General features: G+C 35.4%; 64 protein-coding genes and 2 pseudogenes (1 of these 66 running past the window's edge). 57 read left to right on the plus strand and 9 right to left on the minus strand.

From position 1 onward, the window contains the following. The first annotated feature begins 357 nt into the window (after positions 1-357). The 24 genes and pseudogenes from DW963_RS03535 (at position 358) to pgeF (ending at position 20,916) form a co-directional block, all read left to right on the plus strand. A complete protein-coding gene (locus DW963_RS03535; RefSeq protein ID WP_117913869.1) occupies positions 358-999 on the plus strand; it encodes a hypothetical protein in 642 nt (213 codons plus the stop codon). Further along, the gene (locus DW963_RS03540; RefSeq protein ID WP_117913870.1) at positions 972-1,823 is read left to right on the plus strand and encodes a hypothetical protein; all 852 of its coding nucleotides are present in this window, start codon (positions 972-974) and stop codon (positions 1,821-1,823) included. The genes DW963_RS03535 and DW963_RS03540 overlap by 28 nt, the downstream gene beginning before the upstream one ends. A 26-nt stretch (positions 1,824-1,849) precedes the next feature. Beyond that, the gene (locus DW963_RS03545; RefSeq protein WP_117913871.1) at positions 1,850-2,248 is read left to right on the plus strand and encodes a hypothetical protein; all 399 of its coding nucleotides are present in this window, start codon (positions 1,850-1,852) and stop codon (positions 2,246-2,248) included. 216 nt (positions 2,249-2,464) lie between these two features. Further along, on the plus strand, positions 2,465-3,100 hold the full coding sequence (locus DW963_RS03550; RefSeq protein ID WP_117914017.1) for an ATP-binding cassette domain-containing protein: 636 nt from the start codon (positions 2,465-2,467) through the stop codon (positions 3,098-3,100). Then, positions 3,090-3,881, plus strand: a complete 792-nt coding sequence (locus tag DW963_RS13465) for a hypothetical protein (protein ID WP_117913872.1) — start codon at positions 3,090-3,092, stop codon at positions 3,879-3,881. Before DW963_RS03550 ends, DW963_RS13465 begins: the two co-directional genes overlap by 11 nt. Further along, positions 3,878-4,744, plus strand: a complete 867-nt coding sequence (locus DW963_RS03560; RefSeq protein WP_117913873.1) for a hypothetical protein — start codon at positions 3,878-3,880, stop codon at positions 4,742-4,744. Before DW963_RS13465 ends, DW963_RS03560 begins: the two co-directional genes overlap by 4 nt. A gap of 98 nt (positions 4,745-4,842) precedes the next feature. Next, positions 4,843-5,856, plus strand: coding sequence for a phosphate acyltransferase PlsX (gene plsX, locus DW963_RS03565; RefSeq protein WP_117913874.1), 1,014 nt, complete (start codon positions 4,843-4,845; stop codon positions 5,854-5,856). 20 nt (positions 5,857-5,876) lie between these two features. Further along, a pseudogene (gene acpP, locus DW963_RS03570) lies at positions 5,877-6,109 on the plus strand (acyl carrier protein). Positions 6,110-6,211: 102 nt separating this feature from the next. After that, positions 6,212-6,925 (plus strand): ribonuclease III, encoded by a 714-nt coding sequence (rnc, locus tag DW963_RS03575; RefSeq protein ID WP_117913875.1) that lies wholly within the window; start codon positions 6,212-6,214, stop codon positions 6,923-6,925. A 13-nt stretch (positions 6,926-6,938) separates the two neighbouring features. Then, positions 6,939-10,508, plus strand: a complete 3,570-nt coding sequence (gene smc / locus DW963_RS03580; RefSeq protein WP_117913876.1) for a chromosome segregation protein SMC — start codon at positions 6,939-6,941, stop codon at positions 10,506-10,508. Between the two features lie 2 nt (positions 10,509-10,510). Further along, the gene (ftsY, locus tag DW963_RS03585; RefSeq protein WP_117913877.1) at positions 10,511-11,443 is read left to right on the plus strand and encodes a signal recognition particle-docking protein FtsY; all 933 of its coding nucleotides are present in this window, start codon (positions 10,511-10,513) and stop codon (positions 11,441-11,443) included. A 34-nt stretch (positions 11,444-11,477) separates the two neighbouring features. After that, entirely contained in the window at positions 11,478-12,695 is a 1,218-nt protein-coding gene (gene ilvA, locus DW963_RS03590) for a threonine ammonia-lyase (RefSeq protein ID WP_117913878.1), read from the plus strand. Positions 12,696-12,718: 23 nt separating this feature from the next. Continuing rightward, a complete protein-coding gene (locus DW963_RS03595) occupies positions 12,719-13,969 on the plus strand; it encodes an AI-2E family transporter (RefSeq protein ID WP_117913879.1) in 1,251 nt (416 codons plus the stop codon). An 86-nt stretch (positions 13,970-14,055) separates the two neighbouring features. Further along, complete coding sequence (ylxM, locus tag DW963_RS03600) at positions 14,056-14,436, plus strand: YlxM family DNA-binding protein (protein ID WP_012739290.1); 381 nt, start codon at positions 14,056-14,058, stop codon at positions 14,434-14,436. A gap of 11 nt (positions 14,437-14,447) precedes the next feature. Further along, positions 14,448-15,794, plus strand: a complete 1,347-nt coding sequence (ffh, locus tag DW963_RS03605) for a signal recognition particle protein (RefSeq protein WP_117913880.1) — start codon at positions 14,448-14,450, stop codon at positions 15,792-15,794. 40 nt (positions 15,795-15,834) lie between these two features. Continuing rightward, complete coding sequence (gene rpsP / locus DW963_RS03610) at positions 15,835-16,080, plus strand: 30S ribosomal protein S16 (RefSeq protein ID WP_012739288.1); 246 nt, start codon at positions 15,835-15,837, stop codon at positions 16,078-16,080. Positions 16,081-16,103: 23 nt separating this feature from the next. Then, positions 16,104-16,334 (plus strand): KH domain-containing protein, encoded by a 231-nt coding sequence (locus DW963_RS03615; RefSeq protein ID WP_012739287.1) that lies wholly within the window; start codon positions 16,104-16,106, stop codon positions 16,332-16,334. A gap of 93 nt (positions 16,335-16,427) precedes the next feature. Further along, positions 16,428-16,937 (plus strand): ribosome maturation factor RimM, encoded by a 510-nt coding sequence (gene rimM / locus DW963_RS03620; RefSeq protein WP_154300859.1) that lies wholly within the window; start codon positions 16,428-16,430, stop codon positions 16,935-16,937. A 130-nt stretch (positions 16,938-17,067) separates the two neighbouring features. Beyond that, complete coding sequence (gene rplS / locus DW963_RS03625; RefSeq protein WP_012739285.1) at positions 17,068-17,415, plus strand: 50S ribosomal protein L19; 348 nt, start codon at positions 17,068-17,070, stop codon at positions 17,413-17,415. A 78-nt stretch (positions 17,416-17,493) separates the two neighbouring features. Then, on the plus strand, positions 17,494-18,051 hold the full coding sequence (gene lepB / locus DW963_RS03630) for a signal peptidase I (protein ID WP_158568611.1): 558 nt from the start codon (positions 17,494-17,496) through the stop codon (positions 18,049-18,051). 11 nt (positions 18,052-18,062) lie between these two features. Then, complete coding sequence (gene ylqF, locus DW963_RS03635) at positions 18,063-18,962, plus strand: ribosome biogenesis GTPase YlqF (RefSeq protein WP_286168992.1); 900 nt, start codon at positions 18,063-18,065, stop codon at positions 18,960-18,962. Positions 18,963-18,985: 23 nt separating this feature from the next. Further along, on the plus strand, positions 18,986-19,642 hold the full coding sequence (gene rnhB / locus DW963_RS03640) for a ribonuclease HII (RefSeq protein ID WP_022098613.1): 657 nt from the start codon (positions 18,986-18,988) through the stop codon (positions 19,640-19,642). Between the two features lie 27 nt (positions 19,643-19,669). Continuing rightward, entirely contained in the window at positions 19,670-20,017 is a 348-nt protein-coding gene (locus DW963_RS03645; protein ID WP_117913883.1) for a YraN family protein, read from the plus strand. A 14-nt stretch (positions 20,018-20,031) separates the two neighbouring features. Beyond that, positions 20,032-20,916 carry a peptidoglycan editing factor PgeF gene (gene pgeF, locus DW963_RS03650; RefSeq protein ID WP_117913884.1) on the plus strand — a complete coding sequence of 295 codons (885 nt, stop codon included), beginning with the start codon at positions 20,032-20,034 and terminating at the stop codon, positions 20,914-20,916. Between the two features lie 49 nt (positions 20,917-20,965). On the opposite strand, the gene DW963_RS03655 is transcribed toward pgeF, so the two are convergent. After that, positions 20,966-21,799, minus strand: a complete 834-nt coding sequence (locus DW963_RS03655) for a hypothetical protein (RefSeq protein WP_117913885.1) — start codon at positions 21,797-21,799, stop codon at positions 20,966-20,968. A 132-nt stretch (positions 21,800-21,931) separates the two neighbouring features. Here DW963_RS03655 and der point away from each other — a divergent pair, with 132 nt between their 5' ends. From der to DW963_RS03690, 7 genes are read left to right on the plus strand one after another with little or no spacing between them, the layout of a single operon-like run. Continuing rightward, positions 21,932-23,257 carry a ribosome biogenesis GTPase Der gene (gene der, locus DW963_RS03660; protein WP_117913886.1) on the plus strand — a complete coding sequence of 442 codons (1,326 nt, stop codon included), beginning with the start codon at positions 21,932-21,934 and terminating at the stop codon, positions 23,255-23,257. After that, positions 23,257-23,919, plus strand: coding sequence for a glycerol-3-phosphate acyltransferase (locus tag DW963_RS03665; RefSeq protein WP_286168996.1), 663 nt, complete (start codon positions 23,257-23,259; stop codon positions 23,917-23,919). The genes der and DW963_RS03665 overlap by 1 nt, the downstream gene beginning before the upstream one ends. A gap of 38 nt (positions 23,920-23,957) precedes the next feature. After that, the gene (locus tag DW963_RS03670; RefSeq protein WP_117913888.1) at positions 23,958-24,968 is read left to right on the plus strand and encodes an NAD(P)H-dependent glycerol-3-phosphate dehydrogenase; all 1,011 of its coding nucleotides are present in this window, start codon (positions 23,958-23,960) and stop codon (positions 24,966-24,968) included. 30 nt (positions 24,969-24,998) lie between these two features. Further along, positions 24,999-27,491 carry a response regulator transcription factor gene (locus DW963_RS03675; RefSeq protein ID WP_117913889.1) on the plus strand — a complete coding sequence of 831 codons (2,493 nt, stop codon included), beginning with the start codon at positions 24,999-25,001 and terminating at the stop codon, positions 27,489-27,491. A gap of 21 nt (positions 27,492-27,512) precedes the next feature. Further along, positions 27,513-28,073, plus strand: a complete 561-nt coding sequence (gene rsmD, locus DW963_RS03680) for a 16S rRNA (guanine(966)-N(2))-methyltransferase RsmD (protein WP_117913890.1) — start codon at positions 27,513-27,515, stop codon at positions 28,071-28,073. Between the two features lie 2 nt (positions 28,074-28,075). Next, positions 28,076-28,561 (plus strand): pantetheine-phosphate adenylyltransferase, encoded by a 486-nt coding sequence (gene coaD, locus DW963_RS03685; RefSeq protein WP_117913891.1) that lies wholly within the window; start codon positions 28,076-28,078, stop codon positions 28,559-28,561. Between the two features lie 27 nt (positions 28,562-28,588). Beyond that, on the plus strand, positions 28,589-29,203 hold the full coding sequence (locus DW963_RS03690) for an ATP synthase subunit B family protein (protein ID WP_117913892.1): 615 nt from the start codon (positions 28,589-28,591) through the stop codon (positions 29,201-29,203). Between the two features lie 18 nt (positions 29,204-29,221). Here the strand turns inward: DW963_RS03690 and DW963_RS03695 are convergent, their stop codons facing one another. Continuing rightward, entirely contained in the window at positions 29,222-30,079 is an 858-nt protein-coding gene (locus tag DW963_RS03695; protein WP_117913893.1) for a hypothetical protein, read from the minus strand. A 94-nt stretch (positions 30,080-30,173) separates the two neighbouring features. Between DW963_RS03695 and DW963_RS03700 the strand changes: the two genes are divergently transcribed. From DW963_RS03700 to rsfS, 23 genes and pseudogenes are all read left to right on the plus strand, one after another. Then, entirely contained in the window at positions 30,174-30,977 is an 804-nt protein-coding gene (locus DW963_RS03700; RefSeq protein WP_117913894.1) for a GTP pyrophosphokinase, read from the plus strand. 37 nt (positions 30,978-31,014) lie between these two features. Further along, positions 31,015-32,373: an RsmF rRNA methyltransferase first C-terminal domain-containing protein gene (locus tag DW963_RS03705; protein ID WP_117913895.1), complete on the plus strand. Its 1,359-nt coding sequence runs from the start codon at positions 31,015-31,017 to the stop codon at positions 32,371-32,373. Continuing rightward, entirely contained in the window at positions 32,374-33,108 is a 735-nt protein-coding gene (locus tag DW963_RS03710; RefSeq protein ID WP_117913896.1) for a pseudouridine synthase, read from the plus strand. A gap of 10 nt (positions 33,109-33,118) precedes the next feature. Continuing rightward, entirely contained in the window at positions 33,119-34,957 is a 1,839-nt protein-coding gene (locus DW963_RS03715; RefSeq protein WP_117913897.1) for a YgiQ family radical SAM protein, read from the plus strand. Further along, positions 34,935-35,510 carry a hypothetical protein gene (locus tag DW963_RS03720; RefSeq protein WP_117913898.1) on the plus strand — a complete coding sequence of 192 codons (576 nt, stop codon included), beginning with the start codon at positions 34,935-34,937 and terminating at the stop codon, positions 35,508-35,510. The genes DW963_RS03715 and DW963_RS03720 overlap by 23 nt, the downstream gene beginning before the upstream one ends. Before the next feature lie 15 nt (positions 35,511-35,525). Further along, the gene (locus tag DW963_RS03725; protein ID WP_117913899.1) at positions 35,526-36,527 is read left to right on the plus strand and encodes an RluA family pseudouridine synthase; all 1,002 of its coding nucleotides are present in this window, start codon (positions 35,526-35,528) and stop codon (positions 36,525-36,527) included. Then, on the plus strand, positions 36,485-37,015 hold the full coding sequence (locus tag DW963_RS03730; protein WP_117913900.1) for a Holliday junction resolvase RecU: 531 nt from the start codon (positions 36,485-36,487) through the stop codon (positions 37,013-37,015). The genes DW963_RS03725 and DW963_RS03730 overlap by 43 nt, the downstream gene beginning before the upstream one ends. A 17-nt stretch (positions 37,016-37,032) precedes the next feature. Continuing rightward, positions 37,033-37,965, plus strand: coding sequence for a sensor domain-containing diguanylate cyclase (locus tag DW963_RS03735; protein WP_117913901.1), 933 nt, complete (start codon positions 37,033-37,035; stop codon positions 37,963-37,965). A 110-nt stretch (positions 37,966-38,075) separates the two neighbouring features. After that, positions 38,076-39,356, plus strand: coding sequence for an ATP phosphoribosyltransferase regulatory subunit (gene hisZ / locus DW963_RS03740; protein WP_117913902.1), 1,281 nt, complete (start codon positions 38,076-38,078; stop codon positions 39,354-39,356). Beyond that, positions 39,356-40,006 (plus strand): ATP phosphoribosyltransferase, encoded by a 651-nt coding sequence (gene hisG, locus DW963_RS03745; RefSeq protein ID WP_117913903.1) that lies wholly within the window; start codon positions 39,356-39,358, stop codon positions 40,004-40,006. Before hisZ ends, hisG begins: the two co-directional genes overlap by 1 nt. Before the next feature lie 120 nt (positions 40,007-40,126). Beyond that, positions 40,127-41,418: pseudogene (gene hisD / locus DW963_RS03750) on the plus strand (histidinol dehydrogenase). A gap of 30 nt (positions 41,419-41,448) precedes the next feature. Beyond that, a complete protein-coding gene (hisB, locus tag DW963_RS03755; protein ID WP_012739257.1) occupies positions 41,449-42,048 on the plus strand; it encodes an imidazoleglycerol-phosphate dehydratase HisB in 600 nt (199 codons plus the stop codon). Positions 42,049-42,072: 24 nt separating this feature from the next. After that, complete coding sequence (gene hisA / locus DW963_RS03760) at positions 42,073-43,161, plus strand: 1-(5-phosphoribosyl)-5-[(5-phosphoribosylamino)methylideneamino]imidazole-4-carboxamide isomerase (protein WP_117913904.1); 1,089 nt, start codon at positions 42,073-42,075, stop codon at positions 43,159-43,161. Between the two features lie 3 nt (positions 43,162-43,164). After that, positions 43,165-44,394: a ribonuclease E/G gene (locus tag DW963_RS03765; protein WP_117913905.1), complete on the plus strand. Its 1,230-nt coding sequence runs from the start codon at positions 43,165-43,167 to the stop codon at positions 44,392-44,394. A 17-nt stretch (positions 44,395-44,411) separates the two neighbouring features. Beyond that, on the plus strand, positions 44,412-45,008 hold the full coding sequence (locus DW963_RS13375) for a phosphatase PAP2 family protein (protein WP_199669354.1): 597 nt from the start codon (positions 44,412-44,414) through the stop codon (positions 45,006-45,008). 149 nt (positions 45,009-45,157) lie between these two features. Beyond that, positions 45,158-45,466, plus strand: coding sequence for a 50S ribosomal protein L21 (gene rplU, locus DW963_RS03775; protein WP_012739253.1), 309 nt, complete (start codon positions 45,158-45,160; stop codon positions 45,464-45,466). Positions 45,467-45,499: 33 nt separating this feature from the next. Next, positions 45,500-45,826, plus strand: a complete 327-nt coding sequence (locus DW963_RS03780; protein WP_117913906.1) for a ribosomal-processing cysteine protease Prp — start codon at positions 45,500-45,502, stop codon at positions 45,824-45,826. 4 nt (positions 45,827-45,830) lie between these two features. Further along, positions 45,831-46,121, plus strand: a complete 291-nt coding sequence (gene rpmA, locus DW963_RS03785) for a 50S ribosomal protein L27 (protein WP_022098585.1) — start codon at positions 45,831-45,833, stop codon at positions 46,119-46,121. Between the two features lie 104 nt (positions 46,122-46,225). Further along, positions 46,226-47,518, plus strand: coding sequence for a GTPase ObgE (obgE, locus tag DW963_RS03790; protein WP_117913907.1), 1,293 nt, complete (start codon positions 46,226-46,228; stop codon positions 47,516-47,518). A gap of 17 nt (positions 47,519-47,535) precedes the next feature. Then, entirely contained in the window at positions 47,536-47,823 is a 288-nt protein-coding gene (gene yhbY, locus DW963_RS03795; RefSeq protein ID WP_022098583.1) for a ribosome assembly RNA-binding protein YhbY, read from the plus strand. After that, positions 47,820-48,428, plus strand: coding sequence for a nicotinate-nucleotide adenylyltransferase (nadD, locus tag DW963_RS03800; RefSeq protein ID WP_117913908.1), 609 nt, complete (start codon positions 47,820-47,822; stop codon positions 48,426-48,428). Before yhbY ends, nadD begins: the two co-directional genes overlap by 4 nt. Before the next feature lie 11 nt (positions 48,429-48,439). Next, a complete protein-coding gene (yqeK, locus tag DW963_RS03805) occupies positions 48,440-49,036 on the plus strand; it encodes a bis(5'-nucleosyl)-tetraphosphatase (symmetrical) YqeK (protein WP_117913909.1) in 597 nt (198 codons plus the stop codon). A 3-nt stretch (positions 49,037-49,039) separates the two neighbouring features. Beyond that, a complete protein-coding gene (gene rsfS / locus DW963_RS03810; RefSeq protein WP_117913910.1) occupies positions 49,040-49,390 on the plus strand; it encodes a ribosome silencing factor in 351 nt (116 codons plus the stop codon). A 361-nt stretch (positions 49,391-49,751) separates the two neighbouring features. Here rsfS and lexA read toward each other — a convergent pair whose 3' ends face one another. After that, positions 49,752-50,372 (minus strand): transcriptional repressor LexA, encoded by a 621-nt coding sequence (gene lexA / locus DW963_RS03815; protein ID WP_041688084.1) that lies wholly within the window; start codon positions 50,370-50,372, stop codon positions 49,752-49,754. Between the two features lie 178 nt (positions 50,373-50,550). On the opposite strand from lexA, the gene yneA reads away from it, so the two are divergent. From yneA to DW963_RS03830, 3 genes are all read left to right on the plus strand, one after another. After that, positions 50,551-50,928, plus strand: coding sequence for a cell division suppressor protein YneA (gene yneA / locus DW963_RS03820; protein ID WP_117913911.1), 378 nt, complete (start codon positions 50,551-50,553; stop codon positions 50,926-50,928). Positions 50,929-51,073: 145 nt separating this feature from the next. Then, positions 51,074-52,219 (plus strand): DEAD/DEAH box helicase, encoded by a 1,146-nt coding sequence (locus DW963_RS03825; RefSeq protein WP_117913912.1) that lies wholly within the window; start codon positions 51,074-51,076, stop codon positions 52,217-52,219. Between the two features lie 96 nt (positions 52,220-52,315). Beyond that, positions 52,316-53,365 (plus strand): tyrosine-type recombinase/integrase, encoded by a 1,050-nt coding sequence (locus tag DW963_RS03830; protein WP_117913913.1) that lies wholly within the window; start codon positions 52,316-52,318, stop codon positions 53,363-53,365. A gap of 69 nt (positions 53,366-53,434) precedes the next feature. Here the strand turns inward: DW963_RS03830 and DW963_RS03835 are convergent, their stop codons facing one another. The 6 genes from DW963_RS03835 to DW963_RS03860 form a co-directional block, all read right to left on the minus strand. Further along, positions 53,435-53,830 carry a methylglyoxal synthase gene (locus DW963_RS03835; RefSeq protein ID WP_012739240.1) on the minus strand — a complete coding sequence of 132 codons (396 nt, stop codon included), beginning with the start codon at positions 53,828-53,830 and terminating at the stop codon, positions 53,435-53,437. A 12-nt stretch (positions 53,831-53,842) separates the two neighbouring features. Beyond that, on the minus strand, positions 53,843-55,039 hold the full coding sequence (locus tag DW963_RS03840) for an FtsW/RodA/SpoVE family cell cycle protein (protein WP_286169005.1): 1,197 nt from the start codon (positions 55,037-55,039) through the stop codon (positions 53,843-53,845). 13 nt (positions 55,040-55,052) lie between these two features. Then, entirely contained in the window at positions 55,053-55,328 is a 276-nt protein-coding gene (minE, locus tag DW963_RS03845; RefSeq protein ID WP_012739238.1) for a cell division topological specificity factor MinE, read from the minus strand. Positions 55,329-55,377: 49 nt separating this feature from the next. Next, positions 55,378-56,190 (minus strand): septum site-determining protein MinD, encoded by an 813-nt coding sequence (gene minD, locus DW963_RS03850; RefSeq protein ID WP_117913914.1) that lies wholly within the window; start codon positions 56,188-56,190, stop codon positions 55,378-55,380. Positions 56,191-56,297: 107 nt separating this feature from the next. Next, positions 56,298-57,050 (minus strand): septum site-determining protein MinC, encoded by a 753-nt coding sequence (gene minC / locus DW963_RS03855; RefSeq protein WP_117913915.1) that lies wholly within the window; start codon positions 57,048-57,050, stop codon positions 56,298-56,300. Positions 57,051-57,096: 46 nt separating this feature from the next. Continuing rightward, a protein-coding gene (locus DW963_RS03860) for a penicillin-binding transpeptidase domain-containing protein (RefSeq protein ID WP_117913916.1) crosses the window boundary here: on the minus strand, positions 57,097-57,671 show its end. The gene runs 2,179 nt beyond the window's last position; the window shows 575 of its 2,754 coding nt (coding positions 2,180-2,754); its start codon lies off the right edge, out of view; its stop codon occupies positions 57,097-57,099.

Here is a 57,671-nt window from a genome sequence, read left to right on the forward strand (position 1 = left end):
TTGAAATCCACACAATTAGTACATATTTATAAAAAAATACATACCGGAAATTATAGTGTTTATATTACTTAATACTTTCAATAATCGTATATTTTATAAAAAAATACATACCGGAAATTATAGTGTTTATATTACTTAATACTTTCAATAATCGTATATTTTAAGATTTCCAATAAAGATAAATCAGATATATCTGTACCAACCGATGAAAATGGTTTATATCCACAGCAGACATATGATTCATCAATTATTGATACTGATGAATTTTATCTTTGTGAAAGAATCATATCAAAAAAAGATTATCTTGAAAAGCAGGTTGTAAATATAAATGAAGAAGTTACATTTACAACATCTTGGATGAATACTTTTAAACACGATGTCAGAGATGAGTATCCGTCAAATACAATACAATGTCCAAAGCTTTCTCTGGTTGTCAATGATGCATATATTACAAAATCTTTAAATGGTGAATCAAAAAGTGACTACGATTATATAATTCTGGATATAACAGTTAAGAACTGTTATGATTCTCAAATAATGTTTGATCGAAGCATGCTAATACAGAATTATATGGGAAAAGATATGCTCTTTTCTGAAGAAGCATGGAGTTCTTTATCTGTTGAACCATCAGAGAATTATAAAATATATATCAACAGTCCAAGAAAATGCGTTAAACAGGTATTAGGAATAAGAGAATATTCACCATATCAATATGATATTATTGATCCTAGTGAAAAAAATAATCGCGTAATAAACACTGATGCCGGTGAAACTATAGGCTACACTAATCATATACTCTATACAGATCCCGGTGAAACTGTACATTTCAGAGTTGTTACTATAGTACAGAAATCACTTACACCTAATATTGATAAAGGATTGATTGTTGCTTCTTATTCTGGACAAAAACTTAATAGTGAATATTGCGTTATAATACCAAAGGATAATATAAAATATGAGGAGAGTATAACATGGGAAGAGGATTGGTGGTTGAATTAAAAAAAGCTTTCTGTAATAAAGTTTTTTATGCTGTTATATTAATTGGAATTGTTGCTGCAATTATGGCATTTTTTAATTCGACAGCATGGGGACTGAGTAAATACTGGCTTAAATATATGGCAGGAGATGCAGTGACTGTTGAGTCTGCTTTGCGGTCAAATTATACGGATATGCCGCTTGAAGTATGGATGCCACGATATGGAACATCGAACCGGTATTATTATCTATGGATAACAATACTTCCGATTTTATGTGTACTTCCATATGGATTAAGTTACTATAATGAAAAAAGAAAAGGTATGATTAACCAGCTTATATACAGAATGGGACGAAGACAGTATTTTACAATTAAATTATTGGTTTCATTCATTAATGGCGGTTGTGTGGCTGTTATACCGATGATTGTTAATCTACTGATGTGTATGTGCTTTATTCCATGGGGAATGCCGCTGCTTTCTACTAAACTTTATCCGGTAGTTGAAGGAAATGTTTTTGATAATATATTCTATACAAGACCATTTTTATATGTGTGCATATATCTTGGATTAATGTTTATATTATTTGGCTTAATAAACTGCCTTGCATTGTTTTTTGTGTATTTTATAGATAATGCATTTGCACTTATGATAACACCTTTTGTGTTGTATTTTGCTGAACATGTTCTATTCTCTCTTGGCTTTGGCAGGGGAGAACTCTCTCTGCTGAATAATAGTAATCTGTATAATGTTTTTAGTATAAATATGTGGATGTATGTAGTTCAACTATGTATTTTGCTCATAATCGATCTGCTTTTTCTAATCAGAATTAAAAAAGACGTTCTCTAATCACAAATATAGAAACGAGGGAGCTTATGAAAATTTTAAAGAAATATTTGGTATTAATTATAACGGCAGTATTACTTATTATAACTGCATGCAGAATAATATATGTAAATGTTACTTATCCATCAGGAAAAATAAAATATATAAATGTTGATGATGACATGAATTATAAAAATATTTCATTTAAAATCAGTGATTCTAATATATACAGCAAACAGGACTGGCAGAGTTATATTGCCGGACAAAATATTGAAGCAGAAGAGAAAGCTCATAAATTATTGTATGGATATGTTGATAACAGTGTCAATCCATCTGATTATGACTACTACGTTAATTATAATCCATATGATGATTATTATGTTCTTACACTCGATATAATGATATTCACGCAAAAAGAAGAAATTATTAATAATTTCATAAAAATATAGATGTTTCAAAAAGCTTTGATACATATGAATATTATAATGACAATTATTATGTAAACGAGTTGACAAAAAATGAAACTGAAACAGAAGATGGTTATACACATATTAAACGCGTATATATAATGAACGACAATCCTGATAAATTATATTTATCATGCAGAGATCTCGGAAATAATGTCATGGTTAAATTATATTGAGAGAACAGAAAGGAAGCAGCTAATGAAAATAAAAATATGTGATTACAGCAAGAAATTAAAAGGCTCTATGATTCTTTCAAATATTAATCTTACATTTGAAAGCGGAAATATATACGGCTTAAAAGGAACTAACGGCTGTGGTAAAACTATGCTTATGAGAGCAATATCAGGCTTAATATTACCTACGGTAGGTAAAGTTATAATTGACGGAAAAGAGATTGGAAAAGATATTTCGTTTCCAGAAAATATGGGATTACTGTTAGAGTATCCATCGTTTATCAACGGTTATTCAGGACTGAAAAATCTGGAAATGATAGCTTCAATAAAAAATAATATTTCAGTTGATGATGTCAAAGCATGTATATCCCGTGTTGGTCTTGATCCAGATGATAAAAAACCTTTTCGTAAATATTCACTTGGAATGAAACAAAAGCTAGGGATTGCCTGTGCCATTATGGAAAATCCAGAACTGTTGATTCTTGACGAACCTTTTAATGCACTTGATGAGAAAGGGATATCTATTATAAAAGATATAATTGAAGAATTTCGTGATAATGGTGCAATTGTTATCATGAGCTGTCATGATAAAGAACTTTTGTGTGATATTAGTGATGTAATTATTGATATGTATGAAGGAAAGGTTACTAATGAATCGTAATATCAGAATTAATATGCATGTAAAAAAAATCATGGCATTTATAGTGCTTCTTTGTATTGTTAGTTTCATACATAGCATATCATTGATAAACATTATACAGAGAATGAATGATGCAATGCATCACTGCATCCTTAGTGCTGTTGATTTTATAATAACCGTAGGTGGTGCAAGATTTATAAATGTAATTATACTTCCGTTAAGTGTAGTCTTATTTTACATCTTTTGTTGGAGTAACGAATTTAATTATAATTACTTTATTCGTATGAAAAACAGACATTATATTGGTATATCAATATGTTTTAAATTATTGGTTATATCTGGTCTTTTTGTTGCTATTTCATATATATGTACCAGTATCAGTGCTATATTGGCAACTGATAAGTTCAGTTGTATGAATCTACCAAACAGTTTAATTAACACAGAATTGTATTATACATCATCTTTAACTTATAACAGACAAAATCCCATTATATTAATATTAATGGAAATATTAATCTCATTTTTTGAAGTATATTCAAGAAGCATGATTGGTATTATTCTGTATATAAAGTATGGGAAAATGATTTTAACCATCATTGCCATAATGGGTACAGGTTATATTATTCCATTCAGAATGATTAAATATATTAAAAAAAGTGGTTTTAATCTGACATATGGCACTTTTTATACAGAATTAATCAATGCTGACATGTATTTAAAAGCTATTCTTGTTCCTATGATATGCATCTTTATAGCATATTTTATAATCATTATTGTTCTGAAAAGGAAGAATTATCTATGATTAGTAAAAATACATTTATACAAACATTTAAATTTGATATCAGGAATTCATTGAGGTGTAACAAATGGCTGATTACAGGCTGCATTGTTTTATTTATCATGGCAGCTTTATTTATTATGAATCAGTCAAAGACATATTCACATCAGATTAATTCAATGCGTGGTTATGTACAAGGTGATAAAAATTATATTTCTGATGAATTACATGTACCTGATTATTTGTTATTTTTGTACCGTGGCACACCATGTATATCAAAAAGTAACATAACCAATTCCAATAAAACTGAAATACCGGTTATGTACATTTCACTTATGATTATATGCTGTTGTGTAACTTCACGATACCTTACAAGTAACATATGCAGAATTTCTATACATTATTCAAGGACAAGAACAGAATGGATAATATCTAAACTTATATGTGATTTTATAATATTATTCATAGTTTTATTTTCTGGAGTGTTTATTAGTATATTTTATGGCAAAGGTTCTGGCGGTTATAACGAAAGTATACTGAAGAAAATTATGTATATAAAACAATATAATGGCAGTATGAAGGATTTTATTTTACTTATATTGTTATTCATATTGGGTGCTTATACGATTTCTGTTATACAGATATGTATTTCACTTGCATTTTCATATATAGCCGGATTACTTGCAGCACTCGTTATATATATATCATCTATTTTTTCTAGTAATATGTTATTCATAGGAAATGCCTGCATGCTGCAGAGATGCAGTATGTTTAATGATACTGGCTGGAATCCATGTATCTATATTATAATAATCCTTATAATTCTTATAATAACTGTTATTCTGACTATTATGATCAATTCAAAGACAGATTATTTAAACAATTAAGAAAAAACAAGATAACTTGATTAAAACCCCATTTCGTAGTATATTCTTTGATAGTCAAATATGACTCAAAACTATAATTGCGAAATGGAGTTTAATTTATGGTTAAAATCGCACTTGACGCTATGGGCGGAGATAACGCACCAGCAGAGATTGTCAAAGGAGCAGTACAGGCTGTTGCTGCTGATAAGGACTGCTTTGTATATCTTGTAGGTAAGGAAGAAAAGATTAAAGAATGTCTTAACGGACAGCAGTATGATTCATCAAGAATAGAGATTGTTAATGCAGATGATGTAATTGAAACAGGTGAGCCTCCTGTTATGGCTATAAGAAGAAAGAAAGAGTCTTCTCTGGTTAAGGCAATGTATATGGTTAAGAATAAAGAGGCTGACGCATTCGTATCTGCCGGAAGTTCAGGAGCAATCCTTGTTGGTGGTCAGACTATCGTTGGAAGACTCCGCGGAGTTGACAGACCTCCAATGGCAGCACTTATTCCTACTAAGGATGGTGTTTCACTGCTTGTAGACAGCGGTGCTAATGTAGATGCAAGAGCAACTATGCTTGTGCAGTGGGCTGTTATGGGTTCTATATATATGGAGAATGTTGTCGGCATTAAGAATCCAAGAGTTGCAATTGTCAATGTAGGACTTGAAGAAGAAAAGGGAAATTCACTTGTTAAAGAAACATATCCAATGCTTAAAGAGTGTCCTAACATTAACTTTATAGGAAGTATTGAAGCAAGAGAGATTCCTAACAGCTATGCAGACATCATTGTATGCGATGCATTTGTTGGAAACTGTATCTTAAAGCTTTATGAAGGTGAAGCCAAGATGATACTTGGAAAGATTAAAGGTGTTATGATGTCATCTTTAAAGACTAAGATTGGTGCGCTTCTTATTAAGAAAGCATTAAAGACACAGCTCAAGTCAATGGACGCTTCAGAACACGGTGGTGCTCCTCTTATCGGTCTTAATGGTCTTGTTGTCAAGACTCACGGAAATGCTAAGGCTAAAGAGGTTAAGAATTCATTAATCCAGTGTGTAACATTTACAAAAATGAATATAAATGATAAAATTATTGAGGCGCTCGGTCAGATTCCAGAGCAGCATAATTAAACATTGAAAGGATAGATATTATGGAATTCGAGAAGTTACAGAATATTATTGCAGATGTACTTAACATTGATAAATCAAAGATTACTCCAGAGACAACATTTGTTGATGATCTTGGAGCAGATTCATTAGATGTATTTCAGATTATCATGGGAATTGAAGATGAATTCGATATCCAGATCCTGATGATGCAGCTGAATCAATTGTAACAGTTAATGATGCAGTTGTTCAGATTCAGAACGCAACTAATAAATAAACCATACAGATAGCGATGAATAACAAGAGCATAAGGAGCAAATATTCTTGCATAATTTGTTCCTTATGCTCTTGTTTTCAAAAGTTCGCAGAAGGTGTATTAATGCATAATAAAGATTTGTCTGTGTTTATGCAGACTATTGGTTATGATTTCAAAGATATAAGTTTGCTTGAAGTTGCTCTTACTCACAGTTCTTATGCCAATGAGCAGAAGAAAGGAATGTGTGTGGATAATGAAAGAATGGAATTCTTAGGCGATGCTGTTCTTGAGCTTTCATCAAGTGATTATATATATAAGAATCACTCAGAGATGGCTGAAGGAAAGATGACAAGACTTCGTGCCAGCATTGTATGTGAGCCTACACTTGCTTTATGTGCAAGAGCTATTAAGCTTGATACATTTATAAGACTTGGTAAGGGGGAGGAACTTACTGGTGGAAGAAGCAGGGATTCTATTGTATCAGATGCCTGCGAAGCTGTTATAGGAGCCATCTATCTTGATGGTGGTTTTGCTAATGCAAAAGAATTTGTTAATAAGTTCATTCTTAATGACCTTGACAATAAGAAACTCTTTTTTGATAGCAAGACTATATTACAGGAAGTTATTCAGGGACTTGGAAAAGAAGTTGATTATGAATTCATCGGCGAAGAAGGTCCTGAACATAACAAACAATTCGTTGTAGCTGCTGTAGTTGACGGTCTTTTTAATATTAAAGGAACAGGCCACACTAAGAAATCAGCATCTCAGAATGCAGCATATGCTGCACTTATCGAGCTTAAGAATAAAGGCTACGATATCAACTCTGATAAGAAATAATAAGTGAGGGGTTATGTATTTAAAAAGTATAGAAGTACAGGGATTCAAGTCATTTGCTAACAAGATAGTATTTGACTTTCATAATGGTATTACAGGTATTGTAGGGCCTAATGGTTCTGGTAAAAGTAATGTTGCCGATGCTGTGCGCTGGGTTTTAGGTGAGCAAAGTGCCAAGCAGCTTCGTGGTTCTAAGATGGAAGATGTTATATTTGCAGGAACTGAGAACAGAAAGCCGGTTGGTTTCGCATTTGTATCTATAACACTTGATAACAGCGACCATGCACTTCCGGTTGATTACGATGAAGTTACAGTATCAAGAAGAGTATACCGTTCAGGTGAGAGTGAATATCTTATCAATGGTAACTCATGCCGATTAAAAGATGTAACAGAAATGTTTTATGATACCGGTATTGGTAAGGAAGGATATTCTATTATCGGACAGGGACAGATTGATAAGATTCTTTCTGGAAAGCCTGATGAAAGGCGAGAGCTTTTTGATGAAGCCGCTGGAATTGTTAAATTTAAAAGAAGAAAAGCTACTGCAATCAAGAAACTTGAAAATGAGCGGGCTAATCTTGTCCGTGTTAATGATATTTTATCAGAGCTTGAAAAACAGGTCGGACCATTACAGGTCCAGTCTGAAAAGGCCAAGGAATATCTTGACTATAAAGCTGATTTAAAGAAATATGATGTAAATGCATTTCTTTTGGAATCAGACAGGATAAGCAAAGAACTTGAAGAACTGACAGGAAAGATTGGCATTGCTGATAACGACCTTTCCAATTCAAGAGCTGAGTATGAGAGTACCAAGGCTGAATATGAAGAAGCTGAGGAACAGCTTTCTAAGGTGAATTCCGACATTGAGAATGTTAATTCACTTTTATCAAATACTGAGCTTGAAAGCCAGAGACTTAACGGTGAGATTAATGTTATCACAGAACAGATTAACAGATTCACTGATAACGAAAAGCATTACAGTGAAAGAATTACAGCTATTGATAAGGATAAAGCTGCAAAACAGACCAATGTGACTGATTTTAAGAAACAGCTCGATGAGCTTTCAACATCCGTAGAAGAGTTCGAGAATAATCTTAAAGCTAAACAGGATGCTGCTGATGTTATCAGGCAGGATATTGACGGAGTATCAGACCAGATTGAGAGCCGTCAGAACGATATCTACGACAGACTTAATGCAAAGTCTTCTATTAATGCTGAGAATCAGAAGTTTGCAACTATGCTTGAACAGCTTAATATAAGAAAAGCTGAACTTAACAGTCATCTTATTAAAGATAAGAGTGATGAAGCTGAACAAAATATCAAGATTAATGATATCAGTGCAAGATTAGAAGCTGCACAGAAAAATGCTTTGGAAATAGCTGAAAGAATTACAACCAATAATGATGAAGTTACGGCTATTAAGAATGAAAATGCTGACCTTAATGCACAGCATGATAAGATTGTACAGAATTATCACAGAGAAAAATCAAGACTTGAATCTCTCGTTAACATTACTGAAAGATATGACGGCTATGGCAACAGTATCCGTAAGATTATGGAATTAAAGGACAGCAATCCTGGAATTCTTGGTGTTATTGCGGATATTGTCAAGGTTGAGAGAAAGTATGAAACAGCTATTGAGACAGCATTAGGCGGAACAATACAGAATATTGTTACTGATAAGGAATCTACTGCTAAGGAGCTGATTGCATATCTTAAGCAGAATAAGCTTGGACGAGCTACATTTTTACCTCTTAATGCAATATCAGGAAGAAATACTCTTGAGAAAGAGCCATGTATTAAAGAAAATGGTGTTATCGGAATTGCAAGCAACCTTGTAAGAGTTTCTTTCGAATATGAGAACCTGGCTAAGTATCTTCTTGGAAGAATTCTCGTTGTTGATAATATTGATAATGCGCTACTTATTGCCAAGAAATACAAATACAGCTTAAGGATTGTAACTCTTGAGGGTGAGCAGCTTAATCCAGGCGGTTCTATGACCGGTGGTGCTTTTAAGAATTCAAGTAATCTTCTCGGTAGAAGAAGAGAGATTGAAGAACTTAAGAAATCTGTATCAGGACTCAGCAAATCATCAACTGAGCTTAAAACTAAGATTGCAGATAACAGAGCTAAGATAGCGTCTATAAGAGAGCTTATTGATGCAGATAACAAAGCTAACAGAGAGGCGTCTTTAGCTGTTAACACAGAGCAGATGAATCTTAATCAGGCAAAGCAGAAGTTATCTGAAATCAAAATTATATATGATAAAGATAAGGCTGAAACTACTGAAATTGACAGACAGATTAAAGAGATTGATGAGAATAAGAATCAGGTAAGCGGAAGCTTAAGTGCTCTTGAAATCCAGAATGAAAGTTCAAGAAAAGAGATTGAGAATCTTAATAAACAGCTTGAAGCAAAGAAGGCTGAACTTGATAAAGCTAATGATGATATTGAGAATCTTAAGATAAGATTCAGTTCTGTAGAACAGAAGACAGCATTTATTCAGGAGAACATTACAAGAATCAATTCTGAAATTGCTGTTCTTGAATTAGAAGAAGCTGATATAAGACAGCGAAAAGCATCTTTATCATCAGAAGTTGAAGATAAAAACGCACAGATTGAAAAATTAAGAAGTGATATTCATAAAGCAAAGAATCAGATAGCGGACTGCAACACTAAGATTGAGACTCTCCGCAAGGATAGAGATATTATTAATGCAAGTCATAAGACATTCTTTGATAAACGTGAGAAGATTAATGAACAGATTGTTCTTCTTGAAAAAGAAAGCATGCGTCTGCATAACCAGCAGGAAAAGTTGGAAGAAGAGAATGACTCTATAGTAGATTACATGTGGAATGAATATGAGCTTACATACAGCTATGCTGCTGAATTAAGAAGTGAAGAGCTTACTGATATATCTGATATTAAGAAGCAGATTAACATTCTGAAAGCCAATATTAAAAAGCTTGGTGTTGTTAATGTCAATGCTATTGAAGAATATAAGGAAGTAAGCGAACGGTACAACTTCTTAAAGACACAGCATGATGATATGATTAAGGCTGAAGAGGCTCTTGTCCAGGTTATTGATGAGCTTGATAATGGTATGAGAATTCAGTTTAAAGAGAAGTTTGAAGAAATTAAGGTTGAATTCGATAAGGTATTCAAGGAATTGTTCGGTGGCGGACGAGGCACAATAGAACTTGTTGAAGGTGAAGATATTCTTGAGGCAGGAATTGTTATTATTTCACAGCCGCCAGGAAAGAAGCTACAGAACATGATGCAGTTATCCGGTGGTGAAAAGGCACTTACTGCAATTGCACTTCTTTTTGCCATTCAGAACCTTAAACCTTCACCATTCTGTCTGCTTGATGAAATTGAGGCCGCACTTGATGACTCAAATGTAGGAAGATATGCTAATTATCTCCACAAGCTTACAAAGCATACTCAGTTTATTGTTATCACTCACAGACGAGGAACAATGGCTGCAGCTGACAGACTGTATGGTATAACTATGCAGGAAAAGGGTGTATCTGCACTTGTTTCAGTAGACCTTATAGCTAATGACCTTGACAAGAAGAAGGAGTAAATATGGGATTTTTTAGTAAATTAAAAGAAGGTTTAACCAAGACCAGAGATAATATTGTTTCCGGAATTGATTCTGTTTTCTCAGGATTCTCATCTATTGATGACGATTTCTATGATGAGCTTGAAGAAACCCTTATTATGGGTGATATAGGTGTTGTTGCAACCGAGGAGATTCTTGACGACCTTAAGAATAAGGTTAAAGAGAATAAGATTAAGAATCCTGCTGACTGCAAGCAGCTTCTTATTGACAGTATTAAGGAAAAGATGAATCTCGGCGAGAATGCATATGAATTTGAGAACCGCAAATCTATTGTTATGCTTATTGGTGTTAATGGTGTAGGAAAAACTACATCTGTAGGCAAGCTTGCCGGTCTCCTTAAAGCACAGGATAAGAAAGTTATTATGGCCGCTGCTGATACATTCAGAGCTGCAGCTATAGAACAGCTTACAGAATGGTCTAACAGAACAGGTGCTGATATTATTGCACAGAGTGAAGGCTCTGATCCAGCTGCTGTTATATATGATTCAATTGCTGCATGTAAAGCCAGAAAGGCAGATGTTCTTTTATGTGATACAGCAGGACGTCTTCAGAATAAGAAGAATCTTATGGAAGAGCTTCGTAAGATTGACAGAGTTATAGAAAGAGAGTATTCTGATGCATACAGGGAAAATCTTATCGTTCTTGACGCAACAACTGGTCAGAACGCCCTTTCTCAGCTTAGAGAGTTTAATGATGTAACTAATATCACAGGTATTATTCTTACTAAAATGGATGGAACTGCCAAAGGTGGAATTGCAGTTGCTATACAGGCGGAATTTGGTATTCCTGTTAAATATATTGGGGTTGGTGAGAAAGTCGAAGATTTACAGAAGTTTGATTCAGACACATTTGTTAATGCATTATTTGATGTAGATAACGGCTCTGATGAAGATTGATAAGTTAATAAATTAAGATGGGAGATTAAGTGTAATGGAAGAATTAACATTGAAAAGTTTCGAGGAAGCTGCTGAGAAGGTTAAGGAAGCAACACTTCCTACTAATCTGGTATATAGTGAGTATTTCAGCAGCCAGACTGGTAACAGAGTATACCTTAAGCCAGAGAATATGCAGTACACAGGTGCTTATAAGGTAAGAGGTGCATATTACAAGATTAGTACGATGTCAGAGGAAGCAAGACAGAAGGGACTTATTACAGCTTCTGCCGGAAATCATGCACAGGGTGTTGCATTTGCAGCTAAGAAATATGGGGTTAAGGCAACAGTAGTTATGCCTACAACAACACCACTTATCAAGGTAAACAGAACTAAGGGATACGGTGCAGAGGTTATTCTTTACGGTAATGTTTATGATGAAGCATGTGAATATGCAATGAAGCTTGCCAATGAGAAAGGACTTACATTTGTTCACCCATTTGATGATTTAGATGTTGCAACAGGTCAGGGCTCTATCGCAATGGAGATTATTAAAGAGCTTCCAACTGTTGATTATATTCTTGTTCCTATTGGTGGAGGCGGACTTGCAACAGGTGTATCGACACTTGCAAAGCTCCTTAATCCTAATATCAAGGTTATCGGTGTTGAGCCTGCTGGTGCTAACTGTCTTCAGGAATCTCTTAAGGCTGGAAAGGTTGTTACACTCCCATCTGTAAGTACAATCGCAGACGGTACAGCAGTTAAGACACCAGGAAGCAGGTTATTCCCATACCTTCAGAAGAATCTTGATGATATCATCACTGTGCCTGATGAAGATTTAATAGTTGCATTCCTTGATATGGTAGAGAATCATAAGATGATTGTTGAAAATTCAGGTCTTCTTACAGTTGCAGCATTAAAGCAGCTTGATGTTAAGGATAAGAAGATTGTTTCAATTCTTTCAGGTGGTAATATGGATGTTATTACAATGTCATCTGTTGTTCAGCAGGGACTTGTACAGAGAAGCAGAATCTTCACTGTTTCTGTACTTCTTCCAGATAAGCCGGGTGAACTTGTAAGAGTTGCTTCTATTATTGCAGAAGCTAACGGTAATGTAATCAAGCTTGAACATAACCAGTTCGTAAGCATTAACAGAAAAGCAACTGTTGAGCTTAGAATTACTATTGAAGCTTTCGGACATGAACATAAGGATGAGATTGTTGACAAGCTTGAAGCAGCAGGTTTAAGACCTAGAATTGTTAAGGTAAACATTTAATCACTATCTGCAGAGGGAAATCTATGAAGAAATATTCTTTCAAAAGATATGCAGGAGTTACAATGGCATTATTTGGGGCAGCTGCGCTGTCCCTATTGCTTTTTTTTGCATTGTTCAGAATTGATGCTATCCACAAAGCATTTTCGCATATATGCAAAACTCTTATGCCTTTTATAATTGGCGGGGTATTAGCATATGTAATATGTCCAATATGTAATTTCTTCGATAATATATATAATAAGGTATTTAAGTTTATTAAGAATGAGAAGAAAAAGAAATGCCTGTCCAATAATCTTAGTGTGTTTACAGGGCTTCTTATAGCAATTCTGTTCATATATTTTATGATTATTGTTATTATTCCTAATCTTGTAAACAGTGTTATACGTCTTATTCAGATTATTCCTGATAATGTCAATAAAGTTATTGATTTTGTACAGAAGTTTCTTAACGAAAATGAAACTCTTATGAAATATTCAGAGAATATTATCGATAAAACATATACATTTATTAACGACTGGCTCGGTAACGAGTTTCTTGGATATGCACAGGGAATTGCTTCCGGTGTTTCAACCGGTGTAGTTAATATCATTGTTGTACTTTTTAATGTTCTTATCGGATTCATTGTTGCAGCGTATCTTCTTACTGCAAGAAAAAAGCTTGCAAAGCAGGGAGAGATGGTTGTCTATAGTATATTCAAGAAAGAACGTGCTGCCAGCGTTATGGAAGAGATTAAGTATACTGATAAGGTGTTCAGCGGCTTTGTTAATGGCAAAATCCTTGATGCCCTTGTAATAGCACTTATATGTTTTATAGCACTTAAGATATTTACAATATGTAATCCTGGCAAAGAGATGATGAGTGAGATTCTTATTGCATTCATTGTTGGAATATTTAATGTTATTCCTTTCTTTGGCTGGTACATAGCATGGTTTATCGGAGCTTTATTTTGTCTTATTGTCAATCCTGCACAGTGTCTGTTCTTTGTAATATTTAATTTCATATTACAGCAGATTGACGGTAATATTATCGGACCTAAAATTCTTGGTAATACTACAGGAATCTCAAGTTTCTGGGTATTGTTTGCAATACTCCTCTTTGGTGATATATGGGGATTTGCAGGAATGCTTTTAGGTGTTCCTATATTTGCAGTTATATATCATCTTATTAAGAAATGGGTGTTTAAGAGACTACAGATTAACGGAATGGAGAATTTAAGCGAAGAATATGAGGCTGAATATCCTCCAAATGAGCGTGAAAAGAAGCTTGAAAGCTGATTTAATAATTTTTAAAAAGTGTCAAGTAAAAATGCTTGACACTTTTTTAAATATCTGATATTATACTCAAGGCTTATGAGTCAATCATGGCTTATATGATATTTAAGTTTGTGGCAGGTATTATGGAAAGAATTGTTGAACAGAATCTTTTATATGATTTTTATGGAGAGTTACTTAACGACCATCAGAAGAAGATATATGAAGATGCTATCTACAATGATTTATCTCTCAGCGAGATTGCCGATGAATACGGTATATCAAGGCAGGGAGTACATGATCTGATTAAGAGAGTTACGAAGACACTTGATGGATACGAGGCTAAGCTTCATCTTATACAGAAGTTCCTTGAAACCAAGGACAAGGTATCTAAGATTGATTCTTTAGTTGATGATTACATGGAAAGCCAGGATATATCTGATATTCATGAAATCAAGAAGTTATCCAATGAGATTCTTGAAGAATTTTAAGGAGAGATATTATGGCATTCGATAGTTTATCAGAGAAATTGCAGAATATTTTTAAAAATCTTCGTGGTAAGGGCCGTTTATCAGAAGCTGATGTTAAGGCTGCTCTTAAGGAAGTTAAGCTTGCCCTGCTTGAAGCTGATGTTAACTTTAAGGTTGTTAAGCAGTTTATCAAATCTGTAGAAGAAAGAGCAATCGGTCAGGATGTTATGTCAAGTCTTACACCTGGTCAGATGGTTATCAAGATTGTTAATGAAGAGATGGTATCTCTTATGGGATCTGAGACAACTGAGATTGCCTTGAAACCTGGTTCTGAAATTACTGTTATCATGATGGCAGGTCTTCAGGGTGCTGGTAAGACTACTACTACAGCAAAGCTTGCTGGTAAGTTTAAGGCAAAGGGAAGAAAACCTCTCTTAGTTGCCTGTGATGTATACAGACCAGCAGCCATTGAACAGCTTACTATTAATGGTAATAAACAGGGTGTTGAGGTGTTCTCTATGGGAACCAACCAGAAACCTGTTGATATTGCCAAAGCTGCTATAGCTCATGCTAAGAATAACGATTTTAATACAGTTATTCTTGATACAGCAGGACGTCTTCATGTCGATGAAGATATGATGAATGAGCTTATAGAAATTAAAGCTAATGTATCAGTTGACCAGACAATTCTTGTAGTTGATTCCATGACAGGTCAGGATGCTGTTAATGTTGCTTCTTCATTCAATGAAAAGGTTGGCATTGACGGAGTTATCCTTACTAAGTTAGATGGTGATACAAGAGGTGGTGCAGCACTTTCGATTAAGGCTGTTACCGGAAAGCCAATTCTTTATGTTGGTATGGGTGAAAAGCTTTCAGACCTTGAGCAGTTCTATCCAGACCGTATGGCATCAAGAATACTTGGTATGGGTGATGTCCTTACCCTTATTGAGAAAGCTGAAGCACAGCTTGACGCTGATAAGGCTAAAGCTATGGAAGAAAAGCTTAAGAAAGCAGAATTTGATTTTAATGACTTTCTTGAGTATATGGGACAGATTAAGAATATGGGTGGTATCAGTTCAATTATGAGCATGATGCCGGGACTGTCAGGTCAGATGAAGAATGTTTCAATCGATGATGATGAAGCAGAGAAGAATATGAAAAGAACTGAATCTATCATATATTCAATGACTAAGGCAGAAAGAAGTAATCCGGACATACTTAATCCTTCAAGAAAGAACAGAATTGCAAGAGGTGCAGGTGTTGATATTGCAGATGTTAACAGACTTGTCAAGCAGTTCGAACAGATGAAGAAGATGATGAAGCAGATGCCGGGAATGATGAAAGGTGCTAAAAAGGGACGTTTCAAGTTACCTTTTTAACATAGATTAATTTTTAAGAATAATACAGGAGGTGAATGTAATGGCAGTAAAGATTAGATTAAAGAGATTAGGTGAGAAGAAAAATCCTTTCTATAGAATTATCGTAGCAGACTCAAGATCTCCAAGAAATGGTAGATTTATCGATGAAATCGGTACTTATGATCCTAATTACGATCCATGCAAGCTCAACATTGATGCTGAGGCTGCTAAGAAGTGGTTATCAAACGGAGCTCAGCCTACAGAGGTTGTTGGAAAGCTTTTCAAGATGGCTGGTATCGAAAAATAAGACTAGTGGAGGTGTAATTGACTATGAAAGAATTAGTGGAAATTATCGCTAAGGCACTAGTTGATAATCCGGATGAGGTTGTAGTAACAGAAACTGAAAAAGATAAGGCTCTTGTAGTCAATCTTAAGGTTGCTCCTTCGGATATGGGCAAAGTTATCGGCAAGTCTGGTAGAATTGCCAAGTCAATAAGAGCAGTTGTTTCAGCTGCAGCTTCTAAGAGCGACAAGAAAGTGATTGTTGAAATAGATAATTAAGCAAACACTACTGTCTAAGGCAGCCTTTCGGGGCTGTCTGTTTTGTTATTTATATATACATTTATGTCAGAATGGAGAATTTAAGTGGAAGATATGTTAAGGGTAGGGGTCATAACATCGACCCACGGAATCAGAGGTGAAGTTAAGGTTTTTCCTACAACAGATGATCCTCTTCGTTTTAAGAAACTTAAGAAATGTGTTATCGATGGAAAAAGAGAACAGGTAGCTGTCACTGTATCTTCAGTTAAATTCTTTAAGCAGTTCGTAATACTTAAGTTTAAAGAATTTGATGACATCAATGATATAGAGAAATACACAAAATGCGACTTGCTCGTTTCAAGAGAAGATGCTGTTAAACTTGAGCCGGGAGAGTATTTTATATGCGATCTTATCGGACTTGATGTTATAACAGATGAAGGAAAGCATTTGGGCGTACTGAAAGATGTATTAGAGACAGGTGCTAACAATGTATATGAAGTAGAGGCGGACAATGGTGAAAGCTATTTAATACCGGTTATTGACCAGTGTATATTAGATCATGACCTTGATAAGAAGACTATAACAGTCCATATCTTACCGGGGCTTCTGGATATTAATAAATAATAAAGAAAATGTATTTTTAGTCTTGCATTATTTGCTTGATTATGATAATCTAAACAAGTTGTGAGAAAAAGGGATGGTCCTCTGTTACAGAACCTGTATTAAGAACATCATAATATTAAGGAGGTCACACATGAATACAATTATTAAGAACATCGAAGATGCTCAGCTTAAGGCTCAGGCTCCTGAGTTCAGAGTTGGTGATACTGTAAGAGTATCAGCTAAGATTAAGGAAGGAAACCGTGAAAGAATCCAGGTTTTCGAGGGAACAGTATTAAAGAAGCAGGGAACTGGCGTTAGAGCTACATTTACAGTAAGAAAGATTTCTAACGGCGTTGGCGTTGAGAAGACATGGCCATTACATTCACCTATCGTTGAGAAGGTTGAAGTTGTAAGACGCGGTAAGGCTAGAAGAGCTAAGCTTAACTACTTAAGACAGAGAACAGGTAAGGCTGCTAAGGTTAAGGAATTAGTTAGATAATTTTGTTATTCACGGTAAGGGACATTTGAAAAAATGTCCCTTTACTTATATATAAGCGACAGGAAAGGTCGGAATATTATGAGATTTTTTCAGAGAAGATATCAGGAAAATACTACATTGCTTAATATATGCAAATATGTAGCAGATGTATGTATTGTAATAGTACTTGCTTATGTTCTGGTTACATTCATATGCTGCCGTTCTACAGTTGTTGGTAATTCTATGGAGGAAACGCTATCTAATGATAACACTGTTCTTATAAACAGAATATCATATGCATTTAATGGACCTAAGCGATTTGACTGTATAGCTTTCGAACAGGATTCTGTTGATTCCTCTAAGATATACATAAAGAGAGTAGTTGGACTTCCAGGGGAAACAGTCCAGATAAAGGATGGCAGGGTATATATTAATGATGTACAGCTTGATGATTATGTTGATACGACAATACTTACTCCAGGTGTAGCTGCCAATCCTTATAAACTTGCTGATGATGAATACTTTGTACTTGGAGATAATCGTAATAATAGTGAGGATAGCCGTTTTGCCAGTGTTGGAATGGTTAAACGTAAGAATGTTGTAGGAAAAGTATGGATGGTAATAGAACCATTTGATTCATTTGGTTTTGTTAAATAATGGAGATATATATGGAAGAGAAGAAAAGAGCCATTAACTGGTATCCTGGTCATATGACTAAGGCCAGAAGAATGATGGAAGAAGATATAAAGCTTGTTGACCTTGTTATTGAGATTGTGGATGCAAGAATACCGTTAAGCAGCCGTAATCCGGATATTGATAAGCTGGCTAAAAATAAGGCACGTATTGTATTATTGAATAAATCGGACCTTGCAGATGACACAGTAACGGATGAATGGATAACATATTTTAAAGATAAAGGCTTTTACTGCCTCAAGCTTAACTCAAGACTCAATGTAAGCAACCGCGCAGTTAATAATCTTATAACTGTTGCATGTTCTGCTAAGATTGAAAGAGACAGAGCAAGAGGAATTAAGAACCGTTCCATCAAAGCTATGATTGTTGGAATACCTAATGTTGGTAAATCAACATTTATTAATTCATTCACCGGAAGAAAGAGTGCCAAGACAGGTAATAAGCCTGGTGTTACAAAAGGAAAGCAATGGATAAGAATTAATGGAAGTGTTGAGCTGCTTGACACACCGGGTATACTCTGGCCTAAGATAGAAGACAGGAATGTCGGTGAAAGACTTGCAATGATTGGTTCAATTAATGACCAGATTCTTAACATTGAGGAGCTTGCATTAGAAACAATTAAGTTTCTTAAGAAGAATTATCAGCCGCAGCTTTATAGCCGTTATGATATAACAGAAGATATATTCGATAATGTTGATACTGAAACAATGATGAATCCTGAAAATGCTGCTGCATTCTGTATTATGGAACATATTGCCAGAAAACGTGGCTGTATTAAGAAAGGTTCAGATATTGATTATGAAAAATGTGCTGCATGTATTCTTGATGATTTCAGAGAAGGAAAGATTGGTACAATCTCACTTGAAAGACCTTAATTAAGATACCGGAAAGGAAAGCTATGACACTTAAAGAAGAACGTGAACTTAAAAAAGCAGCAAAGCTGGAGGCTGAGAAACAGCGTATTGAAGCTATGCGTGAATATGAAGAAATGTATGATACATTTTCTTATATATGTGGAATAGATGAAGCTGGAAGAGGACCGCTTGCAGGTCCTGTTGTTGCAGGCGCAGTAATTCTTCCTAAAGGAAAAAGGATTCTTTATGTAAATGATTCCAAGAAATTAAGTGAGAAAAAAAGAGATGAGCTTTTTGATGTTATAAAAGAAGAAGCACTTTCATATGGAATCGGAATTGTATCTCCTGAAAGGATTGATGAGATTAATATATTACAGGCAACCTATGAAGCAATGCACGAAGCAGTTAATAAATTATCTGTAAAACCCGATATACTTCTTAATGATGCAGTTACAATTCCGGGAATTGATGTTAAACAGATTCCGATTATTAAAGGTGATGCCAAGAGTCTGTCAATTGCATCTGCAAGTATTCTTGCGAAAGTAACAAGGGACAGACTTATGACCGAATATGATTCTTTGTATCCGGAATATGGATTTGCCAGGCACAAAGGTTATGGAACTAAAGTTCATATTGAAGCAATAAAAGAGTACGGTCCATGTCCTATACACAGAAGAACATTTATTAAGAATTTCATATAATTACTATAAAAGAAAAGCAGGTAGATAATGATTTTTAATAAAAGAACTATCGGCGCAGATAAAGAACAACTTGCTGCCAGATATCTTGATGATAATGGGTATACTGTTCTTGAACGGAATTTCCGCAATAAAACTGGTGAGATAGATATTATCGCAAAGAAAGATAATTATATTGTATTTGTTGAGGTCAAATACAGAAGTAATAACAAATATGGATATGCAGTCGAAGCCGTAAATTACAGAAAGCAGCAGATAATAAGGCATGTTGCACAATTCTATATGGCAACAAGATATAAAAGCTGCGATATACCATGCCGTTTTGATGTCATAGCAATAGATGGAGAAACAGTAACACATATTAAAAATGCATTTTAATAAGGATTGTAATCATGAACATTAAATATATTGATACAGAAACGCTTTATGAAGGATTAAAAGAAGCTGTGGCTAATAATTCTACAAGAATATCACAGAAGAATGGAATTCCTTATATTGAATTTACACCATTTGATGAATTTGACTGGGTCACTCTTCATTTTTCAACAAGAGATGGTGGAGTGAGCAAAGGAATATATTCAAGCATGAATTTTTCTTTTGACAGGGGCGATGATTATGAGAATGTATATAAGAATTATGAACTGTTTCTTGATACAATGAATATTAAACCTGAAAACTGTGTTTGTACAAAGCAGACACATACAACCAATGTGATTGCTGTTGATTATAATATGGCAGGAATGGGACTTACAAGAGCAAGAGATTTTGATAATGTTGACGGACTTGTAACTAATGAACCCGGTCTGTGTCTTGTTACATATTTTGCAGACTGTGTACCTGTATATTTTATTGATCCTGTAAACAGATGCATAGGTGCATCACATTCAGGATGGCGTGGAACGGTTGCAGATATAACACATGAAACAGTACAGCTTATGAACAGAACTTATGGGTCAAAGCCGGAGGATATTCATGCATTTATAGGACCATCAATATGTCAGGATTGTTATGAGGTTGACGAAGCAGTTGCAGAAAAGTTCAGAAGTGTTTACAGCCAGAATGAAATCGGTATGATACTTTATCATACGGCAGGAGATAAATACCAGCTTAATCTTCAGGCGGCTAATTATTTTAATATGATTCATGCCGGAATAAAACCTGATAACATAGGTATATCTGACATATGCACAAGCTGTAACAGTGACTGGCTCTTTTCGCACAGGGCTTCGCATGGAAAACGTGGCGTTTTGTGTGGATTCATGAGTATATGCAGATAATAAAAAAAGCCAGAACAGATGTTTTGTTGATAATCTGTTCTGGCTTTTTTTATTTTTTGTTGTGTTCCTGTTTGTATCTGGCTCTTAATTCAGCCTCCTCAGAAGAAAGCTTTGACCGGCTTTTTCTGCCAACCCTGGTTATAAGCAGATATATTGCTGCAAGTATAGCAATAGGAATAGCTGCTGTAAGTATTGTCGATAAAGTCTCTGTAAACACACCGTTTTCAAATATGGATTTCTTCACATCTGTATACTGGGCTGAATTGATTATGTATCTGATGTCATTAATCATCTCATCAGTGATTTCATTATCCTTCGACTGAAGAGAATACATATATATATATCCGCGTGCTACAGTGTAGTATTTTCTTGTATAAATTGTCTGCTTTTCGTCTGATACAGATGTAACCTCTGTCCTGAAATATGGACGGTCGTTAATTATATCTATAGCCTTGCCTGTCATTGTCTCTGTCAGACCATCTTCCTGTTTGGCATTCTCTGAGTCAATATACTGCAGGAACATGCCACTTAACTGATTCTCATCCAGTTCATCAAGGTTGGAAAGTGATGAGCCTGCTTTCATTCCGACAACAGCAATTTCATAAGATAAATCTTTAGAAAATGCTTCAAGATATATATTAGATGCTTTCATTGAGTTCTGTACTTCATTGGAATCCTGTGCGCCAATATCCTTAAGATACGCATTATTGCCTGTTGTTGTCTGCGTAAAGCATATCAGTTCCTCAGGAACTTTTAATTTTAAATCAATTGCAGAGAACTTATAAGATGCATCTGCTGCCAGTGCAGTAAAAGATGGAAAAATAATTGCCGATATAAGAACCAATACCGGAATAAATGTTAATTTTTTGCGGGAAAATTTCACAAAAACACCTCCTAAAGTGCTTAAAATCAATATTTTGTATGATATCACAGTGCTTTACAAAAAGCAATTAAACTGATATTATATTATAGATTGCGTGTATTAATTTTTTATAAATTGAGAAATGAGGTAATTATGAGTAAACCAATAGTTGCTGTTGTCGGAAGACCTAATGTTGGTAAATCGACTTTATTCAACAGTCTGTGCGGACAGCAGATTTCAATAGTTAAGGACACTCCTGGTGTCACAAGAGACAGAATTTATGCAGAAGTAAGCTGGTTAAACCACAATTTCACACTTATAGATACTGGTGGAATTGAACCGGATACAGGTGATATCATTCTTGCGCAGATGCGTGAGCAGGCTGAAATCGCTATTGAGACAGCAGATGTAATCATATTCATGACAGATGTCAAGCAGGGACTTGTAGATTCAGATTCCAAGGTTGCTGATATGTTAAGACGCTCACACAAGCCAGTTATTCTTGTTGTTAACAAGGTTGACAGCTTTGAGAAGATGATGCCTGATGTATATGAGTTCTATAATCTCGGAATTGGAGAGCCATTTCCTATATCAGCAGTTAATAAGTTAGGCTTTGGTGAAGTACTTGATGAAGTAGTAAGCCATTTCCCAGAGGGATCTGATACAGTAGAGGAAGATGACAGACCTAAGGTTGCCATTATTGGTAAACCTAACGTAGGTAAATCATCTATTATCAATAAACTTGTTGGGAAGAACAGAGTAATTGTATCTGATATTGCCGGTACAACACGAGATGCAATTGATACAGCCATCAAATATAACGGTAAGGAATATGTATTTATTGATACAGCAGGCCTTCGTCGTAAGAGCAAAATCAAAGAAGATCTTGAACGTTTCAGTATCATTAGAACTGTTGCGGCTGTTGAGCGTGCGGATATAGCAATTCTTGTTATTGATGCAACAGAAGGTGTAACAGAGCAGGATGCCAAAATTGCTGGTATTGCACACGAAAGAGGCAAGGGAATTATCATTGCTGTCAACAAATGGGATGATATTGAGAAGGATGACAAGACTATCTATGAATTCACTAATAAGATTAAAGATACTCTTTCATTCATGTCTTATGCCGAGATTATATTTGTTTCTGCCAAAACAGGACAGAGACTTAATAAGATATATGAATTAGTTGACCACATTGTTGATGCACAGACTATGCGTATTCCAACAGGTGTGCTTAATGAGATTCTTACAGAAGCTGTTGCCATGAAACAGCCACCATCAGATAAGGGCAAGAGACTAAAAATTTACTACATGACTCAGGTTTCTGTTAAACCGCCAACATTTGTTATGTTTGTTAATGATGTAGAACTTACACATTTTTCATATACAAGATATATAGAAAACAGAATCAGAGAATCCTTTGGATTCAGAGGTACATCTATCAGATTTATCAATAGAAAACGTAAGGAGAAAGAATAATGCTAGTTAAAATAGGTATTCTTATATATGGATATTTCGCTGGTGCACTCATTCAGGCTGGTTACTGGATGGGAAAGGTCAACAAAATTGACATCAGGGATTATGGCAGTGGCAATGCAGGAACAACCAATGTTATGAGAACTCTTGGCAAGAAAGCAGGCATTGCAACTTATCTCTTAGATGCATTCAAGGCGGTTATTGCTGATATATTAATACATTTTCTTATAGTACCACATACAGCAATTCCAGAGATGCTTTTATTCCTGTATTGCGGACTTGGTATTGTACTTGGACATAATTTCCCATTTTACCTTAATTTTAAGGGTGGAAAAGGCATTGCAGCATCTTCAGGTGTTGTTATAAGTCTTATGCTTTTTCCTAAGTACTGTTTCATGTTCACAGTATTTGGTATCTTAACATTTGCACTTGTAGCCAAGAGAAGCCGATATGTTTCATTGGCTTCTCTTATTGGAATGGCAATGTTTTTCGTTGAATTCCTTATATGGGGATTCTTAGGATGGCTTCCTTTAACCGGTACAAGTCTTGTTGAAGGAACTGTTATTGTTTTCGCTCTTGCAGCACTTGCATTTATCAGACACCGCAGTAATATTGTAAGACTGGTTCACGGAACAGAACGAAAAATCGGTCAGAAAAAAAATTAAATTTAAATACGCATTTTTGCGTAGATTGGAGTATAATTATGGCAAATATAAGTGTTTTAGGAGCAGGAAGCTGGGGCTTAGGTCTTGCTTTACTTCTTAATAACAACGGTCACAATGTAACAGTATGGTCAGTTTTAAATGATGAAGTAGTTATGCTTCAGACAGAAAGAGAACATAAAAGATGCCTTCCTGGTGTCAGAATTCCAGACAGCATTATTATCTCTGGTGATACAGCAAATGTTATTAACAATGCTGATGTTCTTGTGCTGGCCGTAGCTTCTCCATACACACGTTCTACAGCTAAATTAATAGCACCTTTCGTTAAAGAAGGACAGATTATTGTCAATGTTGCAAAGGGAGTTGAAGAACATACACTTCTTACTCTGTGTCAAATAGTAGAAGAAGAGATTCCTCAGGCTAAGGTTGCTGTATTATCAGGGCCAAGCCATGCAGAAGAGGTAAGCCGTGGTATTCCTACAACATGTGTTATAGGTGCACATGAGAAGAATACTGCTGAATATCTTCAGAACATTTTCATGAGTGATGTGTTCAGAGTCTATACAAGTCCTGATATGCTTGGTATATGCATCGGTGGTGCATTAAAGAATGTTATTGCACTTGCTGCCGGTATAGCTGATGGTCTTGGATATGGAGACAATACAAAGGCTGCACTTATCACTAGAGGTAATGCAGAAATAACAAGACTTGGGGTTGCAATGGGTGCTAATTCTCATACATTTTCAGGTCTTTCAGGTATCGGTGACCTTATAGTTACATGTGCAAGTATGCACAGCCGTAACAGACGTGCTGGAATCCTTATTGGTAAGGGTTATACTAAGGATCAGGCAATGGAAGAGGTTCAGATGGTTGTTGAAGGAGTCTTTTCTGCAAAAGCAGCATTAGAACTCTCTAAGAAATACAACATAGAGATGCCAATCGTTGAACAGGTCAACAAAGTCCTTTTTGAGGATAAGCCTGCCGCTGAAGCCGTTAAAGAACTTATGTTAAGAGATAAGAAAATAGAAATTGATAATTCCGAATGGAAATAATCATATTGAGTTAATAGAAGGGGAGAACTGATGGCTCATATTAAGAATATGTCAAACAGAGCATACATTTCAAGCAGCCTGAAAAATAAGCTTTCACGCTTTGAAATGTACAGATACAGCTTTATATATGCGCCTACAGGTTATGGTAAATCCAAGATAACTAAATCTTTCTTTAAGAACTACCCAGGATATACAGTTCTGTGGATAGATGCTCAAAGTTCAAGAGAGATTTTCTGGGAAAACTTCTGCAATGCTGTTAAACTTTTTAATGTTTCCCTTGCAGAATCATTCAAGAATATTGGATTTCCTGATTCAGACGAAGATATTAATGCGGTTATCAACCTTCTTTCTATTATGAATTCTGAACAGTCTTCAGCACTACTTGTTATTGATAATTTTGATAACATATTTGATGATAGTATGTGCAGAATATTTGCTGCATCATATCTTTCAACTGCTGTTGGCTTAAGATATGCGTTCATATTACGAAAGATAACTAATCAGAGTATTATTAATCTCATTACTAAAGATGATGCATTAGGTATAACTAAGAAGGACCTAGCTTTTTCACAAGAAGATATTGAAGATTATTTCAGGCTTAACGAAATAATTCTCGATAAGGAAACCTCTAAAAAAATATATCAAAAATCACTAGGATGGCCATATATTGTTTATCTCTATATGGAATCTTTCCGCAATAAAATTACTAATAATGATATTCTGGTTTCTGATAAATCCAACACATTTATTGAGAATAATGTATGGTTTGAATTGAATAATAAAGAGCGGGAATTTCTTGCAAACATGAGTGTTTTTTCATCTTTTAATCTTAAGCAATGCATGAAACAGGCATTTCTTGAAGAAAAAGAATGTCTTAACCTGCTTAATTCGATATCTTTGATTGATTATGATGAACACACTCGAAGATACAGCTTTAATCCAATGTTTGATAATTATATTCTACAGGTCTTAAGCGAAATGCCAACACAGAATGTAAGAAGCATTACCATAAGGGCTGCCAACACTAATCTTGATGATGGCCATTATTTTGAAGCAATGAAGCTATACAGCCAGTCCAGAGAATATACAAAGATATATAGAAGTAATATATCATATGAACATATATATCCTTTCGTTATCAAACAGAATAAAGACATATTTACTGATATTGCCAATCATTACTGGGATATTGAAAAAAACGGACATTTTGAGTTCTCAATCTTAATATGTTTTTCACTTCTTATGTTTAATGAAAGACATATGGTTGACACACTTCTCACAGATATCGCCGCTGATATCAATAAAGATACATATCTTAATGAAAGTGCACGCAATTCGTATCTAGCTGAATTGCAGTTTGTTAAAGCATTTACAAAATATAATAATTTCGAATTAATGATTAAAGATTTTAATCTTATTTCATCATATTCGAAGTCACCTGTTAACATAATTGCTGGAGGTTTTCCATTTAATTATGAATGTCCATCTGTACTTATGCTGTATCACAGACAGGCTGGTGCACTTGATAAAGAACTTGCCGCACTTGAACATTATGCATCTGATTATTACAGAATAACTAATGGTCATGGTAAAGGGTTTGAAGCTGTTATGAAAGCTGAAGTTTTATATAACAGAGGCGATTTCGACGGAGCTGAAATTCTGTGTCAGAAAGCAATATATATGGCAGACAGCCGTAACCAGTATGGAATATATATTGCAGCAAGTTATATTCTTGCCAACATTGCCCTATATAGAGGACTTAATGACCAGTACAAGGAGAATATGAATAATATTGTCAGCATAGCTAACAAAGATAAAGGTAAGTCAAGATCTCTTGTTAAACTTTCAGACATATGTCTTGCATGTTTATATTCTAATACTGAGCAGGAAGAGAAGATATCATCATGGCTGAAAGACCAGAAAGCTATAGAAGATACTGTCAATTTCTTCTCACTGAGCTTTGTTAATGTTCTCTTTGGCAAATATCTGATACTAACACATGATTATCATCATTATCTTGGCATAAGCGGTCAGCTTCTTGGCTTGAATAATATGTTTTCATACGTTATGCCACAGATATATACATATATATATCTTGCAATAGCTAACAATGAAACAGGTGAAGTACTGAAAGCCCATAAGTTCATGAAAGAAGCTATAAAACTTGCTGAACCAGATAATATATATATGCCGTTTGTTCATAACTATGATGCTGTTTCAGAGCTTATGGCTGAAGCTGTAATCAACCGTGATTATCAGAGGTTCATTAAGAATGTAACAAGAATTTCCAAAGGATATTCAAAAGGTATCAAAGCAATTAAGAAAGCAGGGCATATGCTTGCTGATTATGGACTTACAGTAAGAGAATCTGATGTTGCAAAGCTTGCTGCCAAGCGGTATTCTAATAAAGAAATAGCTGAACATCTTTTTATTGCTGAAAGCACTGTTAAATCTAACATGAAAGTTATATTTAATAAATTACAGATTAATTCTCGTGCAGAATTAAAGAACTTTTTCGAATAAATCATAAAAAGGAATTAATATATGAGAGTAATAGCTGGAATTGCCAGAAGCATGCCACTAAAGGCTGCCGAGGGTGATAATACAAGACCAACAACTGACAGAATTAAAGAAACGCTTTTTAATATGCTGCAGCCAGATATAGCCGGATGCAGATTCCTTGATCTGTACTCAGGCAGCGGTGCTATTGGTATTGAAGCATTAAGCCGTGGTGCTAAAGAAGCTGTCCTTGTTGAGAATGCAAGAGCTGCTTTAGCAGTTATCAAAGACAATCTTGCTTTCACAAAGCTTTCATCTAATGCTGTTGTTATGGAACAGGATGTTTTGTCTGCAATAAACAGATTGTCTGGCAAAGGAGTATTTGATATTGTTTTCATGGATCCACCATATGGCAAGGACTATGAATATGATGTATTAAATGCACTATCGCATTCAGATATAATAGATAAATACACAATTATAATAATTGAAGAAGCACTTAATGTGCCTTTGGATTATATTGACGAATGTGGTTTTGAGACAGTTAAAGTTAAGAATTACAAGACTAACAAGCACATTTTTATAAGACTAAAGGAGAGTGAATAACTGTGAAAAAAGCGATTTATCCAGGAAGTTTTGACCCGGTGACATTAGGACATTTGGATATAATAAGACGTTCAGCAAGTCTTGTTGACCACCTTATAGTAGGCGTTTTAAATAACAGTACCAAAACACCATTGTTTTCAGTAGACGAGCGTGTTAATATGTTAAGAGAAGTGACAAAGGATTTACCTAACGTAGAAGTATTAAGCTTCAGCGGTCTTCTGGTAGATTTTGCAGCAGAGCATAATGTCTCTGTTATAATAAGGGGATTAAGAGCTGTCACTGACTTTGAATATGAACTTGCAATGTCCCAGACGAACAGAGTTGCAGCTCCGGGAATTGACACAGTATTTCTTACAACAAGCCTTAAGTACGCATACTTAAGTTCAAGTATTGTTAAAGAGATGGCTATGTATGGTGGGGATATTCACAAGTTCGTTCCAGAAGAAATCATAGACAGAGTCTACGAGAAATATGGAATCAATAAATAATCAGAATACTATTAAAGGAGTAAAGTTATGAGCAGAATTGAACAGTTAATAAGTGATATCGAAAGTTATATAGATACCTGTAAATATTATCCATTATCTAACGTTAAAATTATTGTTAACAAAGAGACGTTAGAAGACATGCTTACAGAGTTAAGATTAAAGACTCCTGATGAAGTTAAGAAATATCAGAAAATCTTAAGCAATAAGGATGCTATCCTCGCTGATGCCAAGGAACAGGCTGATGCAATCATCAATGCTGCACAGGTTCAGACAGAAGAGCTTATCAATGAGCATGAAATTATGCAAAGAGCTTACGCACAGGCTAATGATCTTATTGAACAGGCTACAGCACAGGCTCAGGCTATTCTTGATAATGCTACAGAAGAGGCTAACAGTATCAGATATGGTGCTATGCAGTATACAGATGATATGCTTGCAAAGCTTCAGTATATTATTGAACATTCAATCAAGGATAATAAAGAAAAGTACGATTCATTATTATCTGGTCTTGAAAATATATTATCTGTTGTCAACAACAACAGAAATGAACTCAGTGGAATTGAAGAGGGCTCTGAAGAAACTAATAATGAAGATAATTCCTCAGATACCGAGAACTATGATAATGATTCAGATGAAGAATAATTATTATTAATTTCAGACTTATAATACATATATCAGTAGCATAGCTGTTATAAGTGTAACAATGCACAAGACAAGCTTCTGGTATATGTATTTTTTTATGCTTATATAATTATTACATACACATCTGGTCTGCATAATTATACACACACCTCCAAATGCATCAAGTAACACAGTCATTAATATAAATACATCTGCTGCCAGATCTGAATTCTTAATAATTGCAAGTCCATTGGATATCTCCAGAAGATATGCCACAACTAAACCAGCCATATTATCAGGAATAAGGTATATGACAATATTGACAATAACCGAAAATAATATTATATATGCACCTAATTTCAGTGCAGTGTTAATTGAACTGTCAACAGCTTTCTCAAAAAAACGGAGCATAAGTCCTTTGCTCATTTTATTTACACTTTTAACATTGTCCCGTACCTTATCTTTATATAAAGCTATTACGACAAAAGAACATATTATTACGGGCAGATATGTAATTATTAGAAATGTATATATATCAATACATTTTTCTAGAATATTAATATATACATAGCTGATAAGAAATGCCGGACTCGGAATATTGATTATTCCTGCGAGCATGTCCGCAAGTCTGCTTTCTGGATTATTCTTATGATACCATGCGCAGATATAAGCCCCGTTAGGAAAACCTGTCATTAGTCCCGCAGCAACAAGTATCAACGGATTATTGATTTTCTTATACTCAATTAATCTTACAAGAATATTTGTAATAATAAATGATATGAATAATCCAGGAAATACTTTCAGTCCAAAAAGATATAATCCTGAAATTACTCCCTGACACACAGGAACTGATAATACTGACAACATAAATAAAAGTATAAGTATTATACTTAACATACGGCCTCTTTAATAATTGATATTTAATAATATTCTCAAAAATGTTCAATTATGTGTTATAATGAAATGTAAATTTGCAATCAAGGAGATTACAATGGAAATTCAGATGTGGAAAGAGATTCTTACACCTTATGACTTAGCGGTGGAAGAACTTCAGATAAAATTCAATCATATTGTCAAGGAATATCGTCAGGCTGGCGTATATTCACCTATAGAACAGGTCCTTGGACGTGTTAAAAGCATTTCCAGTATAATACAGAAAGCCCAGCGCCGTGGTATTCCAATAGACAAAATACAAAAAAATATACTTGATATTGCCGGAATAAGAATCATCTGCCAGTTCACAGAAGATATATATACAGTTGTAAAGCTTATTAAGAAACGTAAAGACATGACTGTAATAAGTGAAAAAGATTATATCAGGAACATTAAAGAAAGCGGTTACAGAAGTTATCACATTATCGTGCATTACGAGGTTGAGACAGTTAAAGGAACTTCAGTAATTCCAGTTGAGATTCAGATAAGAACACTTGGCATGAATTTCTGGGCAATTATAGAGCACTCTCTTCAGTACAAATATGATGGTGAGATTCCTTTGCATGTAAGAGAAAGACTTAATGCGGCATCTGATGCACTTATAACACTTGATAATGAAATGTCATCTATCCATGATGAAATTATTAATTCCCAGACCTACTTTATGGTTAAAGCAAATATTGTTTCAGATATATTAAGTACAATCCAGAATTTGTACAAGGTTGCCAATAAGCAGGTTGTTATAAAGATTCAGGATGAATTCTACGAGATATATGAAAAGGGTGACATCAATGAACTTTCAAGGTTCTCACGCCAGTTAGATATAATTGCTGAGGATTACCGTGCACAATCGGTGCAGTAACTCATTACAGAAACTATACAGAATTGAGGTATACAAAGTGAATTTACCAGAGAAATATACAGAATCAATGAAAGCTCTGTTAGGAGATGAATACGACAGTTATATAGAAAGCTTTAGTGATAAGAGATTATATGGATTGCGTGTCAATAACCTTAAGATTTCAACAGAGGATTTTCTTAAGATATGTCCGTTTAAGTTAGAACCTATTCCATGGATTGAGAACGGATTCTATTATTCAGAAGATGACAAGCCTGCCAAACACCCATATTATTTTGCAGGCTTATATTATATACAGGAGCCTAGTGCCATGACACCTGCCAATGTACTTCCAATTGATGAGGGAGATGTTGTATTCGATATGTGTGCAGCTCCCGGTGGCAAATCAACAGAGCTTGCAGCTAAGTTAAACAAAACAGGACTTCTTGTAACCAACGATATTAGTAATTCGCGTGCCAAAGCACTTCTTAAGAATGTTGAAGTATTCGGTGTTCCTAATCTGTGTGTCCTTAATGAAGACCCTGTAGGTATTGCCTCAAGGTTCTCAGGATTCTTTGATAAAGTGCTTATTGATGCGCCTTGTTCTGGAGAAGGAATGTTCAGAAAGGACAATAAGCTTATTAAAGCATGGGAAAAGAATGGTCCTGAATTCTATTCACAGATTCAAAAGAACATCATTCTTGCCGGTGCTGATATGTTAAAACCTGGCGGTAAGTTATTATATTCTACATGCACATTTTCAAAGCTGGAAGATGAGGATTCCGTAATACATCTGCTTACTAACAGACCTGATATGCACCTTATAGATATCAAGCCATATGAAGGATTCTGCCATGGTTTTGATACTGACGAAGGATATCACCTTGAGAAGGCTGTAAGAATATTTCCTCACAAGATGTCTGGAGAAGGACATTTCGTAGCATTATTTGAAAAGGACGGCGAAGATTATACATCTTCTAAAAGACCTGTATCAGGAAAGACAAAGCTTCCTGTTGAATTAAAGGATTTCATGGATAATACCACATTTGAATATGACCCAGCTTATATCAATATAAGAGATACAAGAGTATATCTTACATCACCTTATATGGCAGAAGAACGCGGTTTAAGAATTATAAGAAATGGTCTGCTGCTAGGTGAACTTAAGAAGAACCGTTTTGAGCCAAGTCAGGCATTTGCAATGGCACTTACTAAGGATCAGTTTAATAACTGTCTTGACCTTCCTGTTTCAGATGACAGAGTAATCAGATATCTTAAAGGAGAGACTATCGATATTGATGATTTTAATGTCAAATCTGGCTGGACACTTGTATGTGTTGATGGCTATCCACTTGGATGGGGCAAGAACGCTAACGGACAGTTAAAAAATAAATATCTTGCAGGCTGGAGATGGATGTAAATGCTTATAAGACTTGATAAATATCTTGCAGACATGCAGGTTGGTACACGTAGTGAAGTTAAAGAACTGATAAGAAAAAAGAGAGTCACTGTTAATGACAATATTGTGACAAAGCCTGAATTAAAGATTAATACAGATGGTGATTCTGTAAATGTAGATGGTAATGCTGTAGGCTATCATGAATATGAGTATTTTATGCTTAACAAGCCTGCCGGTGTTGTTTCGGCAACTGATGACAACACATGTACAACAGTAATTGACCTTATTAAAACTAAGAACAGAAAAGACCTTTTTCCTGTAGGAAGGCTTGATAAGGACACTGAAGGGCTTCTGATTATTACGAATGATGGGGCTATGGCACATGACCTGCTATCCCCTAAGAAGCATGTTGATAAGACTTATTATGCCAGAGTTAAAGGTAAGATAGAAGACACAGCAGTTAAGCAGTTTGCCAACGGACTATTCGTTGATGATGAGTTGACAGCACTTCCTGCTGTATTAAAGATATTAAGTTATAATTCTGATGAGGATTATTCCGAGATTCATGTAACCATCCATGAAGGAAAGTTTCACCAGGTAAAGAGAATGTTTACCGCCATAGGTTCAGAGGTTCTGTTTCTTAAGCGTATAACATTTGGTTCATTATCACTTGATGAAAGCCTTAAAACAGGTGAATACAGAACACTTACAAAAGAAGAGATATCACTATTACAACGAAATCAGATTAAAAGATAAGGAGAATTCCATGGTTAAGGATTTTCTTCCAATTAGCAGAGAAGATATGAAAAAAAGGGGCTGGCAGCAGTGCGACTTCGTGTATATATGCGGAGATGCCTATGTTGACCATTCTTCTTTTGGAATGGCTATTATAACAAGAATATTAGAAAGCCGCGGTTATAAGGTTGGCATTATTGCACAACCTGACTGGAAAAAGAAAGAATCAATTGCAATCCTCGGAGAACCAAGATTAGGATTTCTTGTTTCTGCAGGTAATATGGATTCAATGGTTAATCATTATACAGTTAATAAAAAGCACAGAAAAAATGATGCATATTCGCCTGGTGGCAAAATGGGTATGCGTCCTGATTATGCAACTATTGTATATAGTAACCTTATAAGACAGACATATAAGAAAACACCTATTATTATCGGAGGAATTGAAGCATCACTAAGAAGAATGTCGCACTATGATTACTGGTCTGACAAGATGAAACATTCAATCCTTATTGATTCGGGTGCAGATATTATCTCTTACGGAATGGGTGAACATTCTATTGTTGAGATAGCAGAGGCGCTTGAAGCCGGAATTGATGTTAAAGACATCACATATATAAGAGGCACTGTATATAAAGCAAAAAGCCTTGATCATATATATGATGATTATATAGAGCTTCCAAGCTATGATGAGATTGCAACTGATAAGAAGAAATATGCTGAGAGCTTCTATACACAGTACATTAATACTGATGCTTTCAGTGCCAGGATTCTTGTTGAAAAGGTTAAGGAAAAAATGTATGTCGTACAGAATCCTCCGGCGATGCCACTTACACAGATGGAGATGGACGATGTATATTCACTGCCTTATATGAGAGATTATCACCCTGTATATAAGAAAATGGGTGGTATTCCTGCATTATCAGAGATTAAATTCTCTCTTACAAGCAACAGAGGCTGCTTCGGCGGATGTTCATTCTGTGCGCTTACCTTCCATCAGGGACGTATCATACAGACAAGAAGCCATGAAAATATAATAGAAGAAGCCGAATTGATGACACATGACCCCGATTTTAAGGGATATATTCACGATGTCGGTGGCCCTACAGCTAATTTCAGAAGGCCAGCTTGTGACAAGCAGCTAAGCAAGGGGGCATGTGTCAATAAACAGTGTCTTTTTCCTAAGCCATGTAAGAATCTTGTCGTGGAACACAAGGATTATATAAACCTTTTAAGAAAGCTTCGTAAGATTCCTTCTGTCAAGAAAGTATTTATAAGGTCAGGCATACGGTTTGATTATTGTATGGAAGATTCTGATGATACATTTTTAAGAGAATTGTGTGAGAATCATATAAGCGGGCAGCTCCGTGTTGCACCAGAGCATATATCAGATAAGGTTTTATCTAGAATGGGCAAACCTTCAAGAGCAGTATATGACAGCTTCATAAAACGCTATAAAAGAATTAACGATAAGACAGGAAAAGAACAGTTTGTTGTGCCATATCTTATGTCAAGCCATCCTGGTTCAACCATGAAAGAGGCTATTGAGCTTGCTGAATATGTTCGAGACTTAGGCTATATGCCAGAACAGGTACAGGATTTTTATCCCACACCGTCAACACTTTCAACATGTATGTATTATACAGGTTATGACCCAAGAACAATGGAAAAGGTATATACACCTGTATCCCATCATGAAAAAGAGATGCAGAGAGCACTTATCCAGTACAAGAAGCCTGAGAATTACGACCTTGTAAAAGAAGCACTTCTTGCCAATAACAGAAGCGACCTGATTGGATTTGGCCCAAAATGTCTTATTCCACCTAGAAAAATAAGGAGCAGAAGCAATGAAAAAAGTAGAAAAAGGTGAATTCGGTTATCTTGCCTATAAAAAAAGCCGCAATATGATTAAAACAATTATTGCATTTGCCATTGTACTCGTAATATTTATTATTGGTTTCATAATATGGAAATCAAAGAATAACTACCTTACAATGATTGCTGTTGTACTTGTTCTTCCTGCTGCCAAATTCGCAGTATCATACTTTGTCCTGATTCCACATAAAAATTGTGATGAAGAATTAAAGAATGCGATTGAAAAGTGCAAGGGCGAATTAAACAGCGTATACGACCTTGTTGTATCCAATAAACAGAATCCTGTCGGCATTATGGCAGCAGTTATCAGTGATAACCAGATACTTGCCTATACAAGTTCTGCCAAAGCTGACAAGAACCTTTTTGAGACAAGCGTTAAGGAATTTTTAAAGAAGGACAAGCTTACATGTGCTGTTCTTCTTTACAAAGATAAGGATACATATCTTGAAAAGGTCAGGAATGCAGCCTTGAATTTTGATGATAACAAAGAAAACAGTCTTGACAGAAAACAATATATAACAGATGGATTACTCAGAATGAGTATGTAATTAAGCAGGTATTATATGAAAGAAATTAACATTGATGAAAAGCTCGCAGGCCAGAAGATGATGCGCTGTCTTGAGCGTTATTTATCCAACGCCCCTAAGAGCTTTCTTTACAAAATGCTGAGAAAAAAGAATATTACACTCAATAATTCCAAAGCAACAGGTGATGAGAAGTTAAAATGTGGTGATACAATCAAGATTTTCTTTTCTGATGAAACATTTGAAAAATTCTCAGCTGATAATAACAGAGTTGTCAATGACGACTACTACAGCAGAATATACAGGCCACTTGATATTATCTATGAGAATTCTGATGTTATATTTATTAATAAACCTTCAGGCATGCTTTCACAGAAGGCAAAGCCTGAAGATGTGTCACTTGTTGAATATTTAATTGCACACCTTATACATGAGAAAGAAATTAATGCCGGTGACTTAGCTTCGTTCAAGCCGGGCATATGCAACAGATTAGACCGTAATACAAGCGGAATTGTAGCAGCCGGAAAGACTACTAAAGGCTTACAGCAGTTATCGGAAGCATTTAAGCAGAGAACCCTTGGAAAGTACTATCTGTGCATTGTAAAGGGAGGCGTTGATAAGCGTGCTTTAATAAAAGGATATCTGCATAAAGATAATAAAACTAATAAGGTGATTATAAGCAGGACTGAAACTAAAGATTCACTTCCAATTGAAACAGAGTATATTCCGGTATGTTCTAATGGCAATGTGACTCTGCTAAAGATTCATCTTCTTACAGGACGAAGCCATCAGATAAGAGCTCATCTTGCAAGTATCGGTCATCCTCTTATAGGTGATTATAAATACGGTCAGAAATCTGTTAACGACACATTTAACAGACAATACAAAGTAAAAAACCAGATGCTTCATTCATATGAATTAGATATTCCGGATATGGACATTCATATATACGCTGCAATACCTGATTCTTTTAAAAATGTTATGAAAGGAGAACAGTTATGCCAACCTGGAATTCAAGAGGACTTAGAGGCTCTACATTAGAAGACCTTATTAATATGTCTAATGATAAATACAGGGCTTCACATCTTGCACTTGTCCAGAAGATTCCAACACCTATAAAGCCAATTAATATAGACCAGAGCACTAGACATATTACACTGGCATATTTTGACCAAAAAAGTACGGTTGACTATATTGGTGTCGTTCAGGGAATTCCTGTATGCTTTGATGCAAAAGAATGTGCTACTGATACATTTCCTATACAGAACATTCATGTACATCAGGTAGAGTTCATGCGTGAATTCGAAAAGCAGGATGGAATATCCTTCATTATTATATATTTTTCTGCAAAAGATGAGTTCTATTATATTCCATTTTCTGATATAATTAACTTTTGGGAAAGAAGTGAGAATGGTGGACGTAAAAGCTTCACTTACTCTGAAATTAATCAGGATTTCCGTATATATGCCAATCATGGAATTCCTGTTCATTATCTTGAAGCTATACAGAAAGATATTGAATTGCGTTAGAAAGGCAGGTTTTTCATATGATTAGTGATAATCATAATATATATAGCAATTACATTGACGAATATGAACTTACCGATGGATATGCTGTTGTAGATAGTAATTTTTCTATTGTCACGGCTAATGAACCTATGTATATGTTTCTTGGCATGTCCAAGCATTACTCTATTATAGATTCTATTCATCAGGTTGATCTTGATGATTTCATAGATGTTGCCAACAGTTTAAAATCTGACATTATGAAATGCATGTGCATCCGCATGCGAAGAGTTGATAACACATACAGGTGGGTTCTGGTTGACATTGAAAAGAAGTATATTTCTGATAATAAACAGTCAGAATATCTTGAATTACATATATCAGATGTACTGGTCATGAAAAAACTCAACATACAATTAAAATTAAAGCTTGATGAACTCAATAACAAATCAGACGAACATAATGTCATGACATTTACACTGCAGGAACCTGACATCAAAAAGTACTGCATTGATAATATAAGTAATGATGCTGGCTGCAGATTAGCTTTGATATATTTTGAGGTAGATAATATCAACATCTTCAAACAGAACCATTCGAAAGATGATATACACCGTATATCACATGTAATAGAAGATGTTATTCTTAATACTGTTAATGGCAGGGGAGTTATTGGCTTCCTTGATGATTTCAGATATACAATTATATTAAAACACATCAATAACGAAGTACAGTTACGTGCTTTTCTCGAACATATCAGAACGATGATTGCGTGGAACTGCAAATTCATTGATTCAACATATAATATAAGTTTTTCTATAGGTATTGCAAGATATCCTGAGAATGGAAAGAATCTTGATATTATCAAAATAAAGCTTCAACGTGCTATAGATATAGCACGTGCTAAAGGCGGCAACAGATATATAATCTATAAAGAAGTACTTCATGGTGAAATCGAAGATTCTGATAAATAGTTTGTTGACAATAACTACATATTTATGTATAATTCATACAAATTTAGTGTGTTATCAAAGTATCACTTCAACGCATTAAAGTGTTCAATATAACGAAAGGATATACATTTATGAAGAAAGATTTACTACATACACCAGAAGGTGTACGCGATATATACAGTACAGAATGTGCAGAAAAGAAGGTCATCGAGAATCGTCTTCATGATGTCTGTGCATCATATGGATATAATGATATACAGACACCTTCTATTGAATTCTTTGATGTATTCAATAAAGAACGTGGAAGTGTACCATCTAATGAAATGTTCAAGCTTTTTGACAGATATGGCAACACTTTAGTATTAAGACCGGATATGACACCATCTATAGCAAGAGCTACAGCAAAATATTTTGAAGACAGAGTTCTTCCAGTCAAACTCTGTTATCTTGGCAATACATTTATCAATGTAAGCAAATATTATCAGGGAAGACTTAAAGAAAATACAATGCTTGGTGCAGAGCTTATCAATGATAACTCTCTGGCAGCAGATTATGAGATTATCTCTATGGTTATTGACTGCATGTTATCAGCAGGTCTTACTGAATTTCAGGTTGAACTTGGTAACGTTGCTTTCTTTAACGGACTTTTACATAAGGCTGGCATTACAGGAGATTCTGCAGAAGAATTATTAAGACTTATCAAGGATAAGAATTACTTTGGTGTTGAGGAGCTCTTAGAGAGTCTTAATATTGATGCTGCAGTTGCCAAAGCATTGCTTGAACTTCCTCAGTTATTTGGCGGTACAGAGGTGCTTGAAAAGGCTAAATCTTTAACAGATGAAGAAGAGTGCATACTGGCTGTTAACAGACTTGAGGAGTTATATGAGCTTCTTAAGAATAACAATTACGATAAATATATCTCATTTGATTTAGGAGATTTATCTGAACATGCATACTATACTGGTATTATTTTCCATGCATATACATTTGGAACAGGTGAGCCTGTTGTGAATGGCGGACGTTATGACAAGCTGCTCGGTCAGTTTGGCTGTGACAAGGCATCTATAGGTTTCTCTATTACAATTGACAGACTTATAGCTGCACTTAACAGACAGAATATCCATATTCCACATGACGCCAATGGAACGCTTCTTGTATACAATGCTGACAAGCTTAGTGATGCTATAAATGTATCTAAGAAATTAAGAAGCACTGGTGTTAATGTCTGCATGATTGAATATAAAGACAGCAAGTCTGATTCTCAATATATTGAATATGCTAAAGAATCATCATTAGTAAATGTAGCATTTATTGATGATGAATACGCTTCTGATTCAACAATAAGAGTTATTGATGAATCAGGAAAAAATGAAAGAGCAGCTGTAAAAAGCCTTGTAGGAGGTACATTTTAATGAGATATATTACTATTGCATTAGCAAAAGGCCGTCTTGCAAAGAAGGCAATGGAGATATTTGAACAGATTGGTATTCCTTGCGAAGAAATGAAGGACGAAAAGACAAGAAAGCTTATCTTCACTAATGAAGAATTAGGATTCCGTTTCTTTTTATCAAAGCCATCTGATGTTCCTACATATGTAGAATACGGTGCAGCTGATATCGGTATTGTAGGTAAGGATACTATCCTTGAAGAAGGAAGATGTCTTTATGAAGTATATGACCTTCAGATGGGTAAATGCAGAATGTGTGTATGTGGTCCTGAATCAGCAAGAGAAAAGTTACAACATCATGAGCTTATAAGAGTTGCTTCTAAGTATCCTAACATTGCAAAGGATTATTTTAATAATATAAAGCACCAGACTGTAGAGATTATCAAGCTTAACGGTTCTGTAGAATTAGCACCTATTGTAGGTCTTGCAGAGGTTATCGTTGATATCGTTGAGACAGGTGCAACTCTAAGAGAAAATGGTCTTGAAGTGCTCGAAGAGGTGTGTCCTCTTTCTGCACGAATGGTTGTAAACCAGGTAAGCATGAAGATGGAGCAGGAACGAATCAACAAGCTTATCAATGATGTTAAGAAATATATAGAAACACAGGGCATATAACAAGGAGGAAAATCCCTCTCCTCACCAAAGGGTTCGGATTTTGCTTCGCAAAACAAGGAGGAAAATCCCTCTCCTCACCAAAGGGTTCGGATTTTGCTTCGCAAAACAAGGAGGAATACAATGCGTATCGTTGAATTAACAGATGAAAGTAAGAATAATATTTTAGAGAATCTTTTAAAGAGAAGTCCTAACAGCTATGGAAAGTTCGAATCGGCAGTTGCTGAGATTCTTCTTAATATCAAGACAAATGGCGATGAGGCTTTATTTGAATATACTAAGAATTTTGATAAGGCTGATATCAATGCTGACAATATTGTCGTAACAGAGGCAGAGATTGAAGAAGCATATTCTTTAGTTGACCCTGAACTTATTGAGGTTATAAGAAAGGCTATCGTTAATATTCGTTCTTTCCATGAGAAGCAGAAACAGTACAGCTGGTTTGATTCTAAGCCTGACGGAACTATATTAGGCCAGAAGGTTACTGCACTTGCAAGAGTCGGTGTGTATGTACCAGGAGGAAAGGCTGCCTATCCTTCATCAGTTCTTATGAACGTTCTTCCAGCAAAGGTTGCGGGTGTTGAGCAGATTATAATGTGTACTCCACCTGATAAACAAGGAAAGGTATATCCTACAACACTTGTTGCAGCTAAAGAGGCTGGAGTTGATGTTATATATAAAGCTGGCGGAGCACAGGCTGTTGCAGCTATGGCATATGGTACAAAATCTATTCCTAAGGTTGATAAGATATGTGGACCTGGTAACATATATGTTGCCCTTGCTAAAAAGGCAGTATTTGGTTATGTAGCATTGATTCTGTTGCTGGTCCTAGTGAGATTCTTGTAATTGCCGATGAGACTGCTAATCCTCGTTATGTTGCAGCAGATCTTTTATCACAGGCTGAACATGATGAGATGGCATCTGCAATTCTTGTAACTACAAGTGAAGACCTTGCACATAAGGTATCTGCAGAGGTTGATAAGTTTGTAGCTGAATTATCAAGAAAGGAAATTATCCAGAAATCACTTGATAATTACGGATATATTCTTGTTGCTAAGGATATTGATGAGGCTGTAGATGTTGCTAACGAGATTGCATCAGAACATATGGAAATCGTTACAAAGAATCCTTTTGATGTTATGACTAAGGTTAAGAACGCAGGTGCTATCTTCCTTGGAGAATACAGTTCAGAGCCTCTTGGTGATTACTTTGCAGGTCCTAACCACGTTCTTCCTACTAACGGAACAGCTAAGTTCTTCTCACCTTTAAGTGTTGATGACTTCATTAAGAAATCAAGCATTATTTCATACTCTAGAAATGCTCTTGAAGCTATCCATACTGATATTGAGAAATTTGCTACAGCAGAGCATCTTACAGCTCATGCTAATTCAATTAAGGTAAGATTTGAAAATTAATTAGCGCACTGGCGCGGAAACGGGGATAATATGGCTGTATCTGAAATCAGACAGGCAACTGTAAAAAGAAAAACAAGTGAAACTGATATTGCTTTATTTTTAAGAATTGATGGTTCGGGAGAAGCAGAGGTCGATACAGGCATCGGTTTTTTCGACCATATGTTAAAAAGCTTTGCAAAGCATGGTCTTTTTGACCTTAAGTTAAAAGTAACTGGTGACCTAATAGTTGACTGCCACCATACTATCGAAGATGTCGGAATTGTACTTGGTGAAGCTATCAAAGAAGCTATAGGAGATAAGATGTCTATAAGAAGATATGGCGACATTATTCTTCCTATGGATGAAACACTTATCATGTGTGCCATAGACCTTTCAGGAAGACCGTATCTTGGTTTTGAGTCTACATTTACAGCAGACAGCGTCGGATACTTTGATACACAGATGGTTAAAGAATTCTTCTATGCAATATCTTACAGTGCAGGCATGAATCTTCATATAAGAAAGATTGCAGGTGAGAACGATCATCACATTATTGAAGGCATGTTCAAAGCATTTGCAAAGGCATTGGACGAGGCAACTGTTAAAGATACTAGAATCAAGACAATTCTCTCTACTAAGGGAAGTCTCTAAATATACTTAAGGAGAGTTACATATATGCGATTATATCCAGCAATTGATGTTAAAGACGGGCAGTGTGTCCGCTTAAAGAAGGGACTTTTTAATGAAGTTACTGTATATTCTGAAAGACCTTACGAGATAGCTAAAGGCTTTGAAGAGGCAGGAGCACAGTTTATACATACTGTTGACCTTGATGGTGCTTTGAAAGGACACGGTGTTAATGCAGAAACTATTAAAAAGATATGTTCAAGCGTTAATGTTCCTGTACAGATGGGCGGTGGAATCCGTACTCTTGAAAACATTCAGGAGGTTCTTGATCTCGGCGTATACAGAGTTATTATCGGTACTAAGGCTGTTGAGAATCCTGATTTTATTAAGGCTGCCATTGACAGATTCGGTGCTGAACATATTGTTGTAGGTGTTGATGCAAAGGATGGTCTTGTGGCCATCGAGGGCTGGGAGAAGGTCAGTGATAAGACTGCTCTTTCACTCGCACTTGCAATGAAGGATATCGGTGTACAGACAATTGTGTACACTGATATATCAAAGGACGGTATGCTTGCCGGTCCTAATGTTGAACAGACTAAGATTCTTTCTGATAAAACAGGCATTGATATTATTGCATCAGGCGGCATGAGCTGCATGGATGACCTTACACATATTAATGATGCCGGTATCCACGGTGCAATTATCGGTAAGGCAATATATGAAAAACGTATTGACCTTAAGGAAGCTGTTAATCTTTTTGAATCCGGAGCATCCTACAGCAAAGCATCAGCAATGCCTAAGGCTGATATTTCGTTTAAGGATTTAAAGCTTGACGCCAATGGTCTTATTCCTGTTGTTGTACAGGATTATGTCAATGGTGAAGTCCTTATGCTTGCTTACATGAATGAGGAAGCCTACAATAAGACTTTAGAGACAGGCATTATGACTTATTACAGTAGAAGCCGTCAGGAGCTCTGGATTAAAGGTCTTACATCAGGTCATTTCCAGTATGTAGGTTCTCTTGACATCGACTGTGACAATGATACTATTCTTGCAAAGGTTCGTCAGGTTGGTGCTGCATGCCACACTGGAAACAGAACATGCTTCTATAGAAATATTAAAACATGGAACAGATAATTTATGGAATATAAATATATAATCACAGATATTAACAATAAAATCTTCTGTTGCATATATACTTCTGATAATACCTGCCACTATCTTAAGCCTTTAGATAGTGGCAGTGTTGTTGGTAACATATATGTTGGAAGAGTTGAAAATGTAGTTAAGAATATTAATGCTGCATTTATTGAGATAGAGGATAAGCAGAAATGTTATTACTCTATACCAGACAACAAAGCACCAATATTTTTTAATGAGAAAAACAATCCTGCAATATGTCAGGGTGACAGAATTCTCGTAAAAGTTATAACTGAGCCGGTTAAAACCAAACCTGCAAAGGTATCTTCAAAGATAGAGCTTACCGGCAATTATTCTGTAGTTTCTAATGATGTAAAAGGTGTTCACATTTCAAAAAAGATAAAATCTAATGAAACAATCACAGAGATAAAAAAACGTGTTGCTGACATTCTCATTCAGAAACAGCAGGAAGCCATAGAAAAGACAGGCTATGATTATCTTTCAAATTTCGGAATAATATTAAGAAGCGGCTGTGCTGATGCTGATACTAATGACATTATTAAAGATGTAAATGCATTGTGTGACGAATACACTGATATGCTTCAAAAAGCTGTTTTTTCAAAGTTCTATACACTTGTACATAAAGACAGACCTGGATATATTGAGGAAATTGTTCATCTGTCTGGAAAAGACAGTGTTGAGATTATCACAGATATTCCGGCTATATATAATGAATTAGAAACATATCTGCCTCGTAGCAGTAATATAAGTATCCGTATGTATAAAGATGAATTATGGCCTTTATACAAGCTCTATTCTATAGAAAAAGAGATAGATACCGCTCTTTCCAAGAAGGTCTGGTTAAAATCAGGTGGATATCTTATTATCGAACAGACTGAAGCACTTTCTGTCATTGATGTTAATTCTGGTAAGAATGTAACTAAGGCAAAGAGCATGGAAGCAATCGAGGCTTCTGCATTAAAAACTAATCTTGAAGCCGCAGACAAGCTGTGCCAGCAGATTAAGGTAAGAAATCTCTCAGGAATTATTATCGTTGATTTTATTAATATGAATCAGAGAAATTGCGATATTCTGATGGAACATTTGAAATCTCTGGCAAAAAAGGATATAGTAAACACTACAATCGTTGACATCACCAAGCTTGGTCTTGTTGAGATTACACGAAAGAAAATTGGAAAAAGTCTGTCTGAAAGTCTTAATAAAGCCTGAAGATGCATGGAGGATTTATGGATAATACTGAAGTAAATATTTCACAGGAGATTCCTGCATACGAAAGAAGATATAGAAAGATATCAGAATGGTTTCTTAATTGTAAGCCAGCTTATGCAATTCTTAAATTCATATACAAATATATGGCTTATATAATAGCATTTGCATACATTCTTCTTATAATAATGAGTTTTCATGGGACTTTCTTTTCTGAGATAACTCCGATTATGTTAAGAAACAGCGGTATAGTTGTTGAAACTGATAAATTTTTACTTACATCCAAGCTTATTCTGACACCTTTTACATCATTTATTCTTGTATCAGTTATAAGAAAATGTATTGATGCTAAAAGACCCTATGAAAAATACAATATAAAGCCCTTGTTCGTTAAAGATACTAAAGGGGAATCAATGCCAAGCAGACATGTTTTTTCCATTACAATTATTGCGATGTGCTGGCTTTATGTTTCTGTTCCAGTGGGGATTATAATGCTTCTGCTTGTAGCAATTATGGCAGCAAGCAGAGTGCTTGCAGGAGTACATTTTGTAAGAGATGTTGTTGCCGGATTCGCAGTAGGAATTACATGTGGAATTGCCGGTTTATGGATTATCTGAAAATTTTTGAAATATTTCTAAAAACATTTGACAAATAGTAACTGAATGTATATTATATATTTTGTGTGCCGCTCAGTTAGGGTATAAGTGTATCTGATGTATGTCGGATTCCCCAAAACTGGCGAGTATTTAATTAAGGAGGATACCATATGTACGCAATTATAGCAACAGGTGGTAAGCAGTACACAGTTTCTGAAGGCGATACTATCAGAGTTGAGAAGCTTGCAGTTAATGCTGGTGACACTGTTACATTTGATCAGGTTCTTTTTGTAAACAACGGCGAGGCTAAGGTTGGTGAGCCAACAGTTGCCGGTGCTACAGTTACAGCTAGCGTTGTAGGCGAAGGCAGAGATAAGAAGGTTATCGTTTACAAGTACAAGAGAAAGACTGGATATCACAAGAAGAATGGTCATAGACAGGCTTACACAGAAGTTAAGATTGAAAAGATTAATGCTTAATTTTTGTATGGGTGTTTGTGAGGTGTGTTATTCATGACTCATATAACTTTTTTTAAGAACTCTGAAAAAGAGATCACAGGTTTTTATTCTGCAGGTCATGCAGGATATGCTGAATCCGGCAGTGATATTATATGTTCTGCTATTTCAGTTCTGACAATCAATACTATTAATTCGATAGAGGCTTTTACCGATGATAAGTTTGATGTGTCAGTTAATGAGGATGAAGGAATTGTTATCTTTAAGATAGCTATGCCTGTTAGTCCGGAAACTTCGATTTTACTTAAGTCATATGAATTAGGTGTTAGTTCTGTGGCTGAGGATAATCCGAAATACTTATCAATTAGTGTTAAGGAGGTGTAACCTTATGTTAAATATGAATCTTCAGTTATTCGCTCATAAAAAGGGTGTAGGTTCTACAAAGAATGGTAGAGATTCAGAGTCTAAGAGATTAGGCGCTAAGAGAGCTGACGGACAGTTTGTTTTAGCTGGTAATATTCTTTACAGACAGCGTGGAACAAAGATTCATCCAGGTGTTAATGTTGGTCGTGGTGGCGATGATACATTATTCGCACTTGTTGATGGAACTGTTAAGTTCGAAAGAAAGGGCAAGGATAGAAAGCAGGTTTCTGTTTATCCTGTTGTTTCAAACGACTAATTTGTTTTTTAGCTCCAAGTCTTCGGATTTGGAGCTTTTTTCTTGATTTATGAATGTTAATCCGAACAGTTAACATAATTTAAATATAGAATGGAGGAAAGGTTATGTTTGCAGACAGAGTCCGCATTTTTATTAAATCCGGCAAGGGTGGAGATGGTCATGTAAGCTTCCGTAGAGAGCTTTATGTTCCTGCTGGCGGTCCTGATGGCGGCAATGGCGGTCATGGCGGAGATATTATTTTTATGGTCGATAAAGGGCTTAATACACTCGGTGATTTCAGACATAACAGCAAATATATTGCTGAAAGCGGCGAAGAAGGCGGCAAGAGAAGATGCACAGGTAAAGATGGTGAAGACCTTATAATTAAAGTGCCTGAAGGAACTGTTATATATGATGATGAATCCGGTAAAGTTATTGCAGATATGTCTGGAGATAACCTTCAGGAAACTATTCTTAAAGGTGGCCGTGGTGGTAAAGGTAACATGAACTATGCTACATCTACCATGCAGGCTCCACAGTATGCACAGCCTGGACAGGATGCGCAGGAATTATGGGTTCGTCTTGAACTTAAGGTTATTGCTGATGTTGGTCTTGTAGGATTCCCTAATGTTGGTAAATCAACATTTTTATCAAGAGTAACTAATGCAAGACCTAAGATTGCCAATTATCATTTCACAACACTTAATCCTAATCTTGGTGTTGTTGATCTTGATGGTGGTAAAGGTTTCGTTATTGCTGATATTCCTGGTCTTATTGAGGGTGCATCCGAAGGTGTTGGTCTTGGTCACCAGTTCTTACGTCATATTGAGAGAACTAAAGTCATTATTCATATTGTTGATGCAGCTTCAACTGAAGGCCGTGATCCTATAGCTGATATTAAGGCTATTAACAAAGAGCTTGAGAATTATAATCCTAAGCTTCTTGAAAGACCTCAGGTTATTGCCGCTAATAAGATTGACGTTATATATGATGATGGCAGTGACCCTGTACAGGCTATAAGAGACGCATTTGAGCCGGAAGGCATTAAAGTATATCCTATATCAGCTGTTACAGGACAGGGCGTTAAAGAGCTGTTATACGCGGTCAGAACACTGCTTGATAACTTCAAGGACGAACCTGTATTATTTGAGAAAGAATTTGACTACGACGAGCTTATGGATAATCCTAACGACAGCTTTGAGGTTTCTATTAACGAAGATGGCGTATACGTTGTCAACGGACCAAAGATTGATAAAATGCTTGGTTATACTAACCTTGAATCTGAAAAGGGATTTGATTTCTTCCAGAAATTCATGAAGCGCTCGGGTGTTCTTGATGAACTTGAGAAGCTTGGAATTGAGGAAGGCGATACAGTTATCGTTGGTGATTACCTTGAGTTTGATTACTATAAAGCATAATTAATAGGAGAGAATATATGACAAGCAAACAGAGAGCTTATTTAAAGGGTCTTGCAATGACAATGGATCCAATATTCCAGTTTGGAAAGAATAGTCTTACTCCTGAGAACACTGCAGCTATTGCAGAAGCTCTTGAGGCAAGAGAACTTATCAAAATAAGTGTTCTTAATAACTGTGCCGATGACCCTAGAGAAATCGCACAGATGGTTGCAGAAAGAACACGCTCACAGGTTGTTCAGGTTATTGGAAAGAAAATCGTTCTTTACAAGGAATCTAAGGACAACAAAAAAATCATTTTACCATGATTAATTCAGACAAAATAATAGGTATTATGGGTGGGACATTTAATCCAATCCACAAAGGACACACAGGTATTGCCAGATGTGCCTACGAGCAGTCTGATATAGATGAAATATTATTCATGCCTTCAGGCACACCTGCTTATAAAGATAATTCTCCCATTGTAAGTGCAACTGACCGTTGTAATATGGTAAAGCTTGCAATTAAACCTTTTGATTACATGTCACTTTCTACGATTGAAACTGACCGTCCCGGTAATACCTACACAGCCGATACACTTGCACAGATATATGATTCATATAAGAAAATATATTTTATAATAGGTGCAGATTCTCTTCTTTATATTCAGGACTGGTATCATCCTGAGTATATATGCAGCCATTGTCATCTTTTATGTGCTAACAGGGACAATAATTCAGCCAGTGTACTTATAGATCAGAAACATTTTCTTGCTGATAAATATGGTGCGGTTATTGATTTTATTGATGTTCCGGAACTCCCTTACAGTTCAACTGATATACGAAAGAAGGTTTCAATGGGTCTGTCAGTAAAAGAAGATGTCGGCGAAGAAGTAGAAGAGTATATAAAGTCCAGAAAACTTTATGTTTAAGAGGTTCTATTATGGATAACAAATATATTGAACAATTAAGAACACAGGTAAAAGACGCACTCCGTACAGACAACATGCGATACCAGCATACACTTGGTGTTGCAAATGCAAGTGCCTGTCTTGCCATGTGTCATGGTGCAGATATGAACAAGGCGTATATTGCAGGTCTTCTTCATGATTGTGCCAAATGTGTTCCTGATGATGTAAAGATTGCTGAATGTGAACAATTTGGACTTCCAATATCAGATATTGAGCTTGAAAGTCCTTATCTGCTTCATTCAAAGCTTGGTGCATATTATGCAGCACACAAGTACAATGTTGAAGATGATGAAATATGTTCTGCCATCCAATGGCATACAACAGGAAAGCCTGCAATGACTTTATTAGAAAAGATTGTATTCATTGCAGATTATATTGAACCCTACAGAAATAAAGCTGCCAATCTTGATGACATAAGACATATGGCATTCACTGATATTGATATGGCGGCTTATGTAATATTAGACGACACCCTATCGTATATAAGAAAAACTGGTCGTAATATCGATACACAGACCGTTGATACCTACGAATACTACAAAGGGATTATTAAAGAAAGAGAGAATTAAGATATGACAGATTCTAAGGATATGTTAAAGGTTATCATAGATGCCTTACAGGATAAGAAGGCTGAAGATATCAGAGTTATTGATATCAGCAATGTATCTGTTATTGCAGATTATTTCGTTATTGCTAGTGGTAGCAATACTAACCAGATTCAGGCTATGGTAGATAATGTAGAAGAAGAAATGTTCAAGGCTGGATATGATGATCCTAAGGTTGAGGGTTATAATACAGCTTCATGGATTCTTCTTGATTACAAGGATGTTATTGTTCATGTATTCTCTGAGGATGACAGAGCGTTCTATAATATTGAACGTATATGGCGTGATGGTAAAGAGGTTGATATTAACAGCCTGTAATTACTGCTTAAGTGGCTTCCCGGGAGGGAACTCTGCCGGAGGTATATAGATAATCAGAACCCGCTTTCGCTCGGTCTCGGACGCAACGGTACTAGGTTCGCTGCCTGCAGCAGCTTACCAAGTGCCGGCGTCCTCAAACGGTTCTGATTATCTATATACCTCCGGCATCGTATTCTCAGGGATGCTGCGATGTATTACAGGTTGTTAATTGGTGATAATATAAAAATATATCCAGCTATAGATATATTTAAATCCGGACACCGTGAAAGCTTGTTTTGCTGCTTTGACATCTCACCAGGCTCTCATGGCTGGTTATCGGATTTCTTATATATCTATGGCTGGATTTTCATAGGGATTAAAATTAATCTATACCTAGTCTGATGAGACCTATTACTTTACCTAATATCTCGCAGTCGTCTACGATGATTGGGTCCATGAAATCGTTCTCTGGCTGGAGTCTTATGTGTCCGTTCTCCTTGTAAAAACGCTTGACTGTTGCTGAATCATCTACTAGTGCAACAATTACTTCTCCATTAGAAGCTGTATTCTGCTTTCTTACTATTATCTGATCGCCTTCGTAGATTCCCATATTAATCATGCTGTCACCCTTGACCTTTAACATGAATACTTCTCCACCTGGCATGTATTCTGATGGGATAGGAAAGTACTCTGTTATATTCTCAACGGCAAGAAGTGGCTGTCCTGCGGCAACCTGACCTAATAACGGGATATTAACAACCTCTCTCCTTGAAAGATTAAAGTTATCATCAATTATCTCTATTGTACGCGACTTAGTCGGGTCTCTTCTTATATATCCATTCTTCTCCAAAGACTCAAGATGTGCATGAACAGATGATGTAGACTTAAGATTAACTGCCTGACATATATCCCTTACTGATGGTGGATATCCTTTGTTAAGAATCTGTGATTTAATATATTCAAGAATCTCAGACTGTTTCTGAGTTATTCTGCCATATGCCATATTACGAACCTCCATTAATTTCTTTTAAATAATTTTACCACATTTATACATTATGTGCAAACATAATTTCTGAAAAAATGTTCGGAAAATTTGTTCGATTTTTATTGACAAACGCATGTTCTGATTATATAATCAACTCATAAGCAACAGAACACTTGTTTGATTGGAGGTTTTACGTATGAATAATTCAGAATACATATATAGAAGAGCAGCAGCTAAGAAAAGAAGCGACAGACGCAGAAGAAACAGACAGATGACTGTCAAGTCATTAAGAATGGTTATTATATGTTCAATTCTTATATTCGCCGTTTCTATTGGAGGCATTATTGTCAAGGCTTCTGATGACTCGAACAGAACACGAACATATAAGTATTACACAACAGTATCTGTAGAAGACAATGATACATTATGGTCACTTGCTGACAGATATAATAATGGTAATGAAGATACAACTTCATATATTAACAATATAATGCAGATGAATGATTTATCATCTGACACAATCCATTCAGGTAAGAATCTTGTAATATATTATTATTCAACTGATGTAAGATAATATCTAATTGCATATACATTTCCCGCATGCAGTGAAAAGCTAGTTAATATTGGACTTTTCACTGCATTTTTGTTAAAATTTATTGATAGCGAAATGGCTGTAAATATAACTAAATTTAAATAATTTATTCATAAGGAGATTGACTATGAAATTCAGCGATATAGAGACTATTTCTCATGGTGTATCAGATTACCTTGCAGATAATAAAATCGTCGATATGACCGAAATACAGCGTCAGACATATAAGCATATTATGGACAACCGTGACATTATAGCATGTTCATCAACAGGAACAGGTAAGACACTTGCTTATCTTATCCCGATTATTAACAGATTAAAGAGAGATACTCATAATATTCAGGCTGTTGTTCTTGTTCCAACAGCAGAACTTGCAATACAGGTCAATAATACACTTAAAGATATATTTGCACATATGGATAATACATTTACATCTGCTGCATTAATAGGAGATGTGAATATATCTAGACAGATTGATTCTATTAAATCTAATAAGCCTGCAATAATTATCGGAACACCTAACCGCATACATCAGCTCATAAGCAACAGGAAGATTAAAGTACATGAGGTTATGACTCTTGTTCTAGATGAGGCAGACAAGCTCTTTGATAAGACATTTATCCAGGATGTAGAAGCAATAAGAAAGTCTTTAATGAAGTTCACACAGGTTCTTTTATTCTCTGCAAGCGTAGATAAGAAGACAAGAACTAATACTTTGTGTTTCAAACCAATATTCATTGATATTAACAGTAATTCTGGTAATACAAGCCAGATTCCTTCTACAATCAAGCATATAAGCGTCATTTCTGACAGAAGGGAACGAATTGAAACTTTAAGAAAGATTATTAAAGCTGTTAAACCAGAGAAGGCAATTATATTCGTTAATTCCAAGTATGATTTGGAAGAATCCCTTCAGAAGCTAGAATATCATCATTACAATGTAGCTTCAATTGCCGGTAATAAAGATAATTCAACCAAGAAAGCTGCAATAGAGAATTTCAGAAGTGGAAAGATTCAGCTTCTTATTGCAACAGATATAGCAGCCAGAGGACTTCAGATTGATAATATTGATACAGTAATCAATGTAAACCTTCCTGAGGACAATAAGGAATATATTCACAGATGCGGACGATGTGGACGTAATGGCAACACAGGAACATGTATATCAATTATAACTGATAATGAGCTTAACAAGATTAAGTCATATCAGAAAGCATTTCATATCAATATAGTTAATAAGAGACTTTATCAAGGAAAATTAGTTGCAAAATAACAGATAGAAGAATATAATTATCCATACAGTAATCACTTCGCTAAAGTCAGGTTTAACGAAGTGATTAGTAATTTTTTATATATGGAGGTATTCTTAATGGCTGAAAAAACATACACAGAACAACAAAACATCAAGTACAAGAAAAAGCTTAATGAATTACTTGATATATTACCGGATTTCTGTACGCAGTATTTTGACAGTCTGGAATTTAATAAGCAGCCAAGAACTAAGATTGCCTATGCAATGGACATTAAAGGCTTCTTTGAATTTCTCATTGAATGCATACCTAAGTTCAGTTCATATGCTATGAAAGACTTTAAGCCACAGGATTTAGAAAAAATAGATGGTACAGATATAACCAGATACTTACGACATGTAAAGCTCTATAAAAAGAATGGTCGTGATATAACTAATTCAGAAAGTGCTGCCAAACGTAAATTATGTGCATTAAGACGTTTTTATGAATATTACTGCCGTTATGAAATAATCAGTTTCAATCCGACTATAAAGGTTGATATGCCTAAAATTCATGAAAAAGCTATTATAAGGATGGAACCTAATGAAGTAGCTGAATTTCTTGATAATGTAGAATCTGGCAATAAACTCACCAAAACACAGCTCCAAAGCCATGAAAAGCTTAAAACACGTGATCTGGCTCTTCTTACACTTATGCTTGGAACAGGTATACGAGTGTCTGAATGTGTTGGATTAGATATTAATGATGTCGATTTTGATAATGACAGAATCAGAGTTATAAGAAAAGGTGGCTCTGAAAGCTTTGTATACTTTGGTGATGAAGTCCGTGAAGCACTACTTAATTATTTTGAAGAAAGAAAGAATTTAACGCCTGATGAAGGACATGAAAATGCTCTATTCATATCAGCCAAAAAGAAGCGCCTATGTGTACGATCCGTTGAACTTCTAGTTAAAAAATATGCCCAGACAGTTACAACTGTAAAGCATATTACACCTCATAAGCTTCGAAGCACTTATGGTACTAGTCTGTATCAGGAAAGCCAGGATATATATCTTGTTGCCGATGTTTTAGGACATAAGGACGTTAATACTACACGGAAGCATTATGCAGAGATTGTAGAAGAAAACAAGCGTTCTGCAAGAAACATTGTCAAATTAAGAAAAGATTGACAATAAATAAAAGGTGATACTCTTCCACTATTATGTGGCAGAATATCACCTTTTATAATTTTAATTATTCTACTGATAAATTTCTCTCCATTCCATATCTCCTCGCTCAAGCGACTTAACAAGCAGCTCTGCTGTTGCAAGATTAGTTGCCAATGGAATATTATACATATCACAAAGCTTGCATATATTATCTGAATCCGGCTCATGCGCTAGCGGATTCTCTGCCTCTCTAAGGAAAATAACAAGATCAATCTGATTATGTTCTATCTGGGCACATAACTGCTGATCACCGCCAAGATGTCCAGCAAGAAACTTATGTACTGACAGATTAGTAACTTCCTCTATAAGTCTTCCAGTTGTACCTGTCGCAAAAAGCTGATTCTTATTAAGAATCCCCTTATATGCGATACAAAAATTCTGCATTAACTTTTTCTTAGAATCATGTGCTATTAAACCGATGTTCATTAAAGTTTCCCCCTAATGTAAGTATAATAAAATGTATAACAAAAAGTTATCCTCTAAAATCATCTGCAAACATGTCATCATCTCTTTCAACATTACGCTGAAGACTGACATTGAGTACAATTCCCATAGCTGTGAATAATGTAAGAAGCGATGTAAGACCACAGCTAAAAATGGTAATGGAACCCCCGTATTAGGTAATATCCACGATACAACTCCTATATTAATAAAAGTCTGGAACCCTATATATATAGCAACCCCGCAGCATATCAGCCTTCCTTCAAAGTTCTTCGCTCTCACGGCTACTATTATACACTCTAAGACAATCAGAAACAATAAAAAAATTGTAATACAGCCACCTGTAAAGCCTAATTCTTCACCAATAACAGCAAATATAAAATCATTCTGAGCCTCAGCAATATATCCAGCATTCTTAAGTGAAGATGTATCATTATTATTAAGACCTTTTCCTGTAAGCTGACCTGAACCAATTGCCTGAACAGCGTATGCCTGCTGATATGTTCCTGCATCAGTCATATCTACTTCTTCTGACTTATTACCTTCAATAAAGTCAACTATACGCTTTCTCTGATAATCCTCTATAAGTATTGGATGTTCAACTGATACAACATATACCAAAAATGCTGATATAACCGGAACTGCAATTAATATCGCAATTCCAAATATCTTATAGCTTACCCCGGCACAATAAAGCATTGCAATAACGATAATACATAAAAGTATTGTCGTTGAAAGGTTAGGCTGCATAGCAACTAACAATATTGGAAATAATGTTAAACATGCTATTAACGCAAGAAACTTAATTGAATTAAGTCTCTCTTTATTAGCGGCAACAAGCTTTGCAACTAGTAATATAAGTGCCAGTTTTAAGAATTCTGAAGGCTGCAGCTGTATTGGTCCTATCTTAAACCATCTCGTTGCACCATGAGAACCATGACCGAATACAGTAAGAACACCTATAAGCATGACAGTAACAACACCATACCATATCCAGAAATACTTAAGAATCCAGTTGTAATCTATAAATGATACAATAATCATTATTACAAATGATACAACCATACCAGCACCCTGTTTCATTGTATACGCACTATTGGCACTATTGACTACAGCCAGAGCAAACACTGACGTTATAATCAGAATAAACACCAAAATAAAATTGTATGAACGCAGCTTATACTTTTTTAACATAATAAAATCCTTATTACTTTTCGCTATTTCTCATATCCTTAATTGGAATATTAGCAAAAATCGCTGGTACAGAACCATTATTGGTATCAGACTCTGTAGATGTAATCTGAATATCAAGTCCGTCTGTATCAATCTCCATATATTTAGAAATGACTTTAATAATATCATTCTTAATCATTTCCATAACCTCTGGTGAACAATTAGCTCTGTCAGATACAAGTAATAACTTTAATCTGTCTTTTGCTACATCACTTGAACCTTTTTTCTTAAATAAATCAAGTAATCCCATATTTAATCCCTCCCTGAATAAGCGTTATAATGCCTATCTCATACATATATTAATTCTTCTTGTCACTCTTAAAAAATGCTGAAAGTTTCTTAAAGAAACCACCTTTGCCATTAAGATCAAGAAAAGGAATCTCTTCACCAGTAATTCTGCGGCAGATATTCATATAAGCCTGTCCTGCAAGAGAGTCATCTCCAACAAGTGGCTGTCCCTTGTTAGTAGCCACAACAATATTCTCATCATCTGGAACAGCACCAATAACATTAAGCTGTAAGATATCATTAACATCATCAATTGACATCATCTCGCCTCTGTTTACCATATCCATTCTGATTCTGTTCACAATTAAATCCTCATGATTCTGAAGACCATGTGCATCTAATAAACCTACAATTCTGTCAGCATCTCTGATAGCTGAAACTTCTGGTGTTGTAACAACTAATGCTCTGTCAGCACCAGCGATAGCATTCTGGAATCCCTGTTCAATACCAGCCGGACAGTCAAGAATTATGTAATCAAATCCTTCTGGATCATTCTTGATTTCATCAATAACCTTAACCATCTGCTCTGGTGTCACTGCCGACTTATCTCTTGTCTGTGCAGTTGGTAAAAGAAACAGCTTAGGACATCTCTTATCTGCAATCATTGCCTGCTTTAATCTGCAATTACCTTCAACAACATCAACAAGATTATATACAATACGGTTTTCGAGTCCTAATACAACATCAAGATTTCTAAGGCCTGTATCTGTATCAATCATAACGACCTTCTTTCCAAGTTTGGCAAGACCTGTACCAATATTAGCTGTTGTTGTAGTCTTACCTACACCACCCTTTCCTGATGTTACAACTATAACTTCACTCATATTAAACCTCCATTAATAATTCATAATAAATCGCAATATATTAATTATGCGAGATTTTTTCTGTTAAATCAACTATTTTTTTTAAAACAGTATAAAAACATATTAAATTAATCTAAGCATATATCATCCAGTGCATTCTGCTCTAAATCTTCGATATATATATTCTGGTCATAGACATAAGCAATCTTAGGTTCTACAACCTTAACTTTACCTCTGCCCTTTGTAGCTTTAGTTCCTGAATCTGAGCTTCTTGCAATAATATCTCCAATTTTAATCTGCATAGGACTCATTTCAAGTGCAACAACAAATGCATTCTCGTTGCCATCGACACCTGCAAATATATTACCTTTAAGACTTCCAAGTACTATAACACTTCCCTTGGCAACAACTTTTCCTCCCGGATTAACATCGCCTAATACAACAACACTTCCGTCAGCTTCAAATACCTGACCTGAACGAAGTGTCCCTTTGTAGAACATACATGATGTTCTTGAATCTGACACTGTCTGGCTTACCGGCTGTAAAGCTGGTTCCGGCACCTGGACCTCCGTACTGGCGATAGCTTTCTTAACAGCTTCTTCATATACAGTTTTCATGTCATTATTCTCATCAAGAACGCATACAATATTAAGGTCAGATACATCCGATATAATATTAAGTATTTTCTTTTCTTCTTCTGCAGATAAATCTCTTCCATCAAAAGAAATCGCCATATTAGCATTATTAAAAAACTTTGACGCACTCTTGAACTTTTCAGAAACACTTTCTAATAAATCCTCAAAAGCCATTTCACTATCAAGAAATACTGTAATTCCACTATTACTTCCTTTGATTATTACCGAATTATCCAAAACATTCACCTCTCATCTCATATTAGTTATTTCTTTAGTAAATCATTAAACAATATTAATCATTAATATTAAAAAGCATTTTGTAAATCTCCGAACCTAGTGTTACAGCATTACCTGAAGCATAACCATTCTGAATACGCACTGCCATACAGTATTGTGGATTATCATATGGCGCATATGATATTAATGTAGCATGGTCAGGATCTGTTGTTCTTTCCTGTGCAGTACCAGTCTTAGCTGCAATTGGCATCTTTAATGGTAAAAATGCTGAATACGTTCCAGCAGCAAGATTCATTCCTGTATGAATGGTATTCCATATATCAGAACTCAGCTCCACCTGATTATTAACCTCAGCATGATTTTCCATAATAACATTGCCATCATAATCAGTTATCTTATCAATAAGCGTAAGATTGTAACATGTGCCTGATGTTGCTAGTGTAGTAACATATCTGGCAAGATTAAGAGTACTGTATCTGTGGTTACCCTGACCAATTGCAGATGCAATGGCATTCTGCGAAGATGCTCCCGGAGTACCCTCTTCTATCTCTATACCGGTCTTTGTTGAAAGACCAAGCATATCAGAATACTTCTTTAATATGTTAGTACCATAAGTGCTATTATACGAAC

This window comes from Eubacterium sp. AM46-8 (assembly GCF_003466705.1).
Lineage (GTDB): Bacteria > Bacillota > Clostridia > Lachnospirales > Lachnospiraceae > Lachnospira.

Bases quoted from the DNA above. Each gene is read 5' to 3' on its own strand.
- DW963_RS03535 (WP_117913869.1), top strand. From the start codon at position 358: ATGAATACTTTTAAACACGATGTCAGAGATGAGTATCCGTCAAATACA.
- DW963_RS03540 (WP_117913870.1), top strand. From the start codon at position 972: ATGGGAAGAGGATTGGTGGTTGAATTAAAAAAAGCTTTCTGTAATAAA.
- DW963_RS03545 (WP_117913871.1), top strand. From the start codon at position 1,850: ATGAAAATTTTAAAGAAATATTTGGTATTAATTATAACGGCAGTATTA.
- DW963_RS03550 (WP_117914017.1), top strand. From the start codon at position 2,465: ATGAAAATAAAAATATGTGATTACAGCAAGAAATTAAAAGGCTCTATG.
- DW963_RS13465 (WP_117913872.1), top strand. From the start codon at position 3,090: ATGAATCGTAATATCAGAATTAATATGCATGTAAAAAAAATCATGGCA.
- DW963_RS03560 (WP_117913873.1), top strand. From the start codon at position 3,878: ATGATTAGTAAAAATACATTTATACAAACATTTAAATTTGATATCAGG.
- plsX (WP_117913874.1), top strand. From the start codon at position 4,843: ATGGTTAAAATCGCACTTGACGCTATGGGCGGAGATAACGCACCAGCA.
- rnc (WP_117913875.1), top strand. From the start codon at position 6,212: ATGCATAATAAAGATTTGTCTGTGTTTATGCAGACTATTGGTTATGAT.
- smc (WP_117913876.1), top strand. From the start codon at position 6,939: ATGTATTTAAAAAGTATAGAAGTACAGGGATTCAAGTCATTTGCTAAC.
- ftsY (WP_117913877.1), top strand. From the start codon at position 10,511: ATGGGATTTTTTAGTAAATTAAAAGAAGGTTTAACCAAGACCAGAGAT.
- ilvA (WP_117913878.1), top strand. From the start codon at position 11,478: ATGGAAGAATTAACATTGAAAAGTTTCGAGGAAGCTGCTGAGAAGGTT.
- DW963_RS03595 (WP_117913879.1), top strand. From the start codon at position 12,719: ATGAAGAAATATTCTTTCAAAAGATATGCAGGAGTTACAATGGCATTA.
- ylxM (WP_012739290.1), top strand. From the start codon at position 14,056: ATGGCTTATATGATATTTAAGTTTGTGGCAGGTATTATGGAAAGAATT.
- ffh (WP_117913880.1), top strand. From the start codon at position 14,448: ATGGCATTCGATAGTTTATCAGAGAAATTGCAGAATATTTTTAAAAAT.
- rpsP (WP_012739288.1), top strand. From the start codon at position 15,835: ATGGCAGTAAAGATTAGATTAAAGAGATTAGGTGAGAAGAAAAATCCT.
- DW963_RS03615 (WP_012739287.1), top strand. From the start codon at position 16,104: ATGAAAGAATTAGTGGAAATTATCGCTAAGGCACTAGTTGATAATCCG.
- rimM (WP_154300859.1), top strand. From the start codon at position 16,428: ATGTTAAGGGTAGGGGTCATAACATCGACCCACGGAATCAGAGGTGAA.
- rplS (WP_012739285.1), top strand. From the start codon at position 17,068: ATGAATACAATTATTAAGAACATCGAAGATGCTCAGCTTAAGGCTCAG.
- lepB (WP_158568611.1), top strand. From the start codon at position 17,494: ATGAGATTTTTTCAGAGAAGATATCAGGAAAATACTACATTGCTTAAT.
- ylqF (WP_286168992.1), top strand. From the start codon at position 18,063: ATGGAAGAGAAGAAAAGAGCCATTAACTGGTATCCTGGTCATATGACT.
- rnhB (WP_022098613.1), top strand. From the start codon at position 18,986: ATGACACTTAAAGAAGAACGTGAACTTAAAAAAGCAGCAAAGCTGGAG.
- DW963_RS03645 (WP_117913883.1), top strand. From the start codon at position 19,670: ATGATTTTTAATAAAAGAACTATCGGCGCAGATAAAGAACAACTTGCT.
- pgeF (WP_117913884.1), top strand. From the start codon at position 20,032: ATGAACATTAAATATATTGATACAGAAACGCTTTATGAAGGATTAAAA.
- der (WP_117913886.1), top strand. From the start codon at position 21,932: ATGAGTAAACCAATAGTTGCTGTTGTCGGAAGACCTAATGTTGGTAAA.
- DW963_RS03665 (WP_286168996.1), top strand. From the start codon at position 23,257: ATGCTAGTTAAAATAGGTATTCTTATATATGGATATTTCGCTGGTGCA.
- DW963_RS03670 (WP_117913888.1), top strand. From the start codon at position 23,958: ATGGCAAATATAAGTGTTTTAGGAGCAGGAAGCTGGGGCTTAGGTCTT.
- DW963_RS03675 (WP_117913889.1), top strand. From the start codon at position 24,999: ATGGCTCATATTAAGAATATGTCAAACAGAGCATACATTTCAAGCAGC.
- rsmD (WP_117913890.1), top strand. From the start codon at position 27,513: ATGAGAGTAATAGCTGGAATTGCCAGAAGCATGCCACTAAAGGCTGCC.
- DW963_RS03690 (WP_117913892.1), top strand. From the start codon at position 28,589: ATGAGCAGAATTGAACAGTTAATAAGTGATATCGAAAGTTATATAGAT.
- DW963_RS03695 (WP_117913893.1), bottom strand. From the start codon at position 30,079: ATGTTAAGTATAATACTTATACTTTTATTTATGTTGTCAGTATTATCA.
- DW963_RS03700 (WP_117913894.1), top strand. From the start codon at position 30,174: ATGGAAATTCAGATGTGGAAAGAGATTCTTACACCTTATGACTTAGCG.
- DW963_RS03710 (WP_117913896.1), top strand. From the start codon at position 32,374: ATGCTTATAAGACTTGATAAATATCTTGCAGACATGCAGGTTGGTACA.
- DW963_RS03715 (WP_117913897.1), top strand. From the start codon at position 33,119: ATGGTTAAGGATTTTCTTCCAATTAGCAGAGAAGATATGAAAAAAAGG.
- DW963_RS03720 (WP_117913898.1), top strand. From the start codon at position 34,935: ATGAAAAAAGTAGAAAAAGGTGAATTCGGTTATCTTGCCTATAAAAAA.
- DW963_RS03725 (WP_117913899.1), top strand. From the start codon at position 35,526: ATGAAAGAAATTAACATTGATGAAAAGCTCGCAGGCCAGAAGATGATG.
- DW963_RS03730 (WP_117913900.1), top strand. From the start codon at position 36,485: ATGCCAACCTGGAATTCAAGAGGACTTAGAGGCTCTACATTAGAAGAC.
- DW963_RS03735 (WP_117913901.1), top strand. From the start codon at position 37,033: ATGATTAGTGATAATCATAATATATATAGCAATTACATTGACGAATAT.
- hisZ (WP_117913902.1), top strand. From the start codon at position 38,076: ATGAAGAAAGATTTACTACATACACCAGAAGGTGTACGCGATATATAC.
- hisG (WP_117913903.1), top strand. From the start codon at position 39,356: ATGAGATATATTACTATTGCATTAGCAAAAGGCCGTCTTGCAAAGAAG.
- hisB (WP_012739257.1), top strand. From the start codon at position 41,449: ATGGCTGTATCTGAAATCAGACAGGCAACTGTAAAAAGAAAAACAAGT.
- hisA (WP_117913904.1), top strand. From the start codon at position 42,073: ATGCGATTATATCCAGCAATTGATGTTAAAGACGGGCAGTGTGTCCGC.
- DW963_RS03765 (WP_117913905.1), top strand. From the start codon at position 43,165: ATGGAATATAAATATATAATCACAGATATTAACAATAAAATCTTCTGT.
- DW963_RS13375 (WP_199669354.1), top strand. From the start codon at position 44,412: ATGGATAATACTGAAGTAAATATTTCACAGGAGATTCCTGCATACGAA.
- rplU (WP_012739253.1), top strand. From the start codon at position 45,158: ATGTACGCAATTATAGCAACAGGTGGTAAGCAGTACACAGTTTCTGAA.
- DW963_RS03780 (WP_117913906.1), top strand. From the start codon at position 45,500: ATGACTCATATAACTTTTTTTAAGAACTCTGAAAAAGAGATCACAGGT.
- rpmA (WP_022098585.1), top strand. From the start codon at position 45,831: ATGTTAAATATGAATCTTCAGTTATTCGCTCATAAAAAGGGTGTAGGT.
- obgE (WP_117913907.1), top strand. From the start codon at position 46,226: ATGTTTGCAGACAGAGTCCGCATTTTTATTAAATCCGGCAAGGGTGGA.
- yhbY (WP_022098583.1), top strand. From the start codon at position 47,536: ATGACAAGCAAACAGAGAGCTTATTTAAAGGGTCTTGCAATGACAATG.
- nadD (WP_117913908.1), top strand. From the start codon at position 47,820: ATGATTAATTCAGACAAAATAATAGGTATTATGGGTGGGACATTTAAT.
- yqeK (WP_117913909.1), top strand. From the start codon at position 48,440: ATGGATAACAAATATATTGAACAATTAAGAACACAGGTAAAAGACGCA.
- rsfS (WP_117913910.1), top strand. From the start codon at position 49,040: ATGACAGATTCTAAGGATATGTTAAAGGTTATCATAGATGCCTTACAG.
- lexA (WP_041688084.1), bottom strand. From the start codon at position 50,372: ATGGCATATGGCAGAATAACTCAGAAACAGTCTGAGATTCTTGAATAT.
- yneA (WP_117913911.1), top strand. From the start codon at position 50,551: ATGAATAATTCAGAATACATATATAGAAGAGCAGCAGCTAAGAAAAGA.
- DW963_RS03825 (WP_117913912.1), top strand. From the start codon at position 51,074: ATGAAATTCAGCGATATAGAGACTATTTCTCATGGTGTATCAGATTAC.
- DW963_RS03830 (WP_117913913.1), top strand. From the start codon at position 52,316: ATGGCTGAAAAAACATACACAGAACAACAAAACATCAAGTACAAGAAA.
- DW963_RS03835 (WP_012739240.1), bottom strand. From the start codon at position 53,830: ATGAACATCGGTTTAATAGCACATGATTCTAAGAAAAAGTTAATGCAG.
- DW963_RS03840 (WP_286169005.1), bottom strand. From the start codon at position 55,039: ATGTTAAAAAAGTATAAGCTGCGTTCATACAATTTTATTTTGGTGTTT.
- minE (WP_012739238.1), bottom strand. From the start codon at position 55,328: ATGGGATTACTTGATTTATTTAAGAAAAAAGGTTCAAGTGATGTAGCA.
- minD (WP_117913914.1), bottom strand. From the start codon at position 56,190: ATGAGTGAAGTTATAGTTGTAACATCAGGAAAGGGTGGTGTAGGTAAG.